This window comes from Marinomonas ushuaiensis DSM 15871 (assembly GCF_000521805.1).
GTDB lineage: Bacteria > Pseudomonadota > Gammaproteobacteria > Pseudomonadales > Marinomonadaceae > Marinomonas > Marinomonas ushuaiensis.
In genome coordinates, this window is the sequence record NZ_JAMB01000003.1 from 173,015 (window position 1) to 230,685 (window position 57,671).

Annotated in this window: 55 protein-coding genes and 1 other RNA gene (2 of these 56 running past the window's edge); 19 read left to right on the forward strand and 37 right to left on the reverse strand. The window is 40.3% G+C overall.

From position 1 onward, the window contains the following. Positions 1-551 carry the final stretch of an efflux RND transporter permease subunit gene (locus MUS1_RS05495; RefSeq protein WP_036159961.1) on the forward strand. 2,638 nt of this gene lie to the left of the window's left edge, so only the last 551 of its 3,189 coding nucleotides appear in the window; its start codon lies off the left edge, out of view; the stop codon is at positions 549-551. A gap of 88 nt (positions 552-639) precedes the next feature. On the opposite strand, the gene purF is transcribed toward MUS1_RS05495, so the two are convergent. The 13 genes from purF to MUS1_RS05560 all read right to left on the reverse strand — a co-directional run bounded on the left by purF (position 640) and on the right by MUS1_RS05560 (position 14,131). Continuing rightward, positions 640-2,148: an amidophosphoribosyltransferase gene (gene purF / locus MUS1_RS05500; protein WP_036159963.1), complete on the reverse strand. Its 1,509-nt coding sequence runs from the start codon at positions 2,146-2,148 to the stop codon at positions 640-642. An 88-nt stretch (positions 2,149-2,236) separates the two neighbouring features. Next, on the reverse strand, positions 2,237-2,770 hold the full coding sequence (locus MUS1_RS05505) for a CvpA family protein (protein ID WP_051436128.1): 534 nt from the start codon (positions 2,768-2,770) through the stop codon (positions 2,237-2,239). 75 nt (positions 2,771-2,845) lie between these two features. Beyond that, positions 2,846-3,430: an SPOR domain-containing protein gene (locus MUS1_RS05510; protein WP_245595755.1), complete on the reverse strand. Its 585-nt coding sequence runs from the start codon at positions 3,428-3,430 to the stop codon at positions 2,846-2,848. Between the two features lie 10 nt (positions 3,431-3,440). Then, positions 3,441-4,694, reverse strand: coding sequence for a bifunctional tetrahydrofolate synthase/dihydrofolate synthase (gene folC, locus MUS1_RS05515; RefSeq protein WP_036159965.1), 1,254 nt, complete (start codon positions 4,692-4,694; stop codon positions 3,441-3,443). A 4-nt stretch (positions 4,695-4,698) separates the two neighbouring features. Next, on the reverse strand, positions 4,699-5,565 hold the full coding sequence (gene accD, locus MUS1_RS05520) for an acetyl-CoA carboxylase, carboxyltransferase subunit beta (protein ID WP_036159966.1): 867 nt from the start codon (positions 5,563-5,565) through the stop codon (positions 4,699-4,701). 31 nt (positions 5,566-5,596) lie between these two features. Continuing rightward, a complete protein-coding gene (trpA, locus tag MUS1_RS05525) occupies positions 5,597-6,403 on the reverse strand; it encodes a tryptophan synthase subunit alpha (RefSeq protein WP_036159969.1) in 807 nt (268 codons plus the stop codon). Further along, positions 6,400-7,611 (reverse strand): tryptophan synthase subunit beta, encoded by a 1,212-nt coding sequence (gene trpB, locus MUS1_RS05530; RefSeq protein WP_036159971.1) that lies wholly within the window; start codon positions 7,609-7,611, stop codon positions 6,400-6,402. The genes trpA and trpB overlap by 4 nt, the downstream gene beginning before the upstream one ends. Further along, positions 7,604-8,221, reverse strand: coding sequence for a phosphoribosylanthranilate isomerase (locus MUS1_RS05535; protein ID WP_036159973.1), 618 nt, complete (start codon positions 8,219-8,221; stop codon positions 7,604-7,606). The genes trpB and MUS1_RS05535 overlap by 8 nt, the downstream gene beginning before the upstream one ends. Then, positions 8,205-9,029, reverse strand: coding sequence for a tRNA pseudouridine(38-40) synthase TruA (truA, locus tag MUS1_RS05540; RefSeq protein ID WP_036159975.1), 825 nt, complete (start codon positions 9,027-9,029; stop codon positions 8,205-8,207). Before truA ends, MUS1_RS05535 begins: the two co-directional genes overlap by 17 nt. After that, a complete protein-coding gene (locus MUS1_RS05545; protein ID WP_036159977.1) occupies positions 9,022-11,223 on the reverse strand; it encodes a motility hub landmark protein FimV in 2,202 nt (733 codons plus the stop codon). Before MUS1_RS05545 ends, truA begins: the two co-directional genes overlap by 8 nt. Positions 11,224-11,523: 300 nt before the next feature. Next, entirely contained in the window at positions 11,524-13,170 is a 1,647-nt protein-coding gene (gene groL, locus MUS1_RS05550; protein ID WP_036159979.1) for a chaperonin GroEL, read from the reverse strand. A 73-nt stretch (positions 13,171-13,243) separates the two neighbouring features. After that, a complete protein-coding gene (locus tag MUS1_RS05555; RefSeq protein ID WP_036159981.1) occupies positions 13,244-13,534 on the reverse strand; it encodes a co-chaperone GroES in 291 nt (96 codons plus the stop codon). A gap of 126 nt (positions 13,535-13,660) precedes the next feature. Continuing rightward, on the reverse strand, positions 13,661-14,131 hold the full coding sequence (locus MUS1_RS05560) for an FxsA family protein (RefSeq protein WP_036159983.1): 471 nt from the start codon (positions 14,129-14,131) through the stop codon (positions 13,661-13,663). A gap of 61 nt (positions 14,132-14,192) precedes the next feature. On the opposite strand from MUS1_RS05560, the gene MUS1_RS05565 reads away from it, so the two are divergent. Continuing rightward, positions 14,193-14,510 carry an MGMT family protein gene (locus tag MUS1_RS05565; protein WP_245595756.1) on the forward strand — a complete coding sequence of 106 codons (318 nt, stop codon included), beginning with the start codon at positions 14,193-14,195 and terminating at the stop codon, positions 14,508-14,510. Between the two features lie 80 nt (positions 14,511-14,590). Here the strand turns inward: MUS1_RS05565 and MUS1_RS05570 are convergent, their stop codons facing one another. Continuing rightward, positions 14,591-15,076 (reverse strand): YajQ family cyclic di-GMP-binding protein, encoded by a 486-nt coding sequence (locus MUS1_RS05570; RefSeq protein WP_036159985.1) that lies wholly within the window; start codon positions 15,074-15,076, stop codon positions 14,591-14,593. An 84-nt stretch (positions 15,077-15,160) separates the two neighbouring features. Between MUS1_RS05570 and MUS1_RS05575 the strand changes: the two genes are divergently transcribed. Next, positions 15,161-16,108: a ketopantoate reductase family protein gene (locus MUS1_RS05575; RefSeq protein ID WP_036159987.1), complete on the forward strand. Its 948-nt coding sequence runs from the start codon at positions 15,161-15,163 to the stop codon at positions 16,106-16,108. Positions 16,109-16,144: 36 nt separating this feature from the next. Here the strand turns inward: MUS1_RS05575 and MUS1_RS05580 are convergent, their stop codons facing one another. Together MUS1_RS05580 and MUS1_RS05585 are read right to left on the reverse strand one after the other, a co-directional pair. Beyond that, a complete protein-coding gene (locus MUS1_RS05580; RefSeq protein WP_036159989.1) occupies positions 16,145-16,978 on the reverse strand; it encodes a CvfB family protein in 834 nt (277 codons plus the stop codon). 79 nt (positions 16,979-17,057) lie between these two features. Next, positions 17,058-17,618: a DUF1415 domain-containing protein gene (locus MUS1_RS05585; protein WP_036159990.1), complete on the reverse strand. Its 561-nt coding sequence runs from the start codon at positions 17,616-17,618 to the stop codon at positions 17,058-17,060. Between the two features lie 208 nt (positions 17,619-17,826). On the opposite strand from MUS1_RS05585, the gene MUS1_RS05590 reads away from it, so the two are divergent. Then, entirely contained in the window at positions 17,827-19,077 is a 1,251-nt protein-coding gene (locus tag MUS1_RS05590; RefSeq protein WP_051436129.1) for a DEAD/DEAH box helicase, read from the forward strand. A gap of 93 nt (positions 19,078-19,170) precedes the next feature. Here MUS1_RS05590 and ribA read toward each other — a convergent pair whose 3' ends face one another. Both ribA and MUS1_RS05600 read right to left on the reverse strand, forming a co-directional pair. Then, positions 19,171-19,791: a GTP cyclohydrolase II gene (gene ribA, locus MUS1_RS05595; protein WP_036159992.1), complete on the reverse strand. Its 621-nt coding sequence runs from the start codon at positions 19,789-19,791 to the stop codon at positions 19,171-19,173. 90 nt (positions 19,792-19,881) lie between these two features. Next, the gene (locus MUS1_RS05600; protein ID WP_036159994.1) at positions 19,882-20,361 is read right to left on the reverse strand and encodes an Lrp/AsnC family transcriptional regulator; all 480 of its coding nucleotides are present in this window, start codon (positions 20,359-20,361) and stop codon (positions 19,882-19,884) included. A gap of 208 nt (positions 20,362-20,569) precedes the next feature. Between MUS1_RS05600 and leuA the strand changes: the two genes are divergently transcribed. Then, positions 20,570-22,240, forward strand: a complete 1,671-nt coding sequence (gene leuA / locus MUS1_RS05605) for a 2-isopropylmalate synthase (RefSeq protein WP_036159996.1) — start codon at positions 20,570-20,572, stop codon at positions 22,238-22,240. Positions 22,241-22,350: 110 nt separating this feature from the next. On the opposite strand, the gene MUS1_RS05610 is transcribed toward leuA, so the two are convergent. The 3 genes from MUS1_RS05610 to MUS1_RS05620 form a co-directional block, all read right to left on the reverse strand. Further along, positions 22,351-23,268 carry a GGDEF domain-containing response regulator gene (locus MUS1_RS05610; RefSeq protein ID WP_036159998.1) on the reverse strand — a complete coding sequence of 306 codons (918 nt, stop codon included), beginning with the start codon at positions 23,266-23,268 and terminating at the stop codon, positions 22,351-22,353. Next, positions 23,265-27,887 (reverse strand): PAS domain S-box protein, encoded by a 4,623-nt coding sequence (locus tag MUS1_RS05615; protein WP_036160000.1) that lies wholly within the window; start codon positions 27,885-27,887, stop codon positions 23,265-23,267. The genes MUS1_RS05610 and MUS1_RS05615 overlap by 4 nt, the downstream gene beginning before the upstream one ends. A 132-nt stretch (positions 27,888-28,019) precedes the next feature. Then, the gene (locus MUS1_RS05620; protein ID WP_036160002.1) at positions 28,020-28,268 is read right to left on the reverse strand and encodes a hypothetical protein; all 249 of its coding nucleotides are present in this window, start codon (positions 28,266-28,268) and stop codon (positions 28,020-28,022) included. A gap of 251 nt (positions 28,269-28,519) precedes the next feature. Here MUS1_RS05620 and MUS1_RS05625 point away from each other — a divergent pair, with 251 nt between their 5' ends. Further along, positions 28,520-28,921 (forward strand): GFA family protein, encoded by a 402-nt coding sequence (locus MUS1_RS05625; protein ID WP_036160004.1) that lies wholly within the window; start codon positions 28,520-28,522, stop codon positions 28,919-28,921. A 58-nt stretch (positions 28,922-28,979) separates the two neighbouring features. On the opposite strand, the gene MUS1_RS05630 is transcribed toward MUS1_RS05625, so the two are convergent. Both MUS1_RS05630 and MUS1_RS05635 read right to left on the reverse strand, forming a co-directional pair. After that, positions 28,980-29,873, reverse strand: coding sequence for a copper resistance D family protein (locus MUS1_RS05630; protein ID WP_036160006.1), 894 nt, complete (start codon positions 29,871-29,873; stop codon positions 28,980-28,982). 67 nt (positions 29,874-29,940) lie between these two features. After that, entirely contained in the window at positions 29,941-30,288 is a 348-nt protein-coding gene (locus MUS1_RS05635) for a copper resistance CopC family protein (protein ID WP_036160007.1), read from the reverse strand. 264 nt (positions 30,289-30,552) lie between these two features. Between MUS1_RS05635 and MUS1_RS05640 the strand changes: the two genes are divergently transcribed. Next, a complete protein-coding gene (locus MUS1_RS05640) occupies positions 30,553-30,924 on the forward strand; it encodes a methionine-R-sulfoxide reductase (protein ID WP_036160009.1) in 372 nt (123 codons plus the stop codon). Positions 30,925-31,095: 171 nt separating this feature from the next. On the opposite strand, the gene ffs is transcribed toward MUS1_RS05640, so the two are convergent. After that, an RNA gene (gene ffs, locus MUS1_RS15860) (signal recognition particle sRNA small type) lies at positions 31,096-31,192 on the reverse strand. A 312-nt stretch (positions 31,193-31,504) separates the two neighbouring features. Between ffs and hisI the strand changes: the two genes are divergently transcribed. The 5 genes from hisI to purT all read left to right on the forward strand — a co-directional run bounded on the left by hisI (position 31,505) and on the right by purT (position 38,493). Then, positions 31,505-31,918 (forward strand): phosphoribosyl-AMP cyclohydrolase, encoded by a 414-nt coding sequence (hisI, locus tag MUS1_RS05645; RefSeq protein ID WP_036160011.1) that lies wholly within the window; start codon positions 31,505-31,507, stop codon positions 31,916-31,918. A gap of 347 nt (positions 31,919-32,265) precedes the next feature. After that, positions 32,266-33,933 carry a methyl-accepting chemotaxis protein gene (locus MUS1_RS05650; RefSeq protein WP_036160012.1) on the forward strand — a complete coding sequence of 556 codons (1,668 nt, stop codon included), beginning with the start codon at positions 32,266-32,268 and terminating at the stop codon, positions 33,931-33,933. 93 nt (positions 33,934-34,026) lie between these two features. After that, complete coding sequence (locus MUS1_RS05655; RefSeq protein WP_036160015.1) at positions 34,027-34,812, forward strand: class II glutamine amidotransferase; 786 nt, start codon at positions 34,027-34,029, stop codon at positions 34,810-34,812. A 236-nt stretch (positions 34,813-35,048) separates the two neighbouring features. Next, positions 35,049-37,244 (forward strand): OsmC domain/YcaO domain-containing protein, encoded by a 2,196-nt coding sequence (locus MUS1_RS05660; RefSeq protein WP_036160016.1) that lies wholly within the window; start codon positions 35,049-35,051, stop codon positions 37,242-37,244. A gap of 58 nt (positions 37,245-37,302) precedes the next feature. Continuing rightward, a complete protein-coding gene (purT, locus tag MUS1_RS05665) occupies positions 37,303-38,493 on the forward strand; it encodes a formate-dependent phosphoribosylglycinamide formyltransferase (RefSeq protein WP_211236430.1) in 1,191 nt (396 codons plus the stop codon). Between the two features lie 95 nt (positions 38,494-38,588). Here purT and MUS1_RS05670 read toward each other — a convergent pair whose 3' ends face one another. The 7 genes from MUS1_RS05670 to MUS1_RS05700 all read right to left on the reverse strand — a co-directional run bounded on the left by MUS1_RS05670 (position 38,589) and on the right by MUS1_RS05700 (position 46,557). Continuing rightward, positions 38,589-38,996, reverse strand: coding sequence for a GNAT family N-acetyltransferase (locus MUS1_RS05670; RefSeq protein ID WP_036160019.1), 408 nt, complete (start codon positions 38,994-38,996; stop codon positions 38,589-38,591). Between the two features lie 131 nt (positions 38,997-39,127). Beyond that, positions 39,128-39,631: a GNAT family N-acetyltransferase gene (locus MUS1_RS05675; RefSeq protein WP_051436132.1), complete on the reverse strand. Its 504-nt coding sequence runs from the start codon at positions 39,629-39,631 to the stop codon at positions 39,128-39,130. A 69-nt stretch (positions 39,632-39,700) separates the two neighbouring features. Next, positions 39,701-40,519 carry a VRR-NUC domain-containing protein gene (locus tag MUS1_RS05680; protein ID WP_036160020.1) on the reverse strand — a complete coding sequence of 273 codons (819 nt, stop codon included), beginning with the start codon at positions 40,517-40,519 and terminating at the stop codon, positions 39,701-39,703. Between the two features lie 50 nt (positions 40,520-40,569). After that, positions 40,570-41,457 carry a GIY-YIG nuclease family protein gene (locus MUS1_RS05685; protein ID WP_036160022.1) on the reverse strand — a complete coding sequence of 296 codons (888 nt, stop codon included), beginning with the start codon at positions 41,455-41,457 and terminating at the stop codon, positions 40,570-40,572. A 622-nt stretch (positions 41,458-42,079) separates the two neighbouring features. Further along, positions 42,080-43,030 carry an isopenicillin N synthase family dioxygenase gene (locus MUS1_RS05690; protein WP_036160023.1) on the reverse strand — a complete coding sequence of 317 codons (951 nt, stop codon included), beginning with the start codon at positions 43,028-43,030 and terminating at the stop codon, positions 42,080-42,082. Positions 43,031-43,051: 21 nt separating this feature from the next. Continuing rightward, complete coding sequence (locus MUS1_RS05695) at positions 43,052-45,403, reverse strand: ATP-dependent helicase (RefSeq protein WP_245595757.1); 2,352 nt, start codon at positions 45,401-45,403, stop codon at positions 43,052-43,054. An 11-nt stretch (positions 45,404-45,414) separates the two neighbouring features. Beyond that, the gene (locus tag MUS1_RS05700; protein ID WP_036160025.1) at positions 45,415-46,557 is read right to left on the reverse strand and encodes a succinylglutamate desuccinylase/aspartoacylase family protein; all 1,143 of its coding nucleotides are present in this window, start codon (positions 46,555-46,557) and stop codon (positions 45,415-45,417) included. Positions 46,558-46,719: 162 nt separating this feature from the next. Here MUS1_RS05700 and MUS1_RS05705 point away from each other — a divergent pair, with 162 nt between their 5' ends. The 4 genes from MUS1_RS05705 (at position 46,720) to MUS1_RS16055 (ending at position 50,561) form a co-directional block, all read left to right on the forward strand. Next, positions 46,720-47,919, forward strand: a complete 1,200-nt coding sequence (locus tag MUS1_RS05705; protein WP_036160027.1) for an ABC transporter substrate-binding protein — start codon at positions 46,720-46,722, stop codon at positions 47,917-47,919. Between the two features lie 75 nt (positions 47,920-47,994). Next, positions 47,995-49,713 carry an ABC transporter permease gene (locus MUS1_RS05710; protein ID WP_036160029.1) on the forward strand — a complete coding sequence of 573 codons (1,719 nt, stop codon included), beginning with the start codon at positions 47,995-47,997 and terminating at the stop codon, positions 49,711-49,713. 3 nt (positions 49,714-49,716) lie between these two features. Beyond that, positions 49,717-50,352: an ATP-binding cassette domain-containing protein gene (locus MUS1_RS05715; protein WP_036160031.1), complete on the forward strand. Its 636-nt coding sequence runs from the start codon at positions 49,717-49,719 to the stop codon at positions 50,350-50,352. 71 nt (positions 50,353-50,423) lie between these two features. Next, the gene (locus tag MUS1_RS16055; RefSeq protein WP_156924863.1) at positions 50,424-50,561 is read left to right on the forward strand and encodes a hypothetical protein; all 138 of its coding nucleotides are present in this window, start codon (positions 50,424-50,426) and stop codon (positions 50,559-50,561) included. Positions 50,562-50,619: 58 nt separating this feature from the next. On the opposite strand, the gene MUS1_RS05720 is transcribed toward MUS1_RS16055, so the two are convergent. Then, the gene (locus MUS1_RS05720) at positions 50,620-51,576 is read right to left on the reverse strand and encodes an alpha/beta fold hydrolase (RefSeq protein WP_036160033.1); all 957 of its coding nucleotides are present in this window, start codon (positions 51,574-51,576) and stop codon (positions 50,620-50,622) included. A gap of 119 nt (positions 51,577-51,695) precedes the next feature. After that, positions 51,696-52,790: a tRNA-queuosine alpha-mannosyltransferase domain-containing protein gene (locus MUS1_RS05725; protein WP_036160035.1), complete on the reverse strand. Its 1,095-nt coding sequence runs from the start codon at positions 52,788-52,790 to the stop codon at positions 51,696-51,698. 100 nt (positions 52,791-52,890) lie between these two features. On the opposite strand from MUS1_RS05725, the gene MUS1_RS05730 reads away from it, so the two are divergent. After that, positions 52,891-53,634, forward strand: coding sequence for a dienelactone hydrolase family protein (locus MUS1_RS05730; protein WP_036160037.1), 744 nt, complete (start codon positions 52,891-52,893; stop codon positions 53,632-53,634). Positions 53,635-53,693: 59 nt separating this feature from the next. On the opposite strand, the gene MUS1_RS05735 is transcribed toward MUS1_RS05730, so the two are convergent. Together MUS1_RS05735 and MUS1_RS05740 are read right to left on the reverse strand one after the other, a co-directional pair. After that, on the reverse strand, positions 53,694-54,248 hold the full coding sequence (locus MUS1_RS05735) for a YaeQ family protein (RefSeq protein ID WP_036160039.1): 555 nt from the start codon (positions 54,246-54,248) through the stop codon (positions 53,694-53,696). A 103-nt stretch (positions 54,249-54,351) separates the two neighbouring features. Beyond that, positions 54,352-54,561, reverse strand: coding sequence for a helix-turn-helix domain-containing protein (locus tag MUS1_RS05740; protein ID WP_036160041.1), 210 nt, complete (start codon positions 54,559-54,561; stop codon positions 54,352-54,354). 84 nt (positions 54,562-54,645) lie between these two features. On the opposite strand from MUS1_RS05740, the gene MUS1_RS05745 reads away from it, so the two are divergent. Both MUS1_RS05745 and csrA read left to right on the forward strand, forming a co-directional pair. Then, entirely contained in the window at positions 54,646-55,287 is a 642-nt protein-coding gene (locus tag MUS1_RS05745; RefSeq protein WP_036160043.1) for a LexA family protein, read from the forward strand. A gap of 135 nt (positions 55,288-55,422) precedes the next feature. Next, the gene (gene csrA, locus MUS1_RS05750) at positions 55,423-55,608 is read left to right on the forward strand and encodes a carbon storage regulator CsrA (protein ID WP_036160045.1); all 186 of its coding nucleotides are present in this window, start codon (positions 55,423-55,425) and stop codon (positions 55,606-55,608) included. Positions 55,609-55,854: 246 nt separating this feature from the next. Here the strand turns inward: csrA and MUS1_RS05755 are convergent, their stop codons facing one another. After that, positions 55,855-57,321: an anion permease gene (locus MUS1_RS05755; protein ID WP_036160047.1), complete on the reverse strand. Its 1,467-nt coding sequence runs from the start codon at positions 57,319-57,321 to the stop codon at positions 55,855-55,857. A gap of 253 nt (positions 57,322-57,574) precedes the next feature. Then, a protein-coding gene (gene aceF / locus MUS1_RS05760) for a dihydrolipoyllysine-residue acetyltransferase (RefSeq protein WP_036160049.1) crosses the window boundary here: on the reverse strand, positions 57,575-57,671 show its 3' portion. Its footprint extends 1,832 nt past the window's final position; only the last 97 of its 1,929 coding nucleotides appear in the window; its start codon lies beyond the right edge, outside the window — the gene reads right to left on this strand; it ends in the stop codon at positions 57,575-57,577.

Below are 57,671 nucleotides of genomic sequence, written 5' to 3' on the forward strand. Positions count from 1 at the left end.
TTTTCCAATGTTTATTAATTCTAAGTGCAGTTGTTTTTTCGACTATGGGTGTTTTTATTGGATTGATGATGAAGGGGCAACCATTCGGTGTCGTCATGAGTGGTGTTGGCGTTATTGCTTTAGCGGGCATTGTGGTGAACAACAACATTGTCTTGATTGACACCTTCAATGGTTTACGCAAACAAGGCATGATGGTTCGTGAGGCCGCGATTCGTACTGGCGTACAGCGTTTAAGACCGGTTATGCTGACTACCATCACAACGGTTCTTGGTCTTATCCCTATGGTCTTTCAGTTAAACATCGATTTAACACATCAATCATTAAGTGTTGGCGCACCATCCGCACAATGGTGGACACAATTATCGACCGCCATTGCTGGTGGCTTAACATTTGCAACTCCGTTGACACTTATTCTGACGCCTTGTTTACTGGTACTCGGTTATCGTAGAAAGGAAAAAAAGCAACTTGAAGCGTTGCAGAGAGAAACACTGCAAACGAATAACACTCATCAAGATACATTTATAGATAATCAAGACACTCTACATAAATAGAGCAATCTAATTATTTATTCGCAATAAAAAACGGACTTAGAAAATTCTCTAAGTCCGTTTTTTTATCTATCACTCAATAAGACCAATGTTACATTGGGTGCATCATATCGCTACTTTGCATTTCTTCAACAGACGCCTTATTTGAATCATTACGAGCACCCTCAAGACCATCTAAGTAGGCTTTATCAATATTACCTGTAATATAAGTACCATCAAAAACCGACGTATCAAACTCTCTAACATCTGAGTGCTTTTCATCGATACACGCTTCAATCAAATCATTTAAATCTTGGAAAATTAATTTATCTGCGCCAATAATTTCACAGATTTCATCAACATTACGATTATGCGCAATTAGCTCTGTAACCGCTGGCATATCGATACCATATACATTTGGATAGCGAACTTCCGGTGCAGCAGAAGCAATATATACTTTCTTTGCGCCAGCATCACGCGCCATTTCAATGATCTCTTTACTTGTCGTACCACGCACAATCGAATCATCAACCAATAAAACGATTTTATCTTTAAACTCAAATGGTACTGGGTTTAATTTTTGACGAACTGATTTCTTACGTATTTCTTGGCCTGGCATGATAAAAGTACGACCGATGTAACGGTTTTTTACCAAACCTTCACGAAACGGTATATTCAATGACTGGGCTATTTGCAGCGCAGCCGTACGACTGGTATCAGGAATAGGAATGACCACATCAATATCATGATCTTTCCACTCACGTTCAATTTTTGCCGCTAGGCGATCACCCATGTTCATACGCGCTTTATAAACCGAAATACTGTCAATAACCGTATCAGGACGAGCAAAGTACACGTATTCAAACAAACAAGGTCGCGCTACTTTTTTAGGAGTACATTGACGCATATGAACCTTATGATTCACGTCAATAAAAATTGCCTCACCTGGTTGAATATCACGCTCTACTGTAAAACCTGCCGCATCAAGCGCAACACTTTCCGAAGCAACCATGTATTCAAGGCCTGTATCTGTTTGCTTAGAACCATAAATTAGTGGGCGAATGCCATCTGGATCACGAAAAGCCAAAATACCATAACCAGTAATCAAGGTAACAACAGCATAACCACCCTCAATACGCTTATATACTCGCTCAAGCGCATTGAAAATATCTTCTGGAGTTGGAATGAACTTCCCTTCTTGATGCAGCTCATGCGCCAATACGTTAACCAACACCTCCGAATCAGACGTTGTATTGATATGACGTAAATCAGATTCAAATACTTCTCGCTTCAGTTTAGTGGTATTGGTTAAATTACCATTGTGTGCAAGAGAAATACCATAAGGAGAGTTCACATAGAATGGTTGCGCTTCTGCTGAACTGGATGTGCCAGCCGTTGGATAGCGAACATGCCCTATTCCTATATTACCTTGGAGTTTTTTCATATGACGTGTACGAAATACTTCACTCACCGGACCATTGTCTTTGCGTAAGTGTAATCGTCCGTTATGGCTAGTTACCATACCCGCAGCATCTTGCCCACGATGCTGAAGAACGGTTAACGCATCAAAAATAGCTTGGTTAACCACAGACGTGCCTACGACACCAACGATACCACACATGTTCTAGATCCTCGTGTTGGGGAATTGCGGCAAATGCCGCAAAAGGTTCTTCATCTATTTGATTGCTGTTCTACTTAAGAAGCAGCAACTAATTTCCAAGGGCGCGGTCAATGAGAGAGGAATCAATAAGATCCGTACTCTTGCCTAACATATCACGCGTCCAGTCATTCAACTGACCCAGTTGTGGGATCAATTGTGATGTCTTCCAAAACTCAGTTTCTTCTATTGCCGGACTTAAACTCAACAGAGAAATAAAGGCCACAATAATTAAACTACCGCGAGCAAAACCAAATACCATACCCAGGACTCGATCTGTACTCGATAAACCTGTTACTTGAATCAAAGAACCCAATAAAAAACTAACTAACGCGCCAACAACCAAAGAAGCAATAAATAAAGAGACAAAAGCCACAATATAACGAATTTGGTCATTCTGTACTTGCTCTATGAGTAACCCTTGCATTTGATCAGCAAACTTAATTGAAACAACAAAAGCAACAACCCAAGTTAACAAAGACAACACTTCTTTTACAAAGCCCCGCTTTAAACTCAATAAAGTTGAAAGAACAACGACTGCGATAATTAACCAATCAACTGTTGCCATTGAATTAGCTTGTTCCATGAGTACCTCTAATAATTGCGGCGAAGTTTAACAGATGACTTACCTATTCAACATATAGGAATCAGTCTGCCGACTTTAATTAACTGAAAATTTAACGACAATGCCAGCTAAGTTGAATTTTTTCTTAATGTCATTTCTTATTTTTTCAGACGTATCACGCTTAAACTCTGGCCCAACATACACCTTATGAAGAGAGCTTGTCGTTGTACTATAAGCATCGTATTTTGCGCCTTTAAGCTTCTCAACTAAACGAGTCGCGTTATCTCTGCTTTTGAACGTCGCTATTTGAACAACCCAACGGTCAGCCGCTATAGTTGTTTGTTTTTCCGGCTCTTTTGTAACTGTTTTCACTTCTGGCTTAGTTGCAGCCGGTTCAGCTTTGACAATAGTCTTTACATCGTTGGCAGGGCGAGGCACTGGAATCAAACTAATTTCATTCGGTGACTTACCTTCGGGGGATGAAGACTTAACCGATAAAGAATCAATTGGTTGAACTGGCGCAATTTCCACTATAGGAAACGCTGGCGGCGTAGTGACTTGAACTTCAATATCTAACTCTGCAGGACGCTCGCCATCTAAAATCAAAGGCAAAACGATTGCGGCAGAAAGCACCATAATACTGGCACCAATAAGTCTGTATGTAATGGTTCTATCTATCATAAATCACTCTTTATTGGCTAAGTGCCAAATAATCTGAGACGGTTATAAAGGACCCAAATACGATTATGGAGCGCTGCTCTTTTTTTGCTTTTACAAGTGCAGCAGAAAATGCCGCTTGTACCGAGTCGAATACGCTCACACATTGAGAAAGGTTTGGTGAGTTACGTAAAACATTATCAATAATTTCTTCGGCTTTGGCGCCTCTTGGTCCTGATAAATCACAGCAATACCAATCAGAAAAGCTACTAGCAAGATGTTCCACTACACGGCTAATATCTTTATCTTTTAACATCCCACAAACAGCGATAGGAGACTTCGATAAATCCTCAATACGATAAGCTAACTCAATGGCTGCTTCAGGATTATGGGCAACATCAATAAATACATCAGGAGCTGATGATACTTTTTGAAAACGACCAGTTAATTCCGCTGTATGAAATAAAGAAACAAGATCATCCTGTTTAGGATCAAGTCCCATATACACCAAAACAGCAATAACAGTCGCTGCATTTTGAAGAGGAAGTGAAGGCATAGGCAAATTAGAAAAGCTTTGACCATGACCAGACCATGACCAAGTACAAATATCAGAGTCAGAAATAAAACTAAAATCTTCACCTTTTTGTTTTAAATAAGCACCGATTTCTAGCGCTGTTTCAGCAATCGTGATAGGGGGATTAACCACACCACTAATAAGTAGCTTATCTTTTCTTGCTATACCTGTTTTTTCACGCGCAATAACATCAAGATTATCACCTAGCCAGTCAACATGATCTAGAGAGATGGATGTCACTACAGCAACATCTGTATCGACCATATTTACAGAATCTAAGCGCCCACCTAGTCCGACTTCAAGAACCCAATAGTCTAAACAAGATTCTTCAAAAATCCATAAAGCAGCAAGGGTACTGAATTCAAAATACGTTAGTGGAATATCTCCACGTGCGGCTTCAATCACCTCAAATGCACGGCAAAGAATATCATCGTCACAAGGAGTATTATTTAAGGCAACACGCTCGTTAAAGACAAGAAAATGAGGAGAAGTATAGGTACCAACAGAATAGCCTTGAGCACAAAGATATTGAGTCAACATAGCACAAGTGGAGCCTTTTCCATTCGTGCCTGCAACAGTAATTACTTTATGTTTCGGTCTAGATAAGTTCAGTCTATCTAAAACTTTTGCACCTCTATCTAAACCAAGTTCTATTTCAGAGGGATGTTGACTCTCAATGTATGAGAGCCAACTTGCTAATGACGTGTGCGTCATTTATTTAAGCTACCTTGTTAGTAAGCATGGACAACACATTGTACAAACGATCACGCATTTCTTCACGCTTGATAATCATGTCCAATGCGCCCTTATCTAATAGAAACTCACTACGTTGAAAACCTTCAGGCAATTTTTCGCGAACCGTTTGTTCAATAACTCGAGGGCCGGCAAAACCGATTAACGCATTTGGCTCAGCAACATTTAAATCACCTAGCATTGCCAAAGAAGCTGAAACACCACCGAATACAGGGTCTGTCATAACAGAGATGTATGGAATGCCTTCTTGTTTCATTCGCTCTAAGCCTGCACTGGTTTTCGCCATTTGCATCAAAGAAATAAGTGCTTCTTGCATACGAGCACCACCACTTGCAGAAAAACAAACAAGAGGTATACGTTTTTCTAAACAAACATTAACAGCTTGAATGAATCGCTCGCCTACAATTGCCCCCATGGAGCCACCCATGAATTTAAATTCAAAAGCGACAGCAACAACTGGCATACCATTTAATAAGCCTTGCATAGCAACTAAAGCGTCTTTTTCACCCGTTGCTCGCTGTGCATCAACAATGCGATCTTTATAACGCTTTGTATCTTTAAACTTCAACTTATCTTCTGGCTCAAGATGCGCACCAATTTCATGACGGCTTTCTTTATCTAGAAAAATATCAAGACGACGACGAGCGCCAACACGAAGATGGTGGTCGCATTTCGGACAAACATCTAAGTTTTTCTCTAACTCTGGGCGATACAAAACATTTTCACATTTTGGACACTTTTTCCAAAGCCCTTCAGGCACGGAAGCCGATGAACTACGTCTTGATTCACTACGAACAATGGAAGGTACAAATTTATCTAGCCAGCTACTCATTTACTTCTCCATATTTCTTGTTTGCTGCCGCTTACGCGTCCATTTCACTACGCATTGGAGCTAAAATAGACCCTATAGCGTCAGCTATATATTCTTTTTGACGATCTTTATTTTCTGCAATGGCATTTACCAGCACACTGCCAACAATGACACCATCAGCACACTTACTTACAGCTGCTGCGGTTTTAGCATCACGAATCCCAAACCCGACACCAATAGGTAAAGAAGTAATGGTTCGCAATGTATCGACGTGTTTCTTAACACTATCGACATCTAATTCAGCCGATCCTGTCACACCTTTTACTGAAACGTAATAAACATACCCTGATGCTAAGTCGCATATTTTCTTAGCACGTTCAGGCGTTGTCGTTGGTGACAATAAGTAAATAAGATCAATCTCGTTTTGTTTGAAGCATTCTACTACATCTGTCGCCTCTTCTGGAGTCAGATCTACTAATAAAATACCATCAACACCGACTTCTTTTGCCGCATCTGAAAATGCCTGATAACCAAAAAACTCTATTGGATTCAAATACCCCATCAAAACAACAGGAGTCTCTGTGTTTGTTTGACGAAATTCGTTAATAATTTCCAGCACTTTCTTAACACTAGTACCTGCCGCCAAACTACGTTCACAAGCAAGTTGTATTACAGGACCATCTGCCATTGGATCGGAAAAAGGCATACCTACTTCTATTACATCCGCCCCTGCTGATACCAAAGCATGCATCATAGTTACTGTATAATCAGGCGACGGATCACCTCCGGTAATATACGGAATGAGCGCTTTTTTACCAGATTTCTCTAAATTTTCAAAACATTGTTTAATGCGACTCATACTTCTATCCCATCTAATTCAGCAACAGTAAGAATATCTTTGTCACCTCGACCCGAAAGATTAATAACGACAATTTTATCTTTTTCCATTGTTGCCGCTAATTTCATACCGTAAGCAACCGCATGACTTGACTCTAAAGCAGGCATAATACCTTCTAAACGAGTTAGATTTCTAAAACCATCCATTGCTTCATCATCATTAATCGCAACGTAATTTGCACGACCAATATCTTTCAACCAAGCATGTTCTGGGCCAACGCCAGGGTAATCTAAACCGGCTGAAATTGAGTGCGTACCAATAATTTGGCCATCATCATCCGCCATAACATAAGTACGGTTACCGTGAAGTACACCTGGACGACCAGCTGTTAAAGGCGCTGCATGGCGGCCAGTTTCAATACCGTCACCTCCAGCCTCAACACCATACATAGCAACATCTTCATCTTTAATAAAAGGATGAAACATACCTATCGCATTTGAACCACCACCAACACAAGCTACAAGCGCATCAGGAAGACGACCTTCTTGAGCCAAACACTGCGCTTTCGTTTCACGTCCAATCACTGCTTGAAAATCACGAACCAGTTTTGGATATGGATGCGGGCCAGCTGCAGTACCTATGATGTAAAAAGTATCGTCAACATTACCAACCCAGTAACGCATTGCTTCATTAAGCGCATCTTTTAAGGTCTTCGTCCCTGACTCTACAGAAATAACTTCTGCGCCAAGTAGTTTCATGCGGTAAACATTCAATGATTGACGACGAATATCTTCCGCCCCCATAAACACCTTACATTTCAACCCCAATCGAGCGGCAACCGTGGCAGAAGCAACACCATGTTGCCCAGCACCTGTTTCAGCAATAATATTTGGCTTGCCCATATGCTTAGCCAGTAAAGCCTGACCAATCGTATTGTTAATTTTATGGGCACCAGTATGATTAAGGTCTTCTCGTTTCAAATAAATTTTTGCGCCGCCAGCCTTTTCAGTTAATCGCTCTGCAAAATAAAGCGGAGATGGTCGACCTACGTAATGCGCCAAATCGTAATCAAAGGCAGCTTGAAACTTACTGTCTTTAGATAACCTCTCATACATTTCTGTTAAATCATCTAAAGCAGACATCAAAGTTTCAGAAACAAACACACCGCCATATTGACCAAAGCGACCATGAGAATCCGGTAAATCTAGATTAATTTCGTTGTTATCCACATTTTGCTCCACTAATAAATTCTTGAACCTTAGGCTCACTCTTAATGCCTTTCGATAATTCAACTCCACCACTTACATCCACAGCGTAAGGTATGACTTGCTTTATCGCGTCTTGAATATTATTTGGAGTAAGGCCTCCAGCTAATACAATAGGCTTAGTTAGTTCTTTGGGAATCAATGACCAGTCAAACACCTCTCCAGTTCCACCTGGAACACCGGCTTTATAGGCGTCTAATAAAACCGCACTGGCCGTAGGGTATTGATCAATCAAGGCAGCGACGTCATCGCCCTGCTTCACCCTTAATGCTTTCATATAAGGTCGTTGATAAGCCAGACACTCAGCTTCAAGCTCTGCTCCATGAAACTGAATAATCCAACGTGAACTTCCATTAATAACAGTTCGGACAATTAGTTCATCGGCATCAACAAATAAAGCAACGGGAGTCACAAACGGTGGCAGTTGAGCAACGATAGAGTTGGCAATTTGAGGTGAGACATACCTTGGACTTTTTTCATAAAAAACAAAGCCCAATGCATCAGCTCCATGGCGACACGCCATCAGCGCATCCTCGATATTCGTTATGCCACAGACTTTAACTCGACAAGTCATAAGAAGGCTCTTCTACGTAAGGTAAAAAATGAGGCCCTAACTTGCAGACCGGAATATTAAAAATGTCAGGATATTGAGCATCAACAAAGTATAAACCATCGGATGGCGCAGTAATCCCACCTTTACAACGATCTTTCGCATCTAAAACTTCTTTTGACCAAGAAACCGTTTTCTCACCTGCACCTATACTCATTAGAACACCGGCAAAATTTCGAATCATATGATGTAAAAATGCATTCGCTCTGACATCCAACACAATGTATTGACCTAATTGCTGAACATCAAAATGCAGGATAGTACGAATGGGGGTATTAGCCTGACAGCCAATGGCACGAAAAGAAGAGAAGTCATGAGTACCAACAAATACTTTGGCTGCCTCTTTCATAACTTCAGCATCAAGTTTTTTATAAGTCCAAGTTACGCCTTTCGCCAATATGGCTGGGCGTAATTCAGACTGATAAATGACATAGCGATAACGACGACTTAACGCACTAAAACGTGCATGAAAGTTTTCTGAAACATGACGAGCCGCCACTACGGAAATATCGACAGGAAGATAGGTATTAACCCCTAACGTCCACGCTCTCTCACTACGCTCAACATTGGTTTCAAAATGAACCACTTGCGCACTGGCATGGACACCAGAGTCTGTTCGACCAGCACAAATCACCTTAACAGGATGATTTGCAATCACGGCCAATGCTTTTTCTAAATTTTCTTGAACACTCGGAACACCAAACTTTTGTGCTTGCCAGCCCTTGTATGCAGAGCCGTTATATTCAACAACCAGTACAACTTTTTTAGTCACTTGGGAACATTCGCTCTATCATATTCTGGGCTTCAGAAATTTGTTTTTCATTACCTGATTCAACAACATCTTCCAAGATAACTCGGGCACCTTCTTCATCCCCCATATCCATATAAGCTCTTGCTAAATCTAACTTAGTTGCCACTTCATCACCACTACCATCAAAGAAATCGAATTCTTCCTCTTCGTCACTTTCTTCTTCATCTGCAGCGGCTTCCGCCTCGCCAAATGCAGGAACTTCAAATTCACTTTCGTTTTCTTGTGCTTCAGCAAGGGTTTCTTCAATGGTACTTGCGATAGAATCATTAGACATACCATTGAAAATGGCTGACTCATCGACATCTTCCTGATCAACATCATTCAACAAACTAGAAACAAAAGACTCTTCTTCTCTTTCTGCTTCAGAACTTACATCTAATTCTGGCTCGCTATTTTCCACATCAACAACGTCTGGCGTCATTGTTGGAATATCGTCCTCAACAAACCCCTCTAATTCATCATCAGAGTCTAAATTAATTTCTGGCTCAGGAAGATCATCGGTTTCATCAAAAGAAGAAAAATCTTCCTCTAAATCTATCTCGTCTTCAACAGCACTTTCTAATTCTGTTTCAGGGTCTTCCGAAAAGTCCATATCATCAACAGGATCAAGTTCATCCATTGATGCAATACCAGAGTCAAAAGAATCATAATGTTCCATATCATCTGGGTCATCATCAGTATCAAAATCAAATGCGAAAGGATCTTCTTCTTGAAGCTCTTCTTTTACCTGATCATCTTGCGCATAATTCATTGACGCCACTGTTGCGGCTGCAGCCGAAGATGAAAGATCAAACTCATTCTTTTTTAGTGACTCGTCTCCCTGATTTTTTCCAGATCGACGCATCACCAAACCAATTAAAAAGCCCAACAGAAGAATAACCACAGCACCCATAGAAACAATAATTGGATTACCGAATATTTTATTAACTAAAGAGTCGGCTTCGACCTGTTCTTTTTCTCTGCGGATTTGATCTGCTTCCAAAAGTTGATCGACAGTATTTTTTTGCTCTTGAAGTGTTTGTTGAGCATTAACAAACTGCTGCTGTAAATCTGCCAGCTGTTCATCTTTCAAACTAATTAATCTTTCGAGCGTTTCGAGCTGTTTATTCAAATCACCCAATTGCACTGAAAGCTCTGCTTTTTCACGCTGTTCTTTATCAAGCAGCTCTTGCGAAGCAGATAGCTCTGTTTGCAAATCATTTAGGCCGGCACGGCTATTTTCACCAGCATTGGAGCTCGCACTATTTTCAGGTAAAGAACTTTGACCAGAAGACAAAGTTAATTTATCTGCACCAGCACTTGGCGTACTTTCGGCATCTTTTGCTTTTGCTTGCGTATTTAACTGTGCCTTTTCAACACTAGATTGCCCTTTAGACGCTTTAAGCGCCATCCAAGCATCATGCTGACGCTTAAACTCTTCTTCTGAGGTTGTTTTATTGAAAAGTGCAATTTGATCTTGAGTTGGTAAACGTAAAACTGCACCTTCTTTTAAAAGGTTGATATTATCCGAATAAAACGCCTCTTTGTTAAGCGCTTGAATTGCCATCATTGTTTGATAAATTGTCAATTGATTTGTCGGGCGATTTTGCCCCGCAATAGACCACAGTGTATTGCCCTTTACAACATTTGCTTGTCCATTTACTGGCATAGCCTCAGCAGACGATGTTGCTTGACTAAAAACAGAACCAGTTGAATCTGGAAGCGTTGAGGCAGACGAAGATACTGGTGCAGATTGCACTACTTCTTTTTGAGATTTTTCAACCAATGCGGATTGATTAAGCGGTGCTTGATACTCTCTAACCACTTGGCCACTTGGCCAGCGTGCAGCTAAAATAAAATGCAACTCATCAGCTACCAATGGTTCATTAGAGGAGACAGCAACAACGAGCTCACCATTCTCATTAGTCACATTAAATCGGAGCTGCGATAACACTCTTGTTGGCGCTAAACCCGCTTGACGAAATTCACTCTCACTGCCCAAGCGAATTAATATATCGTCCGTTGTTAATGTGCCTACGTCAGATATTTCTATCTTACCACGATAAGGCTCATCCAAATTTGATTGAGAGGTTAACTCACCCAGTTCCAATGCGTAACTGCTGGACACATATAGAGCACCTGACACAGCAATACTAATGAGGGTTTTTCTGAGCATAATCTTCCCTTTATTTACAAAATATGGACGCGAATATATGGACAAGTATCTTACACAGGTGAGGATTTATCAATAGCTTTAGAATCAATGGTTTGCAGTTAGAGCAAGAGATTCAAAAAAAGTGCTTCCTAAAGCCAAAACAGCTCAAAAAACAAACAAATCATAAATCAACCAAACCCTATCTAGATTAAAAAATCTGCAGAAAATAGTTTTAAGAATACATACCACAAACCAAAAACCATAAAAAAAGCCCCACTAATAAATAGCGGGGCTTTCCTAGTAACAAGGGTTACAGGTGCATCACATCATGCCGCCCATACCACCCATTCCGCCCATGCCACCCATATCAGGCATGCCAGCAGCGTCGTCTTTTGGTAAATCAGCAATCATTGCTTCTGTTGTGATCATAAGACCCGCTACAGAGGCTGCTGCTTGAAGTGCAGAACGCGTTACTTTTGCTGGATCCAGGATACCCATTTCCAACATATCACCATATTCGCCAGTAGTAGCGTTATAACCGTAGTTACCTTCGCCCTGCTTAACTTTATCAACAACAACAGAGGCTTCAGCACCTGCGTTTGTTACGATTTGACGCATTGGTGCTTCCATCGCACGTAGCGCTAGAGCGATACCTACGTTTTGATCTTCATTGGCACCTACAAGATCAACCACTTTCGTCAATGCCCGTACCAGTGCAACACCACCACCAGCAACAACACCTTCTTCTACTGCTGCACGAGTAGCGTGAAGAGCATCGTCTACACGCGCCTTCTTCTCTTTCATTGCCACTTCAGTTGCTGCACCGATTTTGATAACCGCAACACCGCCTGCTAATTTAGCAACACGCTCTTGAAGCTTCTCTTTATCGTAGTCAGAAGAAGAATTAGCGATTTCAGCACGAATCTGATCAACACGACCTGTAATGTTCTCTGCAACACCAGCACCATCAATAATCGTTGTACTTTCTTTCGTCAGCGTAACGCGTTTTGCTGTACCAAGTTGCTCTAGCGTCGTTGTTTCAAGTGTTAAACCCACTTCTTCTGAAACAACCATAGCGCCAGTCAATATCGCAATATCTTGCAACATGGCTTTACGACGATCGCCAAAACCAGGCGCTTTCGCAGCTGCTACTTTAACGATACCGCGCATAGTATTAACAACTAAAGTTGCCAACGCTTCGCCTTCAACGTCTTCCGCTATGATCAATAAAGGGCGAGATGCTTTTGCAACGCCTTCCAATACTGGTAGCAAGTCACGGATGTTAGAGATTTTTTTATCAACAAGAAGAATGAATGGATTTTCTAATTCTGCACTCATTGTTTCTTGATTGTTGATGAAGTAAGGAGATAAGTAACCGCGGTCGAATTGCATACCTTCAACAACAGCAAGCTCATCATCAAAGCCTGAACCTTCTTCAACTGTGATAACGCCTTCTTTGCCAACACGCTCCATTGCTTCTGCAATGATTTGGCCAACAGATGCATCAGAGTTAGCAGAAATAGTACCAACTTGCTCAATCGCTTTTGTATCTGTGCAAGGCGTAGACAAAGCAGCAAGCTCTTTTACAACCGCAGCAGCAGCTTGATCGATACCACGTTTAAGGTCCATTGGATTACGGCCCGCAGCAACAGACTTAAGACCTTCTGTTACTAGAGCTTGAGCCAAAACAGTCGCTGTTGTCGTGCCATCACCAGCAACATCATTTGCTTGAGAGGCTACTTCTTTAACCATTTGCGCGCCCATGTTCTCGAACTTATTTTCAAGTTCAATTTCTTTGGCAACGGTCACGCCATCTTTTGTCACCAATGGTGCGCCAAAAGATTTTTCAATAACAACAAAGCGGCCTTTTGGCCCCAAAGTAACTTTCACGGCATCGGCAAGAACATTTACGCCTTTTAGCATTTGCTGACGTGCGCTGTCTCCGAATTTAACTTCTTTAGCTGACATTCTTTATACCCTTAATAACTGTTTTAAATGCTACAAATCGAATATGAACGGTAAGTATGAATAACTATGACGCTTAGGCTTCAACAACACCGTAAATTTCGTCTTCTTTCATAATAAGCAATTCTTCACCATTGATTTTTACTGTCTGACCTGAGTATTGGCCAAACAACACAGTATCACCAACATTAACAGCCAATGCTTGTACATCGCCATTAGATTGAATACGACCAGTACCTATAGCCAAAACCTCGCCTTGCGTAGGTTTTTCTGTAGCAGATCCAGATAATATGATACCGGATGCGGTTGTGGTCTCTTCTTCTTTACGGCGAACAACGACACGATCGTGCAAAGGACGAATATTCATCAATCATTTTCTCCAATTCAAACAATACCAGGAGTCCCCTGGCAGGATTAAAACCTTGCGACATACGCAAGAATCTCTATTGAGCTTTTATATACGGCTAGTAATTTATATTTCAACCCAAAAAGTTTATTTTTTATCTATTAAATCATTTTCTTCATTTACATATTCACCTTCAATGATTTCTCCACTCTCTTGCGAGGTGTAATTCTTTCCACCACGCCATTGAGAACCTCGAGCCATCATTGAACTGATAAACTTAACAATTAAACCTGCAGCAAATAACTTTCTTAGTGGCGGCACTAATAACAAAGCACCAATAGCATCTGTTACAAAGCCTGGAATTAACAAACACAAGCCTGCAAACATCAACATCAAACCTTCAGCCACTTCTGATGCCGGTAATTCACCACGGCTCATTTTTTCTTGGGCCTTCAATGACGTCTCTAAACCTTGCTTACGAATAAGCGTCACACCCACGATGGCGGTAAGAAATACCAAACCAACAGTTGCTAGTGCACCTATTTCACTGCCGACTTGAATCAAGACAGTCATCTCAACGATGGGTATTAAAATAAAAAGTAAAAGAGCGAACCTCATAATAACCTTCTTTTGTTTTATACTTGAATTCAACTAATGATATCTATCTATGGGCGAGCCAGTGACTAATCAAGCGATGGACCACTTTAAATCTCAAGTACTCCTTATTTTAAACGAAATCCCAGCAGGTGAATGCATCGCTTATGGCGAACTCGCTAAACTAGCAGGCTTCCCTGGCTATGCACGGCAAGTTGGGCGCTTAATGAAAATATTACCCAAAGACACTAAATTACCCTGGCACAGAGTTATTAATTCACAACGAAGAATCAGCTTCGCAGAAAACACAGACGCCTATCTCAGACAAAAAGCAAAATTAGAACAAGAAGGATGGACAATCGTTGGCAACAAACTGACTGTGAATGAACTATTCAATAGATAGCTAACGCTATGAAATTACTTTCAAATTAAATTCTAAAGAGTCGCAGGCAAATAATTACCCGCGCCCCCTTACAAAACAGCTTAGTCCCTAAAATTAGTAAACTGAACTGGCTGCGCAAGTTCTGCGCCACGCAATAACGCCATAACTTGTTGCAGCTCGTCACGCTTTTTACCCGTGACACGAAGTTGGTCACCTTGAATTTGCGCCTGAACCTTGATTTTGCTCTCTTTGATTATCTTCACAATTTTTTTAGCCTCGTCTGTTTCAAGGCCTTCTTTCATTTTAACCGCTTGTGACGCTCGCATATTTCCTTTCACAACAGATTCTTTTTCTAAACTTTTCAAATCAATACCACGGTTAACCAATTTTTGATTTAAAATATCAGACATCTGGCGAAGTTGAGGTTCTGCCTCGGCTTCCATTACAACATTGGTCTTATCTTTAATTTCGTAACTTGCTTTTACGCCCTTAAAGTCATAACGAGTTGTAATTTCTCGGTTAGCTTGGTCAACTGCGTTACTGACTTCGTGCCAATCTAGTTCAGATACTACGTCAAATGATGGCATTTTCTGCTCCTTTGCATTTTCAATCATGTATTTTGGCGCGATAATAACAGGTATTGAAATAAAACACCTAATGGGAAACCTATTATGAATAATACGCCTTGGCTAGTCATTGGCGCTGGAGCAATCGGCCTATTCTGGGCTTGCAAGCTACAAACGCTCGGCCACTCAGTCCATCTTGTATATAGATCAGAAAGCCCGGGGAAGAAAATTACACTTGATTCTCTCATCGATGAGAATGGCCAACAGCAAAGCACCTCTACCAAACATAAAGTAAAAAGCTTTATGGCATCTGAACTGACAGAGCAATACGACAAGGTATTACTTTGTACAAAATCTTTTGACCTAAAAGATGCCTTTTTACAAGTTTCTGAGCATGTGACGGACGATGCAACCATTGCCTGCTTATGTAATGGTGTCGGTGCTCAAGAAGAGCTTCAAAGCGTTTTATTGGACACACAAGCACTTTGGGCAGCTATCACAAGTGAGGGTGTTTTAAAGATTGATAAGAACCACATCAAACATACGGGTTTAGGGGATACTTACTTCGGTCGATGGTTGCAAACAGACTCCAATCGCGAGTTTCCAATTGATCATTTAACCGTGACCAACATCCATCAAAGAGTCATTGAAAAATTGGCAGTTAATGCGGTTATCAACCCTATCACCGCGATTTTCAATATTCATAATGGCGATATTCTTGATGAAAATTTTAAGCCTCTGATTGAGGCAACGCTGGCTGAATTAGAAAGTGTCTTTACTCATCCGAAATTCAGCTACATTGAACAGAGCAAACATTTAACGCGAGCCAACCTAAAGAACCGAGTAAACACCATAGCTCAGTTAACTCGCCTTAATCGATCTTCCATGTACGAAGACATTAAACTTCAAAGACAAACTGAGAATGAATTCATCTCTGGGTTTCTCCTCAAAAACAGCCCAATAGAACTTCCCATTCAGCGCTTACTTTATGAAGGCGTCGCTTTCTCAGATCAACGCGAAGAAACCAAAAAAAAGCTGCTAAGTATCACTTAGCAGCTTTTTAGTTTTCTATAATAAGACTGAATCAATTTACAGCTTTGTTACTTTTTCTTTTGTCAGCGATATTTTCTTATCTTTATAAAGTGCACCTAACGCTTTTTTGTAGGTCGCTTTACTCACTTTAAAAACAGCGTAAATAGCTTCTGGAGAAGCTTTATCCGTTAATGGTGTTTCACCACCGTGAGCGTCCAAGTAATCAAGAATGTCGTCAAGAATATTACGGACTTTTTTATAGCCTACCTCTTGGAGACTTAGGTCTATTTTACCGTCTTCACGCATTTGCTTAATAAAACCGACTGTTTTTTCACCTTTACGAAGCTGTCTGAAAGCATCTTCGAAAAACAAAACACCCCAAAAACGGTTATCAATAACGCATTTGAACCCGATATTGGTTTTATCACCAATAATGATAGACACTTTTTCGCCGACTTTATAAGGCGCTTCTTCACGATTTAAAAGCGCATCAACACGCGTTGTCGCGACAATACGATTGGTAATATTGTCTAAATAGATGAAAAGCAAATGTGTTTCGCCCTCTTCCACTCGGTTTTTTTGTTGACTAAAAGGCACTAATAAATCTTTTGGAAGCCCCCAATCAAAAAAGGCACCAACCTGATTTACTGCAATGGCGGTTAATGCGGCAAACTCACCGACTTGCGCCTTTGGAAATTCCGTTGTTGCTATTAATTTATCATCTGAATCTAAATAAACGAATACTTCCACATCTTGGCCTACCGCCAGACCTTTTGGAACATAACGTTTAGGCAATAAGATTTCACCCAATTCATCAGCGTCTAAATACACGCCAAAATCTTTTTCTTTTACGACTCTTAATGTATTTAAGCGCCCAATTTGAGTAGCCATGAATTCTCCGGCAAGCAATTTTTTTCGAACTATACGCACTTCATTTATAAGCGCAACGTTGATACTTAAAAATAGCTAATTAGTCGTTATCTGCTTTCATACAGGTAGCAAACACATCGTCTAATTTCGCTCTTCCAAGTGTTTCCATTTTTTCAATATTTTCATTCGGTATGTCTGATGTATCACCATAAAATTCAATGGCCTTTTCTACACTGGCCTCTCTTAACAAATGCAACATTGGGTAAGGTGATCGATTTGTGTAATTCGATACATCATCGGGCTCCGTACCTGAAAAACAATAATCAGGGTGGAAGGTTGCCAATTGATAGACACCTTCACATTCTTGTTCGAACATTAGATCTTCTGCCATCTCAACAAAATCCAAATAACGATGAAAATCATTAAACAAGGTGGGAAAAACAAGTAATGTAGTTTCCGTCTCGGATTGTTCATCCAACCATTGAACTTCCGCCATTAATTCTTCTAACGCGACATCTATTTTTTTAGAGCGCAACACCATGACGCGAACACTCTCTTTTTCCACTTCACGCTTGGCAAAAGGGCAAACATTGAAACCCACAATAAAGTCTTTTACCCACTTCATTGTCTGGGCAGTCACCAATTCATCCGATAACAACATAACAAGTCTTCTTATCAATATTTTCAGCTATTTTAGAGCAAAGCGAACACAGGGTCTAACTTATCCCATCATCATCTGATGTTTAGATTTCGAAACCTCTGAAAACAAGGTATCATGCGTCTAATACAGTCCATTACAGTGGCTAGACAATTAATTTAGAGTTAATCATTAATTAATTGCGTCATTTATCCCGCTACAGAGAGTTTACATGTCATTTGCCGATTTAGATCTGGATTTCACCATAGAACAAGCCATTAGTGACCTTGGTTTTGAAACTGCAACAGAAATCCAAGAACAAGCCATTCCAATCGCTTTAGATGGTTCAGACCTTCTCGCAACGGCGCCAACGGGCACAGGCAAAACCATCGCCTTTTGCGCACCGGCAATTCAACATATTCTAGACCGTGACGAGCAATCCACAACGGCTCCGAAAGTACTTATTTTAGCACCTAGCCGAGAACTGGCTCGTCAAATTTTTAATGTGGTTGAACAACTAACAAAACATACTCGCATCGAATCGCAATTAATTATTGGTGGCACGCCTTACGGCATGCAACAACAGCAACTCAGTGAAAACTGCGACATTCTAGTGGCAACACCCGGCCGACTAGTTGAATTGGATCAAAAGCAATGGTTGGATTTAACGGATGTTTCCTACTTTGTCATTGATGAAGCTGATCGTATGTTGGATATGGGATTCGTAAACGCCATCAACCTCTTAGCGAATGAATTACCAAAAGAACATCAAACGCTTATGTTTTCCGCTACGTTAGAAGGCGAAAAAATGGGCCGCTTTGCCAGCGCCCTGCTAAACAGTGACACTCAACAGATTCGCCTTGGTGAATCTTCTCGTACTGTCCCAAGCCAAATTCGACAAATCGCCTATCGTGTAGACAGTGAAGAACACAAAGAAGCTGTATTGAAACACCTACTAACCCAAGAACGTGTTCAACAAGCGGTGTTATTCGTCTCTAACCGTGAGCATGTAGACATTTGGGTGCAACGTGTTCGCAATATGAATTTAATGTGTGATGGCTTGCATGGCGAAATGAAACAAGGCGACCGAAGCGAACACATGAAACAAATGAAGCGTGGACGCTTGCAAGTATTGGTCGCAACCGATGTTGCCTCTCGTGGCATCGATTTACCAGAAATCAACACCGTCATTAACTTACGCCTTCCTCGTAAAGCCGATTCTTACATTCACCGTGCAGGTCGTGCGTCTCGTGAAGGTGCTCCAGGTGATTGCATTTCGCTAATCGATGTTAATGATCTTCCTATGATCGAGAAAATCCAACGATTCATGCAAGCCAATATCAAATTTGGTCGGATTGAAGGGTTAGAAGCAAAAACCAAAGCGCGCTCACCAAGCGCAAAGAAAACCAAAAAGAGAAAACCAATAGATAAAAAAGCCATCGCAGGCGCAGTTAAAGCGAAAAAAGCAGCGGCAAAAAAATAACCGCAGCACTTAGCTTCAACACAATCAAAAAAGGCGCTTTACCTCACCTTATTAAGTGAGTTAAAGCGCCTTTTTTACAATCTAACCAAACATCTAGTCTTTTACTAAATCAAACGTCAAGGTATGAAACTTACGTTTCGCCTTGGTTTCTAAATATTGCCGATTGTATTTATGAACATGCACTTTCGTCGGTACGATTTTGTCAATATTAATGCCATGCTCTTCAAGCTGTTTTGCTTTATCGGGATTGTTGGTAAGCAGTCGAATACGGGTCACGCCTAAGGCTTTTAACATATCGGCAGCGATTCCAAAATCTCGGTCATCTTCTGGTAAATGAAGCATTTCATTCGCTTGATAAGTGTCATAGCCTTGATCTTGCAAAGCGTAAGCATCTAGTTTTGCATACAAGCCTATTCCACGACCTTCTTGACGCAAATACAGAATGTAGCCACCCTCTTCATTAATACGGTCGATGGCTTCATCTAATTGCTCACCACAATCACAACGGCCAGAGCCAAATACGTCACCCGTCAAACACTCTGAATGCAATCGAACCAATGGAACAAGTTGATCGTTAGACTCTTTTTTTCCCTCAAAAGAAATACCAATATGTTCTTTGCCCGAGTCATCGCCATCGAAGGAAATAAACTCAGCCATTACGTCGCCCGCTCTCATGGGAATCATTACTCGACGCTTTACTGTTAAATTACTCATATATCTCTCTTTCTTAGGGATCTTTACTTAAGCTATCGGTCATTAATTAGGTCATAAAATAATAATTCAATAGCTTGTTATATAGTAACGTTATTTATTAAGTAAATGCTTTAACGGCAAAGCTGTACTTTCTTTGACACTTCGCAATAAAAAACTGGATTGCACACCGGTTACACCAGGGATACGAGTCAGTTTTCCTAATAGAAAATCATGGTAAGTTTCCATATCCTCCACCACAACTTCTAATAAATAGTCACAATTTTGACCTGTCACCAAATTGCAGTTTCTGACTTCTGGAAACTCATTCACTTCGTCTTCAAAAACACTAAACCGATCAGGCGTATGCCTATCCATACTAATTTGAAGAAATGCCGTTAGCTTTAAACCTAAACTAGAGCGTTTTAAAATCGTTACTTTACGATCAATCACTCCACTTTCCTCCAACACCTTCACTCTTCGCAAACAAGGCGATGCGGAAAGACCAACCCGATCAGCTAACTCCTGATTCGTTAAGCTAGAATCTTGCTGTAACTCTCGCAATATATTTAGATCAATCTTGTCAAAACTCATACCTACAGCCTTTAATTACTAAAATATCTTGCTAATACGCAATATAATGCCATACAAAATGGTTTTTTCATAAAAAACGCAATCTTTTACTCAAAAAAATTCGTTATGATAGAGACACAGCAAAGCACTTACTTCTAACCCCTGATGATAAGTGCATCAATATTAAAAATTAGAGCTTATCCGCTCTCACACTAAAAAGGGAAAGATCATGACATCTTTTGACCAAACTGCCTTTAATCATAAGAAATATACGCCATTTAAATCTGTCGATATTAAAAATCGAACTTGGCCAGACCAAGAAATCACGACTGCACCAATCTGGTCTAGTGTGGATCTGCGTGATGGCAACCAAGCTTTGGTTGAACCTATGACAGTGGAACAAAAGAAACAATTCTTCGCCCTACTTGTTGATGTTGGCTTTAAAGAAATTGAAGTCGGATTTCCTGCGGCTTCTCAACTAGATTTTGACTTTGTACGTTGGTTGATTGAAGAAGAGCAAGTACCAGACGATGTTTATATCCAAGTATTGACTCAGGCTCGTCCAGAATTGATCGCTCGAACTTATGAATCATTGAAAGGGGCTAAAAAAGCCATCGTCCATGTTTACAATTCAACGTCTAAAACACAACGTGAGCAAGTTTTTCGCTTAGACAAAGACGGCATCAAAGACATCGCAGTAAAAGGCGCTCAGTGTGTTAAAGAACACGCCGCGAAACACCCTGAAACAGAATGGGTTTTCCAATATTCACCTGAAAGTTTTACTGGCACGGAGATCGATTACGCGGTTGACGTCGTGGATGCTGTCGCTGACGTTTGGCAACCAACCCCAGAAAATAAGATCATCATTAATCTACCGGCAACGGTTGAGGTCGCAACACCTAATCGCTTTGCTGACCAAATTGAATACTTCTGTCGTAACGTAAAACAGCGTGACAGCATGATCATCAGCTTACACACACACAATGACCGTGGTTGTGGTGTTGCAGCAGCAGAGCTTGGCTTGATGGCTGGCGCTGATCGTATTGAAGGTACATTGCTTGGTAATGGCGAACGCACCGGTAACATGGACGTAGTGACTATGGCTATGAATATGTACAGCCAAGGTATTGATCCAAAATTAGCATTAGGCGACATGGATCGTATTATCAGTGTTGTTCAAGCTTGCACCTTGCTACAAGTTCACCCTCGCCACCCATACGCAGGTGAATTGGTCTTCACGGCTTTCTCTGGCTCTCACCAAGACGCCATTAAGAAATGTTTGGCAAACCAAACAGACGACAAACCTTGGGATGTGGCTTACTTACCAATCGACCCTCGTGATGTTGGCCGTAGTTACCAAGAAGTTATTCGTGTAAACAGCCAATCCGGTAAAGGCGGTGTCGCTTATACTCTTGAGCAAGAATACGGTTTAGCCTTGCCTCGCTGGTTGCAAGTTGAATTCAGCCCAATGGTTCAGCAATATGCCGAACAAGACGGCGGTGTGGTTGACGCTGAATCCATGAAAAAATTGTTTGAAGAAAGCTTCATGACTGGTGCAATCCCGTTCAAATTAGGTAAGTACGACCTAACCAAAGACGATGTTGATACTGTGAATGCTCAGCTTATAAGCAACAACGACAAGGTTAGTATTACAGGTAACGGCAACGGTGCTTTGTCAGCGTTTAGTGAAGCATTAGGCAAACATTTTGATATGCGCATCGATATTATCCAATATCAAGAACACGCATTAACGGTTGGTAGTGACTCACAGGCTATTGCTTATGTTCAAGCCAATATCAATGGTGATCGATTCAACGGTGTGGCGATTGATAACGATATTGTTTCAGCTTCAATTCAAGCTTTATTAGCAACGGTTAACCAAAAAATCACACAGAGCTAGCCGTGGAAATTGAAAAGTAGCAAAAAGCCGAGAATCTATGATTCTCGGCTTTTTAATTTGTCGTTTAATAATGGGTACTTGGTATTCTGAAGCGTTTCTTAAAAAAAGAATCAAGAACGATAAATTACCTTATTACGGCCTGTTGCTTTGGCTTCATATAAGGCGTCATCTGCACGCTTTAATAGTGTTTCTTTATTCTCTTTATTGCCTGTAAATAGAGCAACACCAATACTTGTTGTTATAGGGATTTCTCGACCTTCATGCACAACGGGATGACTATTGATAACACTTCGATAACGCTCAAAAATAGCCATTACTTCTTCATCAAGAATGTTAGCTACTATGATACCAAACTCCTCTCCGCCCAAACGCCCAATGATATCACCCTCCCTTAAAATGGATTTAATTCGATTGGCAACATCGACCAAAACGGCGTCGCCGCCATCATGACCAAAGGTATCGTTCACGTTTTTGAATTTATCTAAATCAAAAATGGCGCATGCGATGTGCTTACCGTATCGACGAGTTAATGTCATTTCTCTTTCTAGCATCACCTCGAAAGCGCGACGGTTAGCAACACCGGTTAAATGATCGGTAGAAGCTAATTCTTCTAATACTTTGTTAGACTCAACCAAACGACGCCTCATGTCGGCAATACGCTGCATTGCCAACATTTTTGCAGATAACACTTTCTGGCTAATCGGCTTAATTAAATAATCATCACCACCAGCCATAATTCCATCTTCTACATCGTCTTCTTCCGCACTAGCACTTAGAAAAATAACGGGGATCCATTCTTGTTTTTGATCTGCTTGTGCTTTTCTAATCGCCTTAACTGCTTCAAAACCGTCCATCTGTGGCATTTGCACATCCATCAAGACTAAATCTAAATCTTGAGAATGACGCATAAATTGATCTATGGCTTCCTGTCCGTTATTTGCCTCTATCACCTTATAACCGAGCTTAGTAAGATGAAGCTTTAATAATAAGCGATCTGTATTTGTATCATCTACAATCAAGACTTTCATAATTCAGCCACTATTTTTTTAAGATCATTTTTTACATCATAATACATCGCTGCTAGCTCCGGTATTTTCTCATCTAATTTAGGAACATGTCCCTGACGACTTTCTAATTCAAGCTCAGTAGCCATCAAAGATAAAGTCATCGCCCCCACACTTTGACTGATCGATTTCAAACTGTGTGACAGCCTTGAAACACTATTATTATCTGGCTCATCAGGTGAACTTAGCATCGCTTCGAAAGTCGAGATAATAGTATCGGCATCTTCAAAGAAAGCCGCTAGCAACAAACGAAAGTCTTCACCTAAAACGACTTTTAACTCATCAAGAACAGATACATCAACAACAATGTCAGATTGAACATCAAAAACAGATGAAACCTTCAAATTTGAAAGTTCTGGCTCTGGTTCTGGTTCTGGCTCTGGCTCAAATACAATTGGCTTTATTGTCGTCATTTTCGCTTCTTTTTTATCTATCATTAGATGCTTATTAGGTAGCCATTCTTCCAATGTTTTTCTGAACTCTTGCTGCTTAAAAGGTTTTGGTATTAAGCCATCACCACCAGCTCGAAATACTTCGGTTAAGGTTTCTTTCATAATATCCGCAGTCAAAGCTAATATTGGAACTCGCTTGTTTGGATCACTTTTCTCAGACTGTCTAATACGTCGCATCGCAACAAAACCATCCATTACTGGCATATGCAAGTCCATAAAAATAAGGTCGGGTTGATGTGTCTCCCACATTTCTACGCCAACAGCACCGTTTTCAGCTTCGATAACGTCAAAACCCATTCGAGCTAAAATCCCACAAGCAACGGCTATGTTAGTTTCCATATCATCAACAACTAATATTAAACCTCTTTTTTCACCATCATGTTGAATATAACGACTGTCCTCGATTTCATTTTCTATTGAGTTCGATTCTGAGTAGGTAACTTGATGTCCTAGTAAATGAGAAGTCATAGCTGACACTAAAGCTTTTTTAAGTGTTATGCCAAACATAGGTTTAGCAATGCACACATTAATTCCTGCTTCTGATAGCTCCTTTCTAGGTAACAAGCCTGCAGACGATGTCATAACGATGATTGGCTCATTTATTGAACCACTCATTTCTCTAATTAAACTGGATAGCATTAAACCATCTAATTCCGGCATCATATAATCCACCACAATAATTTGGTAAGGACTACCTGCTTCCCAAGCATTTTTAATACAAGACAATGCATCAACTGAACTAATCTCTACATCCGCATCTATGTCACAGGACTTCAGTTGATTTCTTAAAATAAGCAGATTGGTTTCGTTATCATCAATAACCAGCACTTTTTTTCCAGTCAACACACCTTCATCTACAATTCCTTCTATATAAGGCATTGCATGACTTTCTGGGAAATTAAGCGACACTGAAAATGAAGAACCTACACCAAGCTCACTAGTTAATGAAATGTCACCGTGCATCAACCCAATTAATTCTTTTGTAATCGCCAAGCCTAAACCTGTACCACCAAACTTGCGAGTGGTAGAGCTATCAGCTTGAACAAATGCACTGAATAAATAAGGCTGAACATCCTTAGCAATACCGACACCTGTGTCTGATACATCCATAACAATTGATACAATCCCTTTTTTATCTACAGAGCCTTTTATAGAGATTAGAACATGACCAAAGTGAGTAAACTTAATGGCATTGCTAATTAAGTTCGTTAAGATTTGCTTGATACGAAAAGCATCACCGACAAGAAAACGAGGACAACTCTCATCATACTCGATCAATAAATCAACACCTTTTTCTTCTGCCTTCAATACTAAGATACGAGTAACATCATAAAGAGTCTTTTCTAAATTAAAGTCTTCTCGTTCTATGGAAAGATGACCAGCCTCTATTTTAGAAAAGTCCAAAATGCCATTAATTAGCTCTAAAAGCCCTTCACCGGATTCAGTTAATACATGCAGCTGTTGTTTTTGCTCGTGATCTAAATTTGTTCCAGATAGCAGTTCTGCCATTCCAAGAACACCGTTTAACGGCGTTCTAATCTCATGACTCATTGTGGCTAAGAAATCACTTTTTGACTTGCTGGCCGCGAGGGCTTGCTCACTAGCCGCGCGCAATACTCCCTCTGTTTCTTTACGCGAAGTAACATCCATATTGACGCCTATCAGCCGGGAAGGACGCCCTTCTTCGTCAAAAACAATCGTTGCATTAGATTTTAAATAACGTGTTTGCCCATCTTTTCGTATAATTCTAAAATCGACATCTAATTCGTAGGTCGTATGATATGTATTCTCTTTATTCTTAATTGGCATTCTACCGTTCCTGACACTTGTCAGAATACCTTCTATTCGCTCTTGATCTTCCTTGAAAACACAATCTTTCCAAACTTGATAAGGGGCACTGCGCTCTTCTTTTGTGAACCCATATAGCCGGTACATCCAATCATCCCAATGGAGAGCATTTTCCTTTATATCTAACTCCCAGACACCAATACCTGCCGAATCCGTTGCAATGGATAAACGAAGGTTGGTATCTATCATTTTTTGCTCAGCAATCAATCGCTCACTCACATCACGCACATGTCCAATATACCCTCCGAAGCCTCCGTTAGGTGTTTTGATCATATTACCAATCGTTTCAGAGTGAAAAATTTTGCCTTGGCTATTTTTATAACTCACTCTGTAACGATTTAAGATATCTTTAGTCGTACCGTTGTAGGCTGCTCCTTTTTCAACAAAATCACTCTCTTCTGCATAAAGCATTTGAGTTGTTTTGCCTACAACTTCGTTTAATTGATAACCAAACAATTTAGTAAAAGCAGGGTTTACCATTTTAATATCGCGGTTAATGCCAACTAAGACAATGGCTTCAGGCGCATTAATAAACAATAACTCAAACAAAGCTTTTTGTTCGATTAAGGCATTTTCAGCTTGAATTTGCTCAGTTTTATCTTGAAATGAGATAACGACGCCTTCCACAATACCGACTTCTGAATGCATTACGACGCAAGCATATTCGCAGACAAAAGCAACGCCGCTTTTTCTACAAAAGCGTTCACCTCGAGCCCAATAATCTTCACCATCTAATAAACTTTTTTGTATTGGGTTCAACTCTAATGAAAATATCTGACCTTCTTTATCCTGGTGAGAAACCAGCTCAACGAAGTTATAACCAAGCAACTCCTCTACAGAATACTCTAGAATATGAGAAGCGGCCGAATTGGCAAAAGTAATATTGCCACTCACATCAACCCTCAATATGCCTTCATGTACCGCTTCCAAAATCAGATGCTGTTGCTTTGCTGCAACCTTGAGGTTTGTTTCATCTTGGTATTGAGTGATTTCATTACCAACCCATTGAGAAAGCAGTTTCATTATTTCGTAGTCATCATCACCAAACGCCTGATTTTTGGGGTTGGGGCTAGAAAAATTCAATGTTCCCCAACGCTTTCCACTAACATAAATGACAATGCCAATATAAGCTTCCAAACCAAATGCTTTGTAACAAGGGTGCTCTTTAATATCGCTGATCGCAGTATGAGAATAAGATGTCGGTAAATCACTCTTGAGCGTATGGCTACAATAGGTACTACCTAAATCAAACTTTGCTCCTGAAAGATTCTCGCCATCAAGCACATAACTGTATTCAATATGGTAGTCTTCGCCTTCAATTCGACTAATTAAACCAATAGGCAAGGAAAACTGCTCCACTCCAATCTGTAAAATATTTTCTAGCTTTTCATCTAACCCTAAATCAAGATTAGCGGTAACTTCATGCAATCGTTTCAGGGTAGTCAAAGTACGTTGCTGAGAAGTAACATCCTGCATGTACAAATACAGCCCAGTTATTTCCCCATCCACCACTCGTGGAACATATAAAGCATCAATAAATTGCAATTCACCTTTAGAACCTTGCTCTAAGACGTATTGAAAATTAGCCGTAACACCTGACAAAGCCTTTTCGACATGTCTTTTAGTCGTCTCACAAATTTCTGCAGGTATGACATCTTTTACATATTTTCCAATAATGTCTTTTTTTGACAATGAAAAACGTTGGGCATAAGCCTCGTTTATAAATTCATAACGAAGATCTTGACTCACTAATGCGATATAAATCGGAATATTATTGTTTAATCTCAGAAGATCTGTATGGCTAACTTGACTTAATTCATCGATGCTTTCTGACAAGGCTTTAGATGTGTGTATTTGCAGACCTTTTACTGAAGTCTCAGGTGCATGCAAACATGTTAAGAGATCAGCCGCAGGAGAAAGTAATGCAGAGAACATATCAACCAGAGAAGAAAGGTGCTTTTCTAGTTCTATATGATCTAATTGATAAGTGTGGTTACTCACAAAAACCAAACAAGCCTCAACATTAGGTAAAGGCTCAATAATACAGCTTGTTAATGCAGGTTTTCCTGATAGAAAAAGTGGTTCTAAAGAAGGGACTTCAGTATTAAAATATCGTGCAGCCGGTAATAAATGCAACCGTAAAAATGCATCAGATAACTCTTCTGATGAAATGCCATCGATTTCACCAGAAAGAACAACCGTTTCGTCCTTAAAAATCAAACCGACACAAGGCATTCCTAAAAGAGATCGTGCAACCTCTAAAGATGCATCTAAACCTTTCATTTGTTTACTCTTCTTATTGGTTTTTTGAAAATGCTGTAGAAAAACCTCTATTTCAGAGACTTTAATCTACTAAGGCATAGTATAAAACATAACAGAAAAGTAAAAATTTACGTTATAAAACACGGATATTTATCAAAATAACTCATCCATAAGAATACAATCGTTTGTTTCATTACGACTTGCCTTCACCTTATCAATAACCTTTTGAGCCATTTCTTTCTGACTAGAACTGATGTACTTAGAATCAACCGTTTTTTCTGCCTTCTCAATATACGAATTCAACTTAGGTGTACAGTAATCGTCAATAGCAAAAGCATTGGTAGAGGTTAATGCAGTAAGACTAGTAAAAAAAACAACTGACAAGGATAATTTGAACGACATAAGGCTTTCCTAAATAGTATTTTAAACAATGAGATATTTAGAAAAATTAGACCATAGGCCAACACAAAATCAAACCCAAAGAACGGTCAACTTCATATTTTTACACCCAAACGACACAACGAATAATAAAAATGACCAAGGCACCGCCTCATCCTTCACTTTTTTACTCATATCTCTGGTACATTTATACGACTATGCGTTTATGGTCTAAATATAAGATCAATAAAAATAATCAACATTAGGAGTGAGTTATGTTATCAGGCAGCTGTTTGTGCGGTGGCGTTCAGTACGAAATACAAAGTGAACTGGGCAATATTATGCAATGCCATTGTCAGAATTGTCGCAAAGCGAACGGAGCGGCTTTTGCTGCCAATGCAGGCGTTCCAACAAAGGCATTTAGTTTATTAAAAGGTGAAGAACTGATAACCGAATACCAATCAACACCGGGTGTCTTTCGTGTATTCTGCCAACGCTGTGCTTCGCCGCTTTATAGTCGCCGACCTAGCATGCCAGATATACTTCGTTTAAGAATTGGCACACTCGACACCAAACTAGACAAAACACCAGCATTTCATATCTTTGTCGGCTCAAAAGCGGAATGGCACAACATCTGTGATGACCTTCCACAGCATGAAGAATTTCCTACCGCTTAATAGAACAAAGCAAAAACAAGGCAGTCAGTAATCTAGTCAAGACATTACTGGCTGTTTTTTAGTGCACCGGTGGACCAACAAACGTAGTAAATAAAGCGGTAACCATGAGGATAGAAACACCAACGCACTTTTCAATTAAAATAGATTTTTGGATCTTTTCCGCACTATTACTTTTTAATACTAGCGGCACAAGGTGCCATTTATGATAGGCCGCAATAGCTAGAATAACAAAAACTAAAGCCAGCTTAATGAGTAACCAGAAAACATAATCTGACGAAAACCAACCTTGCCAGCCGGTTAATACATAACTCAACCATGCACCACAAAGTATTAATAAAAACACCGCATAAGTCGCCAATCGACTAAAGTGATCCAATACATTGCTTGAATCCTTTACTGTCATATTCTTAGTCGCTAACCACAAAGGGAACAATAAACCCAACCACCAAGCAGAGATAAGAACATGGGTGAAAAAAATAAGCTGATAGTACCAAGTCTGTTCTACTGAATGCCCTGCAAGTGAAAACGCATACATCAGAAAAACGACAGCCACTACGAAAATAGATAACGAAAAATCGGAAAATGGCCATAGCGTGTCTTTTCGTTTTTTGCCAAGTAATAACAAAGCAATCAAAACTGACATATAGCCTATCAAATTAACAAAAAGAACACTTCCTGCAGGAGAGCCCCAATAAATGGAAACCATTTCAGGGTCAAACATAGCCAATAGGCCGTCTTCCATTGTTGTACCAACAAGAACGAAGAAATATGCAGCTGATGACAAACCACCAACAAACGCACCAACCAATACATACCATTTGATTTGATCTAGTAATCTGGATTGATGCCGTAATAAATAGAAGGAAAATAAACCGCCAACAACACTTAAAACACCAAAATACATTAACCACCGTGCCAGCAGTTGCGCGACTTCCCAACCCGTTAACGCCATAATACTTCCTTATAATTAAGATAGGCCTATCTAGACGGCCTATCTTCTAACACACCAAATAAATCAATTAGTGCTGCATAAAACCGTATTTTCCTTTAACGGTATGGCCATCTTTGCCCATAGCACGCCATTTGACAAAGTAATTATCTGCTCTTAATTTCGGCAACATGGCTTTAAAAACTTTTGCATCTGGCGCGTTACGGTCAAATTTAACGTCTATTTCTTTTCCTGCATAGTTCTCTACTTTTAAGCTTATCACCTTCATAGGGGCTTCAAAGTGAAGTTCCACTCGCTCTGCTTGTGACATCAACATATCACCATCCCTTGGGTAGGTTTCTTTTATATTTCCATGTGCAACAGCATTGACAGAGAAAATCAAAGATGAAGCCAAAAGCGCGCATTTAAACAGTGTCATAAGAGCATCCTTTATCTAATATAAAATACGAGGTTGTGTTATCGCTCCCTATTGTTTACTTAAAAAGAAATCTGCCTTTTCAGTTAGGTAGCTTAATAAACGAGAAGCATTTTACCTTTTGATGATGGAGATCACAAAAAATCACAAAAAATCACTAAAAAGCAACAGAACCTTTTGTTCATTTTATTGCCTTAGTATCCACAGATAAGACATGTCATAATTCCCTTTAATAACAAACATAAGCGACGAGAGAGATAAGTTTATATGAGCAAACCATACAACGACCTAACCCCAATTGAAGCTGATGTCATTCTTAACAAAGGCACAGAACGTCCATTTACAGGTAAACTTACAGACACAATGGAAGGTGGATTATATGTTTGTCGCCAGTGTGATGCGTCACTCTATACTTCTGAACATAAATTCGTCTCGCATTGTGGCTGGCCAAGCTTTGATGATGAAATAGAAGGTGCAGTAAAGCGCGTTCCTGACGCTGATGGTCGCCGTATAGAGATTGTTTGTGCTAAATGCGAAGGCCATCTTGGACATGTTTTCGAAGGGGAAAGGCTAACAGAAAATAATATTCGCCACTGTGTTAATTCGATCTCAATGAAATTCATAAGAAATGATGCTTAGAAATCGAAATAACCATTTAACGTACTTGTTCTACTATTCTTATTCTAATACAGGATAAGTAAGTTAATGCGTGTCAAAAGAGGACATGGTTATAGCTTAATTTTTTGGTGTGACTCTTTTTGGGTGAAGATGGAATTTTAATTATTTACAAGAGGGGAATTAAGGTGGCATCTCTACCAGCCGCACCTCGGCACACGAATCCATCGCTGTGGCTGCTTCCTTCCGGATCTGACCAGATTAACGATTTATCATTGCGAGGGGACCAGCAGAGACACCATAAAGGAGGCCTGTGACCTTGGAGCGCAATTATACGCAGGAGAATTGAAATATCAACAAGCTTTTCTTACGTTTTTCAAATACTTAGTTTTTTCCTTATTCACCCCCTTCCCTCCAAATAGTTTTTAACAATTTGCGCACCTTCATCATAAATCTGACTTTAGAAATAAATACATAGCATTGGCAAGATACACTCTACTTGCAGTAACATAGTCACAATTAAAACGTTCAATTCCTACGACTTTTAAGTACAACTATCAATTGAAATACGACTAAAGTCGCGATTAAAAAAGAAGGTATCAACATGAGTTTAAAAGAATACGAGAATCTTGCTAAGGGCGATCGTATCGCACTAGACACAATTTTAGCTAATTTGAAAACAGACGATTCAGGTTTGATTGCAGCGATTGCTCAACAACATGATACCGGCGAAGTTTTAATGCTTGCTTACATGAATGAAAAATCCATTCGTGAATCTTTAGAAACAGGACAAGTTTGCTATTGGTCTCGTTCCCGTCAAACTTATTGGCGTAAAGGCGAAAGTTCTGGTCACAGACAATCATTAGTATCAATGTCGTTTGATTGTGATGGTGATTGCATTCTTTTAAAAGTCGATCAGAAAGGCCCTGCTTGCCACACCAATCGTCGCGACTGCTTCTTCTTCGCTGTAGATGGTGACGATGTTGTGATCAGCTCAGAGCCTTCTATCGAAAAGTAATAAAACAGAAAACACACACTTTTCGCGCACAAAAACAGTGCGCGATAAGTAGGAAAACGTACCCTTTTACGCTAACATTACACATCTATCGCACTATTTTTTGCACTGCAACTACAGTTATAAATATTTTTATAGGGATACCCATTAACTTCCTTTGACACAGAATCTGTTACTAAATATTTTTTCTTTTAACGCCTCTGCAAAAATGTTTTTTGATCAAAGAAAGAACAAATCGTAGAAATATGATTACAAAGTTCACCATTCGTGAAAAACCTTACATGGTTTGGTATAAAAATTGCTGTCGTTTATATGACGAATAAACACCATTCATTTTATTGGATTCAAGTATGTTTAATTTTTCTGTTCGCACAAAAATACTTTCTCTTATCGCTCTATTTTCAATCGTAATTGTTGGTATCAGTGTTAGTTCTGCCCTCACCAGTAAATCGGTTTCCTCAGAATTACAAAGCCTCTCTTCTCAAAGCCTTCAGCTCATGAAAAACCTAGAAAAAAGCCGTCAACTATTACTTCAACAATCAGTTGAGTTTGAACGGGGATTTTTTCAGGTATCTATTGCAAAATCTCTCGGTGGATACGGTGTAGAACTAATTACAGAATCTGAAGAAAAATTTAAAACTTATACAGGCGAACTATTTACTAGCATAGAAAATGTTAAGAGCATTTTAGCAACAATGCCAGAGAACGAAGGTTTAGATGGATTATTAGAGCAAATTAACGCTCTTGAACAACAACAAGCAATCTTTTTAGAGGCCAGCACAGTAACTTACAGCTGGTGGGTAAAGCTTAAAACCATGCAAGCAAACCGATCTCGACGTACAGCTGATGAAAGCTTAATTGCCGTTAACCAACAAATGGAAACCATCATTACTTCAATTGATGACTACAACACCAACGTCGCAGCAAATCAAAACAGCAAATTAGATCAAACCATTTATACCAGCGGCGCTATTGCCGCTGTTCTTATTGTTGTTGGGATCTTAGTGAGCCTAATTATCGTCAACGGTATTTGCGCACCTTTAATTAAAGCAGTACGCCGAGCTGAAGAAATTGCATCAGGCCAACTGGTACACTCTCAAATTACCAGTACCCGAAAAGATGAAATTGGTATGCTTGAAGTCGCTATGGATAAATTGGTGATTCAGTTAAGCAGCATCCTACATGACGTTGCAAAGTCCAGTTCCATGCTTACCAGCGCCGCTAATGATTTAAACAGAATCACAGATGAATCCTCAGTTATGGTGGAACGTCAACAAGAAGAAACCAGTTTAATATCTCACGCCATTCAAGAAATACAAGGCACAGCAGTTCATGTATCTGAATCAACAGCAGATGCAAGCCAAGCTGCGCATACCGCTGAAATCGCCGCCAATGAAGGCTCCGCCATTGTCATTAAAACAATTAATAGTATTGAAGCGTTAGCCAATGACATTGCCACATCGGCAGAAACCATGAATCAACTACAATCCAATACAGGTGAAATCAGCAATTTCCTAAATGTTATTCTCAGTATTGCAGATCAGACCAACCTACTTGCTCTTAATGCAGCAATAGAAGCGGCTCGAGCAGGCGAACATGGACGTGGATTCTCTGTGGTTGCAGATGAAGTTCGTCATTTGGCTAAAAATACTCAAGATGCCACACAAGAAATTGAAAAAATGATTGCGCTATTACAAACAGGCACAAGTTCCGCAATGAAAGCGATGACATCTAGCCATCAAAGGTCTACAGAGGCTGTAGACCAAGTTAAGCACGAAGAGGAAGCACTAAACAACATCAACCTGTCAGTCTCTAAAATCCGAGACATGAACGATAGAATTTCGGCCACAGCTGAAGAGCAAGCATCAGTAACGGCCGAAGTAAGTCGTAATGTATCGAACATTACCGATATCTCATCACAAACAACAGATTCCATACATAAGATCAGTAAGTCTGCGGAGCAATTAGCGACCTTGGCAACGCAATTGTCCGCAAAAATCAGCTACTTCAATGTCTAAAGCTGCCATATTCTCCTATAGAAGAATCTTGCTTTAGCGTAAAATAAAAAGGGAAGCTAGTTTGCTTCCCTTTTTTGTCACTAGGAGAAATACATGTGTCGTTGGATGGCCTATCAAGGTGATTCTGTTTACCTTGAATCTTTATTGTTCGAGCAAGAACATTCATTAGTTCATCAAAGTTTAAGTGCTAAAAAATCAGAAGTAACAGTAAACGCAGATGGTTTTGGCCTTGGCTGGTACGACGAAAGAGAAGAGCCTGGCTTATATCACGAAATATTACCGGCCTGGAGTGACTGCAATCTCAAAAGTTTGGCACGACACATTAAAAGCGGCCTTTTTTTTGCTCATGTCAGAGCGTCAACAGGCACAGCGACCAACCGCTCAAACTGTCACCCTTTTAGTTACAAGAATTGGATGTTTATGCATAACGGCCAGATCGGTGGTTATGAATCTTTACGCTGGCAATTGGATCGATTAATTCCAGAACATTTATATGGAGAACGACAAGGAGCAACGGATTCTGAAGTGATCTTCTTATTGATGATTGCGAATGGATTGGAAGAAAATCCAGAGCTTGCGATATCAACCACTTTGATGCAAATCTTGGATCTGATGCAAGAGAAAAACATCTCTGAGCCATTGCGATTTACATCAGTTGTATCAGATGGAAAGGAAATGATTGCCATTCGATTTTCAAGTGATGATCGTGCACCAAGCCTTTATTACAAAGAATTCGAAGATCATATTGTGGTTGGGTCTGAACCTTTAGACTTCTCCCATAAAGAATGGAACTTGGTTCCAGCAGGTCACATAGCCAAGATTAAAAACCATACTTATCAGATTATTCCTTTACCCGACACATTAAAAATGAGCGCCTAAAGAAAGCCCGAATACATTATCTAAATCTCAGTCTTTCAGAGAAACCATCAAATTAAACGTGGTTCTCTCTCTGAAAGAAAAAGGGTCAACGATCATAATGTAGTGACTTTATAAAACCGATTTCGTTTTACTCACCTGCTTCTATCGCCCATAATTGCGTCAAATGACGTCTTTCCAATAATCTAATTTGATAGATTACTGCAAGTAACTCGCCCAATCAGTGGAACCCTAATTCAATGGAAATCAAAGTTAACTTTCTCGACAACCTCAGACTCGAAGCCAAGTTTGACGACTTTACCGTGACTACAGACCAGCCAATTCGCTACAAAGGCGATGGTTCTGCTCCAAGTCCATTTGATTATTTTTTGGCGTCTTCTGCTTTGTGTGCCGCGTATTTTGTAAAAGTCTATTGCAAGGCCCGTGACATCTCAACGGACAACATTCATCTGTCACAAAATAACATTGTCGATCCAGAAGACCGTTACAATCAAATATTTCAAATTCAAGTTGAGCTTCCAGACGACATTTCAGACAAAGATCGCCAAGGTATTTTGCGCTCCATTGATCGTTGTACCGTTAAAAAAGTCGTACAAACAGGCCCAGAATTTAAAATTGAAACCGTTGAAAACCTAGACTCTGACGCCAATGCCATGCTGATGGGACAATCTGATGTCAGCTCAGACGGGGCAAGCACTTTTATATTGGGTAAAGATCTTCCTGTGGAACAAACCATTGCCAATATGACAGGCATGCTGGCTGACCTTGGAATGAAAATTGAGATTTCATCATGGCGCAACATCGTACCGAATGTATGGTCTCTGCATATTCGTGACGCCGTTTCGCCGATGTGTTTCACCAATGGCAAAGGCGCATCGAAAGAAAGCGCCTTGTGCTCCGCTCTTGGCGAATTTATTGAGCGTTTGAACAATAACTTTTTCTACAATGACCAATTTTTTGGCACCGACATCGCCAACAGCGAATTTGTCCATTATCCCAATGAAAAGTGGTTTCCACTGACAGAAGACGACGCCCTACCCAGCGGCATATTAGACGACTACTGTTTAGACATTTATAACCCAGACGAAGAATTGTTCGGCTCGCATTTAATCGACACCAACTCAGGCAATAAAGAACGCGGTATTTGCACCATTCCATATACTCGCCAATCCGATGGCGAAACCGTTTATATTCCATCAAACCTGATTGAAAACCTCTTTTTAAGCAACGGCATGAGCGCAGGGAACAACTTACAAGAAGCGCATGTACAGTGTTTGTCAGAAATTTTTGAACGCGCTGTAAAACGCGAAATCATCCAAGATGAAATTGTTTTACCCGATGTGCCCATGCACGTACTGGAAAAATACCCTAGCATCCTCGCCGGGATTAAAGGCTTAGAAGAACAAGGCTTCCCTATCGTCGTGAAAGACGCATCCCTAGGCGGTCAATTCCCCGTCATGTGTGTCACTTTAATGAACCCAAAAACAGGCGGTGTATTTGCCTCATTTGGCGCGCACCCAAGCCTTGAAGTCGCACTAGAGCGCAGTTTAACGGAATTACTACAAGGCCGTAGTTTCGAAGGCTTAAACGATGTACCAAAGCCAACCTTTAACAGCATGGCCGTCAGCGAACCTGAAAACTTCGTAGAACATTTCATTGACTCTACTGGCGTTATTTCATGGCGCTTCTTTAGTGATAAACACGACTATGAATTCTGTGAATGGGATTTCTCTGGCACCAGTGAAGAAGAAGCAAACAGCTTGTTTGGCATTTTAAAAGACTTAGAAAAAGAAGTGTATGTTGCAGAGTTAACAGATTTAGGCGCCTCAGCTTGCCGTATTCTAGTACCGGATTATTCTGAGATTTACCCTGTTGAAGACCTAGTGTGGGACAACACAAATAAAGCTTTGGATTATCGCGAAGACATATTAAATCTACACTCCTTAAACGACAAACAACTCGCCATGCTAGTCAGCCGTTTAGAAGAAAGCCAACTCGATAACTACACAGACGTCCCGACGCTCATCGGCATTGTATTTGATGACAATACCGTGTGGGGACAACTCACCATCATGGAACTTAAAATCCTGATTTACTTGGCACTCGGTGCACACGAAGACGCCATGGAGTTAGTTGGTGAGTTCCTACAGTTCAACGACAACACCGTCCAACGTGGACTCTTCTATCAAGCTATGAACGCCGTACTGGAAGTCACTTTAGACGAAGAACTGAAACTGGATGACTTCATCCACAACTTCAGCCGCATGTTTGGCAAAGACCTTATGGACAATGTCGTCGGCTCCGTTACAGGCGAGGTACGTTTCTACGGCCTAACCAAAACCAGCATGCAACTTGAAGGCATCGAACCCCATTTACGGTTAATTGAAAGCTACAAGAAACTGCACCAAGCCCGTAAAGAAAACGCGGTAAAATAAGAAAGACGAATTCAATATTTTATCCTTTCATCCATATTAGAGTGAGTGAGTGAATGACATGACACATACAATTTTAGGTACGGCAACCTCAGCAAGTGCAACCAAGGCATTATTATTAGGCTCAGGCGAATTAGGCAAAGAAGTTGCTATTGAATTACAGCGTTTTGGTATCGAAGTCATTGCCGCTGATAGTTACGAAAACGCACCAGCAATGCAAATTGCACATCGTTCACATGTTGTGAGCATGCTAGATGGAAAACGTTTAGAAGACATTATTCGCTTAGAAAAACCTGATTTTATCATTCCTGAAGTAGAAGCCATTGCAACCGATACTTTATTGGAATTGGAGCAACAAGGCTTTAATGTTGTCCCTACTGCCCGTGCTGCAAAATTGACCATGGATAGAGAAGGTATTCGCCGTTTAGCCGCTGAAACCTTAGGTGTAAAAACCTCGCCTTATATTTTTGCCGATACTAAAGCAGAGTATTTACAAGCGGTTAAAGAGATTGGGCTACCTTGTGTGGTGAAACCTGTCATGAGCAGTTCAGGTAAAGGACAAAGTGTTGTAAAAAGCGAAGCAGATTTAGATGCGTCATGGACATACTCTCAAGAAGGCGGTCGTACTGGCGAAGGTCGTATTATCATTGAAGGGTTTGTGCCTTTTGATTATGAAATTACATTATTAACGGTTAGTGCGGTAGATGGCATTCACTTCTGCGCACCGATTGGCCACCGACAAGAAGATGGCGATTACCGCGAATCATGGCAACCACAAGTAATGTCTGAAACAGCATTACAAACAGCACAAGCCATTGCGACAAAGGTCGTCACTGAATTAGGTGGTTTTGGTTTATTTGGCATGGAGTTTTTTGTAAAAGGCGATGACGTGTATTTCAGTGAAGTGTCACCTCGTCCTCACGATACGGGTTTAGTTACCTTAATTTCACAGGACTTATCTGAATTTGCGCTGCATGTGCGCGCTATTTTAGGCTTCCCTATCGGTAACATCACGCAATACGGCCCTTCTGCTTCTAGTGTTATTTTAGGCAATGGCACATCACAAGATATCCGATTTGAGCATGTCGCCAATGCGCTAGGGAAAGTAGCAGGTTCACAAATACGTTTATTTGCAAAACCCAATATTAACGGCGGTCGTCGTTTAGGTGTCGCCATTGCTCGTGGTGAAAACATTGAACAAGCGATTGATAATGCGAAATCAGTCAGTGATACGGTAAATATTATTTATTAACGCTTACATAAGCGGAAAATTATAGTTGGCTAAAATGTTTGAGGAACGAAAAACAGCCAACTGTTATTTTTCCGTTTGATGTTCTTGTTAGGTATTTAGTGCTCATTACCTGCGTAAACCCACATAGGCTCAGTATTACCAGCACGCTCGAAACCAAGTCGTTTATAAAATTCAATAGCTTCACCATCAGCAGTTAACATTTGTTGATGAAAACCATTATATTTCGTTTGAAAGGTTTCCATCATTTTACGCCCGACACCTTTCCCATGAAATTCTGGATGGACAAGCATATGAGGATAATAAACAACCAAATGCCCGTCAGAAATAGCATTACCAATACCAATTAATTTACCACTCAATCTAGCAGTAACAAGTGAGTGCGAGTTTGTTAATGCAGCCATTAACTCTTTAGGCTTTTCAGCAGATGACCACTTGTTAGCTTTGTATAAAGCGATAACTTCAGCTTCACTTATATTTTTATCGAATGTTACTTTAAGGCTCATTATTTATTCAAATCCTTTATAAATACCTAACGCCTCATTAAGAGACTGATAATAGTTTGCTATAATGTGTATCGAAGCGGAACCGAGCAAACTGTTAGCAGTCCTGCTTAAATGACTTGTTATATCTCGGGCTAAAAATAAACCTGATAAATATCAACTTTAAAGCCTTGAATGCTGGATGATTTAAGAAATGAAAAACCAGATCTTGTTGCAACTTTAATTGAAGGTACATTATTAGGATCTATTAACGCTGATATGTATTTCCGTTTTAATTTTACTTTACAGAAATCCACCACGCCTGAAGTAGCTTCCGATGCAAATCCTTTACCTTGTTGAGATAAAGATAATCGATAACTTACATGTAATAAATCTTCACCTTCTACTGAGTGAGAGTTTAGGCCACATATACCAATAAAAGCACTATCTGCTTTTGAAAAAATAGCCCATTGACCATAACCTTTAGTGTCGTATTGTTGTTTACAATTAGCTATATATTTTGTTATATCTTCGTCACTATGCACACCAACAATGGAGTATTTCATTATCTCTGGGTCTGACAAAACTAGGCGTAATGCTACAGAATCTTTGTCTGTAATTTCACAAATATATAACCTTTCAGTTTCGAAAACGCTCAAAATATACACCTTAGAGATATAACGCCTTGCTAAGTGCCAAAACGTCATGCGTCCGTCTTAAGCAATTTGTTATATGCGATTACGTACAACTTTAATTACTCTAAAATCATACGGAAGTATATTCCGTACTGCTGGAATTGTAGCGATCTGACTCCCGTGTAACTTATCAGAAGTTTTAACTTCAATAAACAAGACAACATCATTCTTTACCAAGGTAAGATCAGGCCATCCATTTCTGTAAGAATAAGGGTCTGTAGCAATCAATTTTGCTAGTGATATTAACACCCTAGTGTCCACTGTACGAAACATTGCCAAACCGAATTCAAGTGATAAATCTGAATATGCACTAGCTATAAATGGTTTTGAGATTATCTCTTGAAAATTATCTATAAATCGGCTTTCAGTCACACTTTCTATTGACGAAATTATGTCATCAGTTTTATTTTCTAGAATAATAAACTGTGCCTCTAGATACCTTGTACAGGCATCAGACCTACTTTGAAAAGTATTATGTTCAGCAAGTTTATCTAACATTAATGCCTTTAATATAGTTAATATACCGATCCCTTCTAGACATGAACCAATATAACCAAGTGATTTAAATTTTTCTAATAAAGCAGGTTCAGGTTTTCCAGTATAAGATAAATCAATAACCTCTAAATCAAGAGACATTTCTGAACATTGTTTTTTTAAGGGCATTTTAGAAATCGCATAATTTTTTCCAATTTCATTCAAACAATTATTATCATTTAATAAATGACGTTCTTTTAATGCCTTTAGAGTAGATTTATTAATACATGATTCTGATGACTTATCATATAATTCTAGAATCGAGTTATTCATTTGCTTCGTAAGTTTTTTCAAGAATACCTCATCTATCGGTAGCATATAACGCCCAATTAACAGGCAACTGTTTTTTGTCCTTGTTTAATTTCTTGTTAGGTTTTACTTACCAACCGCTCTTCGATTACCTTTAAATACTCACCTTCGGGTGTTTTCCAACTTTGTGGTCCACTGCGACTATTGCCTGCAACTAATGCAGCTGCATATGAAGATGAGCTCATAAGTTTATCTTTAACCAACAAATAAAAAGTACCTTTGTCTTCTAAAAGACCATCTGAGATCATTTGCTCTTTAATGAGTAAATTCTTTCCGGGCATACTAGGTGAAGATTTATGTGCTATTTGCGAGCCTTGTAAAAGTAAAAAACCGTCATCGGTAACTCTGCCTTGCGCAGTTACTTTATTAACTTTAAAGCTAAATTCATAATTTATTAGTGAGTCTTCTTTTGGCTCTACAATAGCTTGAGTAACTACAGAAGAAACAGACTCTAAAATTCTGTGACTTAAGCTACCTAGAACAATACGAATATTATCGACAAATTCTTCCATCGCTGCAGCGTCAGCGCGAGGAAGACTAGACTTCGTTGGTGTATTACTATTTTCTAATTCATACCTATCGGCTGACTTACTGATTTCTACGAGCCTTGCCTCTAGATATTTAATATGGCCTTTGGTTAAGTTTTCATCTTTACTTGTAAAGATTATTACCTCATTCCAAAATTCTTTTTTGCGATCATGATCTGCCAGTCGTTTAAATACGTCTTCAGATTCACCAATGTATGCAACGTTGTTATCACCCGCAGAATTCTCAAATAGAAAATATACGCCAGGTCGTTTTGATTCTTCCCATTTCCCTAATTCCGAAAATCGGCTTCGAGGACAAGCTAAAGCTTGACCAGACCAGTTAGCTATTTCAACATGACGTAATCCAGTCGGACTGCCATCAGCTAAAAATATTCTTATACTTCGACCAAACTTAGACATATTCTCGAAACTTCCTGTAAAACCTAACAGTTTAATAGTGCGCTTGCTCGTTTACACATTTTAAAAAACTCTAAATAATTCCATAAATTACTGAATTATACGTATTTTTAAAGTTATTCATAAAATCCAAAACTGAATAAACGAGCGTGCGCGTTATCACTTATTCCTACATTAAAAGCCAGCGCGTTATCTCAATGCTGGAAACTCTTATACATTGATACTAAAAGACTTTTTATTTATCTACCAGTATAAACACGCAAAACAATGATTATTTTTTAGACAAAACAAGCAAAAACTGGGAGCCAAAGAAATAGACTGTGTATTTACATCGTATTTTTTATTTACCAACAAGGAGTATGTGATGTCTGTTTTGCTCGCTTTTCATAAAACAATTGCCGGATTACGCCTCGTACCTCGTCTAGTCTGACCTACGATTTGGTGATGTGGTGTATTGTAGGTTTGACTAGGGAGGCACGACCGTAATCAAACACTGTGGGCGGTGGTTTTGTAAGTCGTGATTTATCGCGACTGGTGGCTTTTCTTGTCGGTCTAAAGGCGCGACTTACATCGAATACAAAAAAAGGACGCCTAAGCGTCCTTAAATAACCTATAACTAAATACTCTACTCGCTGGCGCGGTAAGAGTAAGTGGCGTTTAGTCGATATTGAATCCATTCTCCGCCGAGTATTGGTTCATACTTGGCTGGGTTTTCTGGAGTAGCGCAGCTTGGTACGCATTCCACTTTGGTTTCGTAGTCAGGTTCTACGAAGAATGGGAAGGAGTAACGATGTACATCTGTGGTTGAGGCTCGAACTCGATGGGCGGTAGAAACGTATTCGTCGTTCGTCCAATGCTGCATTAGGTCACCGATGTTGACGACGATGGCGTTTTCAATTGGTGTGGCATCAACCCATTCGTTGTCACGATTTTTAACTTGTAAACCACCGATTTGATCTTGCAGTAATAAGGTGACACAACCGTAGTCTGTGTGCGCGCCGGCGCCGTTATCATGTTCTGCATTGGGACGAGGTGGATAATGGATCATACGTAATACGGTCACATGGTTGGTAAAACCACTGGTGAAGAAGTTATCTTCTAGCGATAAAGCTTGCGCCATGGCCGTCATCAGTTTTTGCGCAACCGAAAAGGCTTCCACGTAATATTCTTGCAGCACTTCAACAGTCGTTGGGTCTGTTGGGTTTTGGTTTGGCCCATACATTTTTGGGTATTTCGCCGCCAGTGGATGATCTGCTGGAAAATCGAGTGCCATATCGAATGTTTCTTTCCAGTCTGCATGACCGTTTTCATCCAGTTGTTCTTCGCCAATGTTTCCGTAACCTCTGTGGTTAATGCTGTTTCGAATGTCGATAGCATCTTTCACGTCTTGTGGCTGAGCAAAAAAACGTTTTGCTTCTCGCATTAAGGCATTCATTAAAGGCACTGGAATACTGGTGTTTACAAGATAAAAGAACCCAATTTCACGACACGCGGTGTCTAATGTTTTGATTTCTTGTTGGCGAATTGAATCGCTTTCGTGGGTTAATTTTGCAAAATCTATTAAAGGAATAGACACTTTTTTCTCTCCTGATTGAGTTTATGTTCGTGAAGAAAGTTTCACTAATCGCGTGTGTTTTGGATTAAAACGCTTTAACCCGATTTCACAAAAATCAACAAAGATCATTTGCTTGCTACCTTGCTCTTGCCGTACAACAACACCTTGGCCGTATTGATCATGGCGCACTTTATCACCTGGTTTTAGTTGGTTGGTATTTTCTACTTTCTGTTTAAAAACCAGTTTAGGTGACGATGCTGTTGCTGCTAAATAACGCTGAAAAACAGCGCCTTTAGCCGTATTAATAGACGTTACTTGGACGTCTGTATTAGTTTGTTTTTTAAGGCTCCAAGCCTCACAAATTCGACTGACCGTATAAGGCTGTGCTTCAAAAACAAATCGAGAGAGTGATAAACTTTTTAATCCTTTACTGGGAATGTCGCCTTGTTTCAAATAGGTATATTCGTCGGCTGTTGGTGTTTCCAACAAAACGAGTTTCTTTTTCGCTCTAGTAATCGCCACATAAAACAAACGTCGCTCTGAGGCTAAATCACTGGCGGCTTGTTTATCAATCGCACTGAGGTCCTCATCGTAATAAGGGAATCGCCCTTCTTGTAAGCCAGTTAATAAGACCTGATCAAACTCCAACCCTTTTGACTTATGTATCGTCATTAAATGCACCCCATGGCTGACATCCGTTTGACGCTCATTCAGTTTAGCAAGTTGCTCTAGAATCGATTGAGCATCGCCACCAACACCACGAACATACGCCATAAAAGCATCACAGGTGGCAATTTTCTCTTGGGTTTGTATGTCTTTATTACTGGTGCTTTCGAAGTAACGGTAAATCCCTAATTTTTCTAATGTGTGCGCTAACCCTTGTGCGGGATCGTTTCGATAAATACCTAAACTGCGTAACCAATCGGCACGTTCGTATAATTTTTTCGCTCGCCAACCATCGGACGAATCCGCCAAGGTTTCAATGATCTGTGGCAATAAATGTGGTGATTGCTTAGCCTGTTGAATAAGCGTTTTACGTTGAGATAACGAACCACCAAGGCTGGGAATCATCAATAAATATTCGATGTCATCAGGGTGAAAAAACGCCTTGGCATTTTCTAAGCCGTTTGCCATCACTGCCAAATAGGCCATCAACATACGAATCTGTCGGTTTTCCAATAAAGGCGAATCACCGTGTAACTGATACGGCACACCTTTGTGCATTAACGCCAATTGTACTGGTACCATATCACTGTACAAACGCACTAAAACGGCAGTGTCATTGAGTGCGCGCCCTTCATCAACCCAGGCCTTTAATTCGCCTAATAACGCCTTGCCTGTCTTTGGCGCTCGTGCAAAAGAAACACGTGTTTGCTCTCCTGCACCAATCACTAACGCATCTGGATCATTTTCACTGATCACGCTCGATGCCATTAATCCAACCGAGTGACCAAATCGAAAGCTCATGCTTAATGGATAAGTAGTGACTTGCTCAAAATCCTCATCAAACTGTGTGGCCATGATTTCTGGGCTTGCGCCTCGCCATTCATAAATGCATTGTTGCACATCTCCGACAATCATCCATTGACAATTCTCAGGGTAAAGGCATTTTAAAAGTTCATATTGGCAAGGATTAATGTCTTGAAACTCGTCAATCAGCAAATAGCGAAACTCAGGAACTAGACCTCGAATCTGCATCCGTTCTGGCTCTGCTAACGCACCAATCAAATCGTGAGGATCACTTAATAAGTCGGCGAAAAATCTAATGTTGTTACGCTTACGGAGTTTTTCTAGCTCGTCAAATAACGCAGGAAAAAACTGTCTTTCTTTTGACCATCCAAGAGCATCAAAAACAACGTTCGCTGGTTGATCAGATGCTTTCACTTGGTCGATAAAAAGTAACACGTCTTCGAGCCAATCTTTTTCATCTTGCAGTGCGATTTTTTCGCCTTTGCGCACTAAGCGCTGCAAGGCTTCGCGTAGCATTTTTACTAAGCTGAAATCATCCGTAATCAATTTCGCAGGCGCTAGCCAGCCCTGCTGCTCTAATCGTCTACAAAACTTCATTCCAAACGCATGAAAAGTCATCACGCTGGGGGAACGAAAATGCCCTTTTGCTTTTAGCTGCTTACTTAAACGCTCGGTAAATTCTTCCTGTGCGCTTTTATTGAACATGAAGACGCCAATATGAGAAGGATCAACACCTTGCGCCAATAAATGCTCAATTCGTGAAATCAATGTCGTCGTTTTACCCGCACCTGCCACAGCAATGACTTTGGCAGGTGTAACAAGGTCATGATTAACAACATGAGCTTGCTCATTGGTTAGCAGAGCCTGCTGTTTCTTTCCATCAGGCTCTGCGTGAGTATGTATTTCATCGTGGGGTTGTATCAAAATAGTCGAGCCTAGTCTTCAAATAAGTGGCCACTTTCGCGAAAAGCAAGATGCTCTTTGCCTGCGATTTTAGCAATAGATTCACCACACACGACTAAACGTCGCTGTACTCTGGCAAAAAATACACCATTAGTACGGGCAATTAAAGGATAACGGGATGTGTCGACATCATCGTCCATTAGGTTAACCACTTCGCCAATCAACTCACCAACTTCAACCTCTTCGCCTATGGCTTTGTGATAACAAACAATACCTGCGCAAGGTGCTTTTACTAAGTCCATGGCATCTAATGGAAAGTACTCAACTTGGCTGTCATCAATAACAGGTAAATCGCCACCTACTACACCACGCAGCACCAAGTAAGAAAATAAAGCATCTGCATCTTGTTGAGCGAACTCATTAGAAATGTCATTCTCGCCGCGCAGTTCAACAGTTAAAGAGCGGCTTCCCCAAGGAATGAGATTTGAGTATTGGCCTTTTAAATCTCGCCACACACTGACATTGGTTTCATCAAAAGACGATGCGCCAGTTTCCACTTCAGACAAACCGACTCTAGCGCCAAGTAATGCTAATAAAGGCTTAAAATGCGACTCAAATTCTTGCGCCACATAAGCATGCATACTCGCCTCACCAGAACAGTGCAGGTCAATAACTTCATCCGCATCCATAGACAAGGCTAACAAGGTTTTTTTCATGCCTTGTAGTTCCGTTGTTTCCGGTAACAAAATTAATTCGTTTTGAATCGCTTTACGGATAAGCAATAAATTCTCGACGCTATCATCTGTGATATCGTCCTTAATTCGTTTCTCAACTTTCGCCCCTAATTGAGGCCAATTGCGATTGAAATTGCCGCCACCATCAGAAAAAGCAAAACGCCCCGGTATGTAACCATGAAAGTTTTGTGCTAAACCAATAGGATTAGCAACAGGAACAATAATAATTTCCCCTTGGATCAGACCTGCGTCATCTGCTTTTTTGAGTAATTTAATGAGCGTATTTAACACCAAAAAACCAGGCCATTCATCCGCATGAAGTCCTGCGTGAAAATACACTTTAGGGCGAGCACCAGCCTCACCAAAATGATGAGCTTTTAAAATACGTTGAGTGCCTGGTGTCGCACTAGGCAATACATGAGAATAAATTTGATAAGACATAACACCTCGGGTTTTGGGTTAAACTACTCGCCTTATTTGAGTGTGCGACATGGTACGCTAAATCTGAAAGTTAATAAAAACCTTCTCAGCAATAAAAGCTTTGTAATAATTGAACCTTATCAACGTCTAATGTTCATAACTTAATATTTTTAGGAGAAACGAATGAGAAAGTCGTTTGCAGCCGTCTCTATCACAGCCGCATTAGCGCTAGCCAGTTTACCCGCTCAAGCTTCTTGGCAAGACACTTTAGAAGAAGCCAAAGGCCAAACTGTTTACTTCAATGCATGGGGTGGCGCTGACAATATTAACGACTACATTCAATGGGCTGCAGATCGCATCAAAGACGAATACGACGTCACCCTTAAACAAGTTAAACTGACCGATACATCTGACGCGGTAAACCGTGTTCTTGCAGAAAAAGCCGCAGGCAAAAACAATAATGGCTCAATCGATTTAATTTGGCTTAACGGTGAAAACTTCCGAGCAATGAAAGACAACCAATTATTGTCTAAACCTTTCAGCCAATCTTTACCAAATTACATAAAGTACATTGATGAAAGTGCTCGTCAGAGCTTAACACTTGATTTTGGTACACCTGTCGAAGGCATGGAATCCCCTTGGGGCATGGCACAGGTCATTTTCATGCATGATACGGAAACGCTTCAAAATCCACCTAAGTCCATGCAAGCACTATTAACTTACGCACAAGCCAATCCTGGGCGGATTACTTATCCTGAGCCACCACAATTCCTCAGCTCTACCTTTTTGAAACAAGCTTTATACGAATTAACAGCGCACCGCAAAGCACTCTCTCAACCTGTAGACAGTGTCGACTTTGATACAATAACGACACCTTTGTGGGGATATCTTGATCAGCTCCATCAAGTCGCATGGCGTAACGGCCAAAACTTCCCTTCTAGTTCAGAAGAAATGATGCGTCTATTAGATGATCAAGAAATTGACGTGGCACTTAGCTTTGATATTTCCGCGGCGTCTGTTCAAATTGATAAAGGCAATCTACCTGACACAGTTCGCTCTTATGTATTTGATCAAGGCACAATTGGCAACACACACTTCCTGGCCATACCTTATAACAGTGGTGCTAATGCTGGTGCACAAGTTGTAGCAAACTTTATGCTTTCTCCTGAAGCTCAAGTTCGTAAGCAAGAGCCAACCGTTTGGGGCGATTTAAGTGTGCTGTCTTATGACAAACTATCAGAAAATGAGCAAGCTCAGTTTGATGATTTACCACGCGGCATTGCAACATTGAGCATTGAAGAACTTGGAAAAACATTGCCTGAACCACACAGTAGCTGGGTTGATGCATTGGAAACAGAATGGCGTCAGCGTTACGCACAATAGTGATGCGAACCCTATCTGTTCCTATATAAATACTAATTTACCAAACAACTATTTACTAATCAGTTAAGAAGTAAGATGCCACTTAAACACACACAATGGATTACAGCTTTAATTGCTGTTCTACTCACATTACCTGTTATCATTGGTTTGATTGGCACCTTGCTTCCTGCGTTTCAGTTTTTCCCACCACTTGGCGAATATCAATTTTCTACCGCACCTTGGCGAAATGTTTTTGCACAAGGCGAGTTTTATTCCAGCTTAAAACTTACTCTCATCACGGGAATTGGTGGACCATTACTGTCACTTTGGTTAGCCTTGTCCTTGTTAGCTTGGGGTTATGAGCGACCTTTTTTTCGTAAAATAGAAACCTTGCTGTCGCCTATTTTAGCGGTTCCTCATGCGGCTATTGCGATTGGGTTATTATTTTTATTAAGTCCATCCGGTTGGCTAGTTCGTATTTTTAGTCCTTGGTTGACTGGTTTTGATAGACCGCCAAATTGGATAACAGTACAAGATCCTTTCGGCCTTTCCCTTATCTTTGCTTTGATTATCAAAGAAATGCCCTACTTGCTGTTTGTTATGCTGGCAGCCATGAAGAGCATTAAAGCAAGAGAAAACATTCAAGCTTGCCAAGCACTTGGTTACAGCCGCTTTACTTTATGGCGAAAAGTTTTAATTCCTCAGCTTTATCCTATTATCCGTTTACCGATTTTTATCGTTGTCGCCTTTAGCCTTACTGTTGTGGATTTGGCTTTGGTTATCGGCCCAAATACGCCTTCGACCCTAGCTGTCACTTTATATCGTTGGTTCAATGACCCAGATTTATCCATGCGCTTTATGGCAAGTGCAGGCGCCACGTTTTTAATGGTGACCATTGTTCTTGTATTAGGCGGATGGGAAATCGCACATAGAGCATTCAGCGCCTTCACACGATGCGAACGAAGTGATGGTAAACGTAAAGGCATAACTGATATTTTATTAGGTGCTGGCGTTGTGTTCGGTTTAGTGACGCTCTTAAATGCTTTTGCTGCTTTAGCCTTGTTACCTATTTGGTCTTTAGCGAAACGCTGGCGTTTTCCTGATGCGTTACCATCTACATGGACATGGGACAATATAGAACGTGCGACGCCATTATTAATAGAACTTACATCCAATACCTTACTGATTGCTTTTTCCGCTACATTGATTGCCTGTGCGGCCAGTTTGTTCATGCTAGAAACGAAACGCCAAAGCATGGCCAAATCAAACAAAGCCTCCCAGCAACACGCTTTTGATTGGCTAATTTATGTGCCTATCTTGCTCCCACAAATTGGTTTCTTATTTGGGCTGCATGTTTTACTCATTTATCTAAACCTAAATGGCAGTATTTGCGCCATCATCGCATTGCATCTTATGTATGTACTGCCGTATGTTTATCTCACATTAAAAGGCCCTTACTTGGCTTATAATGAAAACTATTTATTACAAGCTAATCGATTAAATAACCGTCCTTGGCGTCATTACTTTATTATTAAAATAGCCATGCTGAAACCCGCGTTGTTTACGGCTTTCGCTATGGGATTTTCCGTGAGTATTGCTCAGTATTTACCAACTCTCATTGCAGGTGAAGGCCGACACAGTACATTGACAACAGAAGCCATCGCACAAGCGGCATCGGGTGATAGAAAACAAGTTGGCAGTATGGCATTGTTACAGGCGCTCTTCCCTGTCATTGTATTTTGGTTAGCTCAAATCATTCCAACTCGTTGGACAAAATGGCGACTTGCCATGAAGAACTTTTTTCAAAAAGGATAAATTGTGCTCAGCGTAAAAGGTTTTACTCTGTCATCCACTGACAAAACTCTTATTAGAGACCTAAGCTTTGACATTGCTGACGGCCAAGTATTATCCATCATGGGTCCAAGCGGCATTGGTAAATCCAGCTTGTTGCATTTTCTAAGTGGTACCTTGTCTCATTCCCTAACGGCAACGGGTGAGGCTTTCCTTAACGATGATGCACTTCACACAAAACCAACCGAAGCTCGCAAAGTGGGATTATTGCAACAAATGCCCTTGTTGTTTCCTCACATGAGCATTATTGAAAATCTTCTCTTCGCTATTCCTGCCGATGTCACAAAAGAAACACGCCGCGAACTGATTCGAAATGCTTTAGAAAAGCTGGGCATGTCAGATAAAGCCAACGCCATGCCTAAAGAACTGTCTGGCGGCCAGCAAGCTCGTGTTGCCCTGCTTCGTACTTTACTCGCCAAACCTGACTATCTTTTACTGGACGAACCCTTTAGCAAGCTTGACCCTGCCCTGAGGCGTGACGTGCGAGCATTTGTTCTGGCGGAAATCCGTCAAGCCAACATCCCTGCATTACTTGTTACACACGATTCTGAAGATGCCAAGGCTATGGCTGGGAAATGTTTGGAAATAGATGCAGCGAAATAAAGTGAACCTAAAGCAACACGTATGTCTAAATTAACCACTGAGTTTGCAATCGCAAAACCTAGCTAAAACATATGCTAGAGGCTGATGATTCTGGAAATTATGATTTGTATATCAAACATTTTGAATTAAAAGACCTGATTGGTTTCACCAAAGAACGCTTTGAAAGTGATGTTAAGCAGATGCATGAAAAAATGGCATCTGGTATTTAAACAATGCTTCGGTTCATTAAGCTAAACCAACCCTTAAACATGGATTAAGAGACAATACTTAAAGCAACACTTTAGTTCTCTGATCTATTTTATAAATGGCTTTTTTCACATCATCTACATGTGTCAGGTTAATAATATGACTGGCGCCTTCTAACATAATGACTTCTACCTTCGATGATTTAAATATTTCAGGGGCTTTGGTCGCACTACCAGGGCGAACCAAGGTGTCATCTGTACCTTGTAGAACCGTGATGGGCATAGTAATAGCAGCAAACTGGGCTTGTAGATTTTCTAAGCTTGGACGAATAGCCAACACTTCATTATTAGAGTTCATCCACATATTGGGGAGTAAAAAATCCGGCACCCAATCCAACACATAATTAAACCATCGCGCCTCTGACAATACGGGATCTAGATCTCCTGCTAAAACAATGACACTCTTAACATAATTTGGATAATCTGCCGCTAACTTAGGGACTAACGAACCACCAAGGGAATGCCCAATCACGATGATTTTTTGTTGATTATTTGCTTGCCAAATTTCTTCTAAGATAGGCTCAATCAAACGCGACTGATCGCTAAGCGAAACAGGAAATTCGTCGTCAGGATAGCTAGATTCACCCCAACCAGGCCGGTCAATTGAATGCATTTTAAAGTCTTTTCTAAGAGCCGAATCCTCAAAGTATCGTGCAAAGGTTCCCCAACTTCCCGGTGTGCCATGCACAAACACAAGACTGGTTTTTTGTACCTCTGGATTTATATTGACACTTTTCTCACCTAAATTTGCTTGTTCAAAAGGTGAAGGCTGACTGGCAACATAATGAAGCTGGTAATTGTCTTGTTTGATGATGTGATTCGTAATCAAACCAGCCGCATTCATCACACGCCCAGCAATGATTTTATTATTATCAATTTCATTGTTTTTATCCAATTCGCTATCGACAGAACAAGCACTTATAAAAAAGACAGCAAAGGCAAGAATGCCTATACGGTAACAACTAGGTTTAAACGTCATGGAAGTGTTTACTCATTGAATTAAGATCACAAAACAGCAATATGTTTATTAGACGTTAGAGAATTTTAAAAATTACAGTTCATCCTAAAAACGATTTATCTTAAAACAGCCGACGTTAGTTAATGACCCACCACCCTTTGAATCAATACTTCATAGTTGGAAAGTAACAGGTCCGATTGATATTGATTCACTTGTGGTGCTGGTGTTTTATTTTCAATCAGTTTTTGAATGAGATCTACGGCGTATTTGGCTTCTTGCTTTGGATTACTAATATCACTTTGATATAAATACTCGTCACCAAATAGTTCTGGGTAAACTTGGCGATTCGGTAAAACAGGAACACACCCAAGAGCAACCGCTTCTAACACTGCAAGACCTTGAAATTCGTGTAACGCCGTAGATAAAACAAGATCTGATGAACCAAGAAACGCTAAATAGTCCTCTCTGTTTTCGGCAAAACCAAATTGTCTAATACGATGAAAATACTGCGTTTTAATTTGTTCGAATTCTTTTGGAATCGAGCGAAATTGCTCTCCAAGAATCGCAATTTCATACGCTATCGAACGCGCTTCTAACTCTTCTAAAATAGCCAATAGTCGATCTGGCCCTTTGTCGAACTCCCAACGGGCCGACCAAACCAACTTAACGCTATCAGTACCGGATTTTTCAATTCTATTTTGCTGTTCCATTGAATCTAGTGGGACAGGCAGTATTTTAGATTTTGCTTCTGTATTGATAAGCCAATCTGGCGATACATAGTCAGGCAGTTTTTTTAATAACGCCCGTGCACCATCAAAGAATGAATCTTGATTGAATCGACTGTTAAACACACATAAGTCTGCGGCCAAAGCACTGTATAAAGTGACCATTTGCATTTCTATCAAACCTTGCTGCTTATCACTGGCTGGATAAGCAAACTGGTTCTCATGGAAGTACAGCAACCAAGGAATGTTTTGCAAATCAGGACAAAACGCTTTTAAACCAACACAGTCCGTCATTGATGTCGCAATAACAAGATCGTAAGGCTTTTCTAATGCGCTTTTAAATTTAGGATCAAAAGCAAAACTCATCGCATTCCCACGGATTCGCCATGCAAAATGACGTGCGGGCAAAGATAAGTATTCCCAACGGTGCTGATTCAAACCATTCATTAAGGTGTTCGCCCACGCTTTGTGGCTGCTCGCTTCATAGGCGCTAATCAACAAAATTCGCACGTTCCCGTTTCCTTTTTGCCTTAATTTTTATTTGCTTTATTGTCGCTGGCTCGCGGGTCGAATATCATGGTGAAAAATTCAGAATTATTAAAGGTTTACTATGATCATCCAACATCACGATCAAGATATTAACACGCCAACAGGCACCATGCGCTGTACTGTTTATCGTCCTCAAGCTGAAGGTCGCTTTCCTTGTATTTTCTTTTATTCTGAAATATTTCAACAGACGGCCCCCATTGCTCGTTCTGCTGCAATCATGGCGGGCCATGGTTTTGTGGTAATTGTTCCTGAAGTCTTTCATGAACTAAATCCAATCGGTACCGTATTGGGTTATGACGATGAAGGTAAAGACAAAGGCAACGCAGATAAATTCACTAAAACACTAGAAGCGCATGACAGCGACACAGTTGCGATGATCAGTTATTTCGAACAGGAAGATTATTGCACTGGACAGTTTGGCTCTATGGGCGTTTGCCTTGGCGGTCATTTGGCTTATCGAGCTGCGTTGAATCCTTGTATTCAAGGCGCTTTCTGCTTATACGCCACAGACATTCATTCAAACACGATTCCTTGTGATGAAGGCAATGACTCTTTCACTCGAACCAATGAGATTGAAGGTGAAATTACGATGGTGTGGGGCAAACAAGACCCGCACGTTTCAACGCAAGGTCGTCAGAAAATTTACCAACAATTGATCGACACGGACCGTTCATTCACTTGGCATGAATTCAACGGTCAACATGCCTTTATGCGCGACGAAGGCAATCGATATGATCCTGCCCTCGCTTTAGAATGCTACAACAAAGCGGTTGCCTTCTTTCAGCGCACCCTTCGTTTAGCCTAACAATTCAAAAGCAGTTTTAATCTAAGAAAACAGTGTCAGTCTAATAAGGTGACGCGAGCTTATTGCTCGCCTCGCCACATTGGCGTCATGGCGCATTCACCCAGCTCACCCGAAATCCACATTTCACCGTCTTGTATTGTGACGTTAAGCTGCATAGAACGAGTACAGATTTTAGCTAAGGCTTGTACCTGTGATTCTGGAAACTGCAAGACACGCAGATTATTAAAACGACTGGTTTTACTTTTATTCTGATCCCACCAAATATCGGACTTGTCATTATAATTAACCACCACCACATTATGAGCGCGACCACAGGCTTTACGTAAACGCTTTTCATCTGGCTGCCCTAACTCAATCCAAAGTAACACTTCATCAGAATAGTTTTTTTGCCACAGATCGGGCTCATCTTCTGTGCTAATGCCTTTTGTGAAACTAAGTTGCTCGCCACCTTCTTTTTCATCAGCCAACAAAGCAAACACGGCCAAACGCACCATCATGCGCTCTTCTGTTTCAGAAGGATGTAACGCCAAGGTTAAGTCATAGCTTTGATAATGGTTTCGATCCATATCGGATACTTGTACCGATGCTTTGTAAACAGTTGCTTTAGTCGCCATTGGAGTCACTTACTACACTTATTAAATTTAAGAAAAGGACAATAAAATTCGCGACGAATTATACAGTAAAAAATACATACTATGTGTTTATCTAAAAACTGTTTTAATGATCAATAGAAGTTTCATGATCTTGCAACAAATCACTTTCTGTAACCTGCCCTTTAGTCGCGGATGAAATTCGCCGAATATACTTGGCAGGAGAACGTTTATGAATATGAAGCCAATTCCATACATGAGCTTGCTTTACTCCTAAAATCTGAGCAAGTGCTGTTTGACTTCCTACAATTTTAACGGCTTTCTCAATTGCTGACATACCACCTCCATTAACAATTTTTATTGTATATAATGACAGTTTTTATTGTTTGTCAAATACAGATAAAGTTGTAATTATCGGCTCATGACAATTGCCGATCGCGTTAAAGAAAAAAGAGCTGAATTAGGACTGACTCAAGCAGAGTTAGCGAAGCGTGTCGGTATTTCGCAACAGTCGTTACAAAAAATCGAAGATGGAGGAACTCAAAACCCTCGAAAGCTCCTAAACCTTGCAAAAGAACTTAAATGCACCCCTGAATGGTTACAACTGGGTTATATTGGTGAAGTAAGAGAAAACGCATCATCATACCTTGATAACATTGCTTATCAAGGTCACTTCAACAAACGCCCTGTTATCAGAGACATTCAAAGCATTGATTGGTCTAAAGCTAATGACTTTAATAGCCAAGAAGAATGGTTAGAAGTTTCAAGCGGAACATCGCAAGATGCTTTTTGGTTGACTGTTTCAGGAGACAGTATGATGTCCACTTCAGGTATAAGTATTTCTGAGAAGCACCTAATACTCGTCGAACCACAACAAACCGCACACAACGGTGATATGGTTATCGTACGAATGAAAGACAGAAATGAAGTGGCATTTAAAAAACTGGTTATAGATACTGGTCTTATTTACCTTGCCTCTTTAAATTCTAGTTATCGCCCAATTGAAATGACAGACAACTTTTCCTTTATAGGAATTGTAAAAGAAGCAAGACTTCTTCTTTAAGCTATTTACAAAAGCCTGCCTAAATACTACCTTTACGCCTTATATGAAAAAGTTATATAACTACAACTTAATAATTGACAATAAACAAATAAAACTGTAATCATTATGTGTCAACAACAATCAAAGGAGTGAATTATGTTAGTCATTACACGACGCATAGGAGAAACCATCAATATCGGAGACGATACGGAAGTCACAATATTAGACGTTAAAGGTAGCCAAGTTCGTATAGGCATAAAAGCCCCTAAAGAGGTTGCCGTCCATCGCGAAGAGATTTACAACCGTATTAAAGAAGGCGATGCTACAGAGTCAAAGCCTTAATAAAAAAGAGCATCTTTAGGTCTAGAAATTAAAGCACAACCTTTTGTATAGAATTTACAAAAGTTTCTCTCTCGATTGAGTAGGTCAATTTTAGCTAGTCGGATCTGAGATGGTTTAGTCGATCCAGCTTCGCGTTATTTTCGCCTTATCAAAAAATCAGCATTAAAGTTTACCTTAGCAAGCCTTAGTGCTGATTCGCATTCACCTAAAAACCACTTATAACATCTCGATAATTTATAGGAATATCTACCAGTACCCGAGAACCTTCCACCAAAGTCCGCCAACAACACCCCAAACACTTAAATTGACGACACTCATAATAAACCCCATCACCCACCAATTTTCCATAGAAACATACCCTGACCCAAAAATAATTGGTGACGTTCCTGTTGCATAGTGTGTTAGTGACATCATTAAAGAAGAAGCGCCAGCGAGTAATAAACCAAGATATAAAGGTGGTGCACCTAACGCTAAACCAGCGGCATAAAAAGCCGCAAACATTGCTGTAATATGTGCTGTTGTACTGGCAAAAAAGTAATGAGCATAAAAATAGACCCCAACCAAAATGATGACAGAAACAGCCCAATTAAATCCTAATTGTTCAATATTGCTTTCAACGACACCCGAAAACCAAGCAACTAAACCCAACTCGTTTAAAAAAGTTGCCATCATCACTAATGCAGAAAACCAAACAACAGTATCCCAAGCAGACTTTTCTTTAAGTACATCCTCCCAGCTCAAAACCCCACTCACCAATAAAACCGACAAACCTAAAAAAGCAACAGCGGTTGTATTAACCGCATAAGCAGCACCAAATATCATGGCTGGCACACCAGCCCAAAGAACAAGTAAAAGAGCAAAAACACCAATCATCACCTTTTCACCGTATGCCATTGGCCCCATTTCAGCGAGTTTTGACTCTGCATAGCCTTTAGCATCTGGCGTATTTTTAATTTCTGGCGGATAGACTGCATAAACAACCAAAGGTACAAGGGCAATACAAACCAAACCAGGCAAAAGCGCAGCAAGCGCCCAAGTACCCCATGTAATACTAATACTCGAACCGGTAGCGTCGGCAATAAGCTTCACGATTAAAGGGTTAGGTGCCGTTGCTGTAATAAACATCGCAGATGTAATTGGATTGATATGGTAATTCACTAGTGCAAGATAGTGGCCTATTTTACGAGATGTACCTTCTTCTGGAGAAGAACCAAAACTGGTAGCAATAGACTTCATAATAGGATGAATAATACCACCACCACGAGCTGTATTACTTGGTGTTACAGGAGCGATAACCAATTCAGAAAGCGCTAAAGCATAACCAATACCAATAGTTTTTCGACCGAATAAAGAAATAAAATAATACCCTACCCGATTCCCCAGGCCTGTTTTCGCCAATCCCCGTGAAATAATAATTGCGACACCAATCAACCAAATCAATGAATTGGAAAAACCGCTCAAAGCGTCTTTGATTGCACCAGATGAACTGTCACTGGTGACACCAGTCAGTGCAACTAAGGTAATTGCCAAAATGGCAATTGCACCAATTGGCATAGCTTTACCAATAATGGCAACAACAGTACCAATAAATAATGCCAATAAATGCCATGCATTTGATGTTACGCCTTCGGGATTAGGGATGACAAACCAGAACAATAGAATTATAAAAACAGAAATGAGTCCGGGAACAACTCGAATGTCAGTAGTTTTCATTTCGGCACCTTACATTACAGAAAATCGTATATTAAAAACATCAAAAAACGCTAGCTTTAATAGTAGCTCACTGCAGTATAGTAAAAGCTGATGCACATCATACAAATAAGAGAGGGCGAGCTGTCAGGTTATGCTTGTTATTATCAACAACAATAACCACCTAAGATTTAGACTATTTCAGAACATAGGACATAAAAAAAAGCCGCTATAAAAAGCGGCTTTTTAGACTAACAATATGGATCAAGTCAACTCATTAAAGAGACAAACGACGCACATCACTTAGCAATGAGTTTAAGTACGTCATAAAACGACCTGCATCACCACCATTTACAGCTCTGTGGTCATAAGAC

What these genes read in the sequence shown, in the direction of transcription:
- purT (WP_211236430.1), top strand. Translation starts at nt 37,303, where the DNA reads ATGACACATACAATTTTAGGTACGGCAACCTCAGCAAGTGCAACCAAG.
- hisI (WP_036160011.1), top strand. Translation starts at nt 31,505, where the DNA reads ATGAGTTTAAAAGAATACGAGAATCTTGCTAAGGGCGATCGTATCGCA.
- MUS1_RS05650 (WP_036160012.1), top strand. Translation starts at nt 32,266, where the DNA reads ATGTTTAATTTTTCTGTTCGCACAAAAATACTTTCTCTTATCGCTCTA.
- MUS1_RS05730 (WP_036160037.1), top strand. Translation starts at nt 52,891, where the DNA reads ATGATCATCCAACATCACGATCAAGATATTAACACGCCAACAGGCACC.
- accD (WP_036159966.1), bottom strand. Translation starts at nt 5,565, where the DNA reads ATGAGTAGCTGGCTAGATAAATTTGTACCTTCCATTGTTCGTAGTGAA.
- MUS1_RS05510 (WP_245595755.1), bottom strand. Translation starts at nt 3,430, where the DNA reads ATGATAGATAGAACCATTACATACAGACTTATTGGTGCCAGTATTATG.
- MUS1_RS05640 (WP_036160009.1), top strand. Translation starts at nt 30,553, where the DNA reads ATGAGCAAACCATACAACGACCTAACCCCAATTGAAGCTGATGTCATT.
- MUS1_RS05585 (WP_036159990.1), bottom strand. Translation starts at nt 17,618, where the DNA reads ATGTTGTTATCGGATGAATTGGTGACTGCCCAGACAATGAAGTGGGTA.
- csrA (WP_036160045.1), top strand. Translation starts at nt 55,423, where the DNA reads ATGTTAGTCATTACACGACGCATAGGAGAAACCATCAATATCGGAGAC.
- MUS1_RS05710 (WP_036160029.1), top strand. Translation starts at nt 47,995, where the DNA reads ATGCCACTTAAACACACACAATGGATTACAGCTTTAATTGCTGTTCTA.
- MUS1_RS05560 (WP_036159983.1), bottom strand. Translation starts at nt 14,131, where the DNA reads ATGAGGTTCGCTCTTTTACTTTTTATTTTAATACCCATCGTTGAGATG.
- MUS1_RS05700 (WP_036160025.1), bottom strand. Translation starts at nt 46,557, where the DNA reads ATGTCTTATCAAATTTATTCTCATGTATTGCCTAGTGCGACACCAGGC.
- leuA (WP_036159996.1), top strand. Translation starts at nt 20,570, where the DNA reads ATGACATCTTTTGACCAAACTGCCTTTAATCATAAGAAATATACGCCA.
- MUS1_RS05570 (WP_036159985.1), bottom strand. Translation starts at nt 15,076, where the DNA reads ATGCCATCATTTGACGTAGTATCTGAACTAGATTGGCACGAAGTCAGT.
- MUS1_RS05680 (WP_036160020.1), bottom strand. Translation starts at nt 40,519, where the DNA reads ATGCTACCGATAGATGAGGTATTCTTGAAAAAACTTACGAAGCAAATG.
- MUS1_RS05625 (WP_036160004.1), top strand. Translation starts at nt 28,520, where the DNA reads ATGTTATCAGGCAGCTGTTTGTGCGGTGGCGTTCAGTACGAAATACAA.
- MUS1_RS05755 (WP_036160047.1), bottom strand. Translation starts at nt 57,321, where the DNA reads ATGAAAACTACTGACATTCGAGTTGTTCCCGGACTCATTTCTGTTTTT.
- MUS1_RS05660 (WP_036160016.1), top strand. Translation starts at nt 35,049, where the DNA reads ATGGAAATCAAAGTTAACTTTCTCGACAACCTCAGACTCGAAGCCAAG.
- MUS1_RS05505 (WP_051436128.1), bottom strand. Translation starts at nt 2,770, where the DNA reads ATGGAACAAGCTAATTCAATGGCAACAGTTGATTGGTTAATTATCGCA.
- MUS1_RS05615 (WP_036160000.1), bottom strand. Translation starts at nt 27,887, where the DNA reads ATGAAAGGTTTAGATGCATCTTTAGAGGTTGCACGATCTCTTTTAGGA.
- MUS1_RS05630 (WP_036160006.1), bottom strand. Translation starts at nt 29,873, where the DNA reads ATGGCGTTAACGGGTTGGGAAGTCGCGCAACTGCTGGCACGGTGGTTA.
- MUS1_RS05575 (WP_036159987.1), top strand. Translation starts at nt 15,161, where the DNA reads ATGAATAATACGCCTTGGCTAGTCATTGGCGCTGGAGCAATCGGCCTA.
- groL (WP_036159979.1), bottom strand. Translation starts at nt 13,170, where the DNA reads ATGTCAGCTAAAGAAGTTAAATTCGGAGACAGCGCACGTCAGCAAATG.
- MUS1_RS05740 (WP_036160041.1), bottom strand. Translation starts at nt 54,561, where the DNA reads ATGTCAGCAATTGAGAAAGCCGTTAAAATTGTAGGAAGTCAAACAGCA.
- folC (WP_036159965.1), bottom strand. Translation starts at nt 4,694, where the DNA reads ATGACGCACACGTCATTAGCAAGTTGGCTCTCATACATTGAGAGTCAA.
- MUS1_RS05555 (WP_036159981.1), bottom strand. Translation starts at nt 13,534, where the DNA reads ATGAATATTCGTCCTTTGCACGATCGTGTCGTTGTTCGCCGTAAAGAA.
- MUS1_RS05735 (WP_036160039.1), bottom strand. Translation starts at nt 54,248, where the DNA reads ATGGCGACTAAAGCAACTGTTTACAAAGCATCGGTACAAGTATCCGAT.
- MUS1_RS05685 (WP_036160022.1), bottom strand. Translation starts at nt 41,457, where the DNA reads ATGTCTAAGTTTGGTCGAAGTATAAGAATATTTTTAGCTGATGGCAGT.
- MUS1_RS05705 (WP_036160027.1), top strand. Translation starts at nt 46,720, where the DNA reads ATGAGAAAGTCGTTTGCAGCCGTCTCTATCACAGCCGCATTAGCGCTA.
- MUS1_RS05655 (WP_036160015.1), top strand. Translation starts at nt 34,027, where the DNA reads ATGTGTCGTTGGATGGCCTATCAAGGTGATTCTGTTTACCTTGAATCT.
- MUS1_RS05590 (WP_051436129.1), top strand. Translation starts at nt 17,827, where the DNA reads ATGTCATTTGCCGATTTAGATCTGGATTTCACCATAGAACAAGCCATT.
- MUS1_RS05720 (WP_036160033.1), bottom strand. Translation starts at nt 51,576, where the DNA reads ATGACGTTTAAACCTAGTTGTTACCGTATAGGCATTCTTGCCTTTGCT.
- purF (WP_036159963.1), bottom strand. Translation starts at nt 2,148, where the DNA reads ATGTGTGGTATCGTTGGTGTCGTAGGCACGTCTGTGGTTAACCAAGCT.
- MUS1_RS05600 (WP_036159994.1), bottom strand. Translation starts at nt 20,361, where the DNA reads ATGAGTTTTGACAAGATTGATCTAAATATATTGCGAGAGTTACAGCAA.
- MUS1_RS05670 (WP_036160019.1), bottom strand. Translation starts at nt 38,996, where the DNA reads ATGAGCCTTAAAGTAACATTCGATAAAAATATAAGTGAAGCTGAAGTT.
- MUS1_RS05610 (WP_036159998.1), bottom strand. Translation starts at nt 23,268, where the DNA reads ATGAAAGTCTTGATTGTAGATGATACAAATACAGATCGCTTATTATTA.
- MUS1_RS05545 (WP_036159977.1), bottom strand. Translation starts at nt 11,223, where the DNA reads ATGCTCAGAAAAACCCTCATTAGTATTGCTGTGTCAGGTGCTCTATAT.
- ribA (WP_036159992.1), bottom strand. Translation starts at nt 19,791, where the DNA reads ATGAGTAATTTAACAGTAAAGCGTCGAGTAATGATTCCCATGAGAGCG.
- MUS1_RS05620 (WP_036160002.1), bottom strand. Translation starts at nt 28,268, where the DNA reads ATGTCGTTCAAATTATCCTTGTCAGTTGTTTTTTTTACTAGTCTTACT.
- MUS1_RS05745 (WP_036160043.1), top strand. Translation starts at nt 54,646, where the DNA reads ATGACAATTGCCGATCGCGTTAAAGAAAAAAGAGCTGAATTAGGACTG.
- MUS1_RS16055 (WP_156924863.1), top strand. Translation starts at nt 50,424, where the DNA reads ATGCTAGAGGCTGATGATTCTGGAAATTATGATTTGTATATCAAACAT.
- MUS1_RS05535 (WP_036159973.1), bottom strand. Translation starts at nt 8,221, where the DNA reads ATGACTTGTCGAGTTAAAGTCTGTGGCATAACGAATATCGAGGATGCG.
- MUS1_RS05580 (WP_036159989.1), bottom strand. Translation starts at nt 16,978, where the DNA reads ATGGCTACTCAAATTGGGCGCTTAAATACATTAAGAGTCGTAAAAGAA.
- MUS1_RS05635 (WP_036160007.1), bottom strand. Translation starts at nt 30,288, where the DNA reads ATGACACTGTTTAAATGCGCGCTTTTGGCTTCATCTTTGATTTTCTCT.
- trpA (WP_036159969.1), bottom strand. Translation starts at nt 6,403, where the DNA reads ATGAGTCGCATTAAACAATGTTTTGAAAATTTAGAGAAATCTGGTAAA.